50 protein-coding genes, 1 other RNA gene and 3 pseudogenes (2 of these 54 cut by a window edge) are annotated in these 57671 nt (G+C 41.0%); 22 read left to right on the top strand and 32 right to left on the bottom strand.

Features of this window, described 5'->3' with window-relative positions; translation table 11 throughout:
• From guaA to R7D93_RS16775, 4 genes are all read left to right on the top strand, one after another.
• A protein-coding gene (gene guaA, locus R7D93_RS16760) for a glutamine-hydrolyzing GMP synthase (protein WP_005381685.1) crosses the window boundary here: on the top strand, positions 1 to 291 show its 3' end. The gene continues 1263 nt to the left of window position 1, outside the view; the window shows 291 of its 1554 coding nt (coding positions 1264-1554); its start codon lies beyond the left edge, outside the window; its stop codon occupies positions 289 to 291.
• 165 nt (positions 292 to 456) lie between these two features.
• Positions 457 to 1980: a Na+/H+ antiporter NhaC family protein gene (locus tag R7D93_RS16765; protein ID WP_225496922.1), complete on the top strand. Its 1524-nt coding sequence runs from the start codon at positions 457 to 459 to the stop codon at positions 1978 to 1980.
• A gap of 212 nt (positions 1981 to 2192) precedes the next feature.
• The gene (locus R7D93_RS16770) at positions 2193 to 3875 is read left to right on the top strand and encodes a chitinase (RefSeq protein WP_213970735.1); all 1683 of its coding nucleotides are present in this window, start codon (positions 2193 to 2195) and stop codon (positions 3873 to 3875) included.
• 182 nt (positions 3876 to 4057) lie between these two features.
• Entirely contained in the window at positions 4058 to 4648 is a 591-nt protein-coding gene (locus R7D93_RS16775; protein WP_005381682.1) for an acetate uptake transporter, read from the top strand.
• Positions 4649 to 4748: 100 nt separating this feature from the next.
• On the opposite strand, the gene R7D93_RS16780 is transcribed toward R7D93_RS16775, so the two are convergent.
• Together R7D93_RS16780 and R7D93_RS16785 are read right to left on the bottom strand one after the other, a co-directional pair.
• Positions 4749 to 6296 carry an alanine/glycine:cation symporter family protein gene (locus tag R7D93_RS16780; protein ID WP_005381681.1) on the bottom strand — a complete coding sequence of 516 codons (1548 nt, stop codon included), beginning with the start codon at positions 6294 to 6296 and terminating at the stop codon, positions 4749 to 4751.
• Positions 6297 to 6603: 307 nt separating this feature from the next.
• Entirely contained in the window at positions 6604 to 7860 is a 1257-nt protein-coding gene (locus R7D93_RS16785; RefSeq protein WP_047102136.1) for a D-amino acid dehydrogenase, read from the bottom strand.
• A 106-nt stretch (positions 7861 to 7966) separates the two neighbouring features.
• On the opposite strand from R7D93_RS16785, the gene R7D93_RS16790 reads away from it, so the two are divergent.
• The 4 genes from R7D93_RS16790 (at position 7967) to R7D93_RS16805 (ending at position 12636) form a co-directional block, all read left to right on the top strand.
• Positions 7967 to 8878, top strand: coding sequence for a LysR substrate-binding domain-containing protein (locus R7D93_RS16790; protein ID WP_137281744.1), 912 nt, complete (start codon positions 7967 to 7969; stop codon positions 8876 to 8878).
• A 119-nt stretch (positions 8879 to 8997) separates the two neighbouring features.
• Positions 8998 to 10266 carry an O-acetylhomoserine aminocarboxypropyltransferase/cysteine synthase family protein gene (locus R7D93_RS16795; RefSeq protein ID WP_005381677.1) on the top strand — a complete coding sequence of 423 codons (1269 nt, stop codon included), beginning with the start codon at positions 8998 to 9000 and terminating at the stop codon, positions 10264 to 10266.
• A gap of 208 nt (positions 10267 to 10474) precedes the next feature.
• Entirely contained in the window at positions 10475 to 11806 is a 1332-nt protein-coding gene (locus R7D93_RS16800) for an aspartate aminotransferase family protein (RefSeq protein ID WP_137281745.1), read from the top strand.
• Positions 11797 to 12636 (top strand): 3-keto-5-aminohexanoate cleavage protein, encoded by an 840-nt coding sequence (locus tag R7D93_RS16805; protein ID WP_047102133.1) that lies wholly within the window; start codon positions 11797 to 11799, stop codon positions 12634 to 12636. Before R7D93_RS16800 ends, R7D93_RS16805 begins: the two co-directional genes overlap by 10 nt.
• 74 nt (positions 12637 to 12710) lie before the next feature.
• Here R7D93_RS16805 and R7D93_RS16810 read toward each other — a convergent pair whose 3' ends face one another.
• The 4 genes from R7D93_RS16810 to R7D93_RS16825 form a co-directional block, all read right to left on the bottom strand.
• The gene (locus R7D93_RS16810; RefSeq protein WP_017635705.1) at positions 12711 to 14078 is read right to left on the bottom strand and encodes a Na+/H+ antiporter NhaC family protein; all 1368 of its coding nucleotides are present in this window, start codon (positions 14076 to 14078) and stop codon (positions 12711 to 12713) included.
• Between the two features lie 180 nt (positions 14079 to 14258).
• Positions 14259 to 14846: a DedA family protein gene (locus R7D93_RS16815; protein ID WP_005383738.1), complete on the bottom strand. Its 588-nt coding sequence runs from the start codon at positions 14844 to 14846 to the stop codon at positions 14259 to 14261.
• A 204-nt stretch (positions 14847 to 15050) separates the two neighbouring features.
• Entirely contained in the window at positions 15051 to 16586 is a 1536-nt protein-coding gene (locus tag R7D93_RS16820) for a bifunctional GNAT family N-acetyltransferase/carbon-nitrogen hydrolase family protein (protein ID WP_005381670.1), read from the bottom strand.
• A gap of 120 nt (positions 16587 to 16706) precedes the next feature.
• Positions 16707 to 17588: a LysR family transcriptional regulator gene (locus R7D93_RS16825; protein ID WP_085569924.1), complete on the bottom strand. Its 882-nt coding sequence runs from the start codon at positions 17586 to 17588 to the stop codon at positions 16707 to 16709.
• A gap of 397 nt (positions 17589 to 17985) precedes the next feature.
• On the opposite strand from R7D93_RS16825, the gene R7D93_RS16830 reads away from it, so the two are divergent.
• Positions 17986 to 18549, top strand: a complete 564-nt coding sequence (locus tag R7D93_RS16830) for a porin family protein (protein ID WP_138940408.1) — start codon at positions 17986 to 17988, stop codon at positions 18547 to 18549.
• 764 nt (positions 18550 to 19313) lie between these two features.
• On the opposite strand, the gene R7D93_RS16835 is transcribed toward R7D93_RS16830, so the two are convergent.
• The 5 genes and pseudogenes from R7D93_RS16835 to R7D93_RS16855 form a co-directional block, all read right to left on the bottom strand.
• Positions 19314 to 19718 (bottom strand): DUF6795 domain-containing protein, encoded by a 405-nt coding sequence (locus R7D93_RS16835; protein WP_225496920.1) that lies wholly within the window; start codon positions 19716 to 19718, stop codon positions 19314 to 19316.
• A 736-nt stretch (positions 19719 to 20454) separates the two neighbouring features.
• Positions 20455 to 20748 (bottom strand): annotated as a pseudogene (locus tag R7D93_RS26340) (helix-turn-helix transcriptional regulator); the annotation flags it as partial.
• Between the two features lie 282 nt (positions 20749 to 21030).
• Positions 21031 to 22362, bottom strand: coding sequence for an ATP-binding protein (locus R7D93_RS16845; RefSeq protein ID WP_025624125.1), 1332 nt, complete (start codon positions 22360 to 22362; stop codon positions 21031 to 21033).
• A 281-nt stretch (positions 22363 to 22643) separates the two neighbouring features.
• Positions 22644 to 23426, bottom strand: coding sequence for a metallophosphoesterase (locus tag R7D93_RS16850; protein WP_025624126.1), 783 nt, complete (start codon positions 23424 to 23426; stop codon positions 22644 to 22646).
• 611 nt (positions 23427 to 24037) lie between these two features.
• On the bottom strand, positions 24038 to 24424 hold the full coding sequence (locus tag R7D93_RS16855; protein ID WP_041157122.1) for a transcriptional regulator: 387 nt from the start codon (positions 24422 to 24424) through the stop codon (positions 24038 to 24040).
• 357 nt (positions 24425 to 24781) lie between these two features.
• Between R7D93_RS16855 and R7D93_RS16860 the strand changes: the two genes are divergently transcribed.
• Positions 24782 to 25357, top strand: a complete 576-nt coding sequence (locus R7D93_RS16860; RefSeq protein WP_025506924.1) for a DUF2913 family protein — start codon at positions 24782 to 24784, stop codon at positions 25355 to 25357.
• Between the two features lie 1467 nt (positions 25358 to 26824).
• On the opposite strand, the gene R7D93_RS16870 is transcribed toward R7D93_RS16860, so the two are convergent.
• Genes R7D93_RS16870 through R7D93_RS16885 form a run of 4 tightly spaced genes read right to left on the bottom strand, consistent with a single transcriptional unit; the run spans position 26825 to position 30504 of the window.
• Positions 26825 to 28156, bottom strand: coding sequence for a bifunctional diguanylate cyclase/phosphodiesterase (locus R7D93_RS16870; protein WP_318129517.1), 1332 nt, complete (start codon positions 28154 to 28156; stop codon positions 26825 to 26827).
• Positions 28135 to 29190 (bottom strand): hypothetical protein, encoded by a 1056-nt coding sequence (locus tag R7D93_RS16875; protein ID WP_225496918.1) that lies wholly within the window; start codon positions 29188 to 29190, stop codon positions 28135 to 28137. Before R7D93_RS16875 ends, R7D93_RS16870 begins: the two co-directional genes overlap by 22 nt.
• Positions 29191 to 29197: 7 nt before the next feature.
• The gene (locus R7D93_RS16880; protein ID WP_193271949.1) at positions 29198 to 29872 is read right to left on the bottom strand and encodes a helix-turn-helix domain-containing protein; all 675 of its coding nucleotides are present in this window, start codon (positions 29870 to 29872) and stop codon (positions 29198 to 29200) included.
• Complete coding sequence (locus R7D93_RS16885; RefSeq protein ID WP_069516259.1) at positions 29869 to 30504, bottom strand: EAL domain-containing protein; 636 nt, start codon at positions 30502 to 30504, stop codon at positions 29869 to 29871. The genes R7D93_RS16880 and R7D93_RS16885 overlap by 4 nt, the downstream gene beginning before the upstream one ends.
• Positions 30505 to 30857: 353 nt before the next feature.
• On the opposite strand from R7D93_RS16885, the pseudogene R7D93_RS16890 reads away from it, so the two are divergent.
• The 5 genes and pseudogenes from R7D93_RS16890 to R7D93_RS16910 all read left to right on the top strand — a co-directional run.
• Positions 30858 to 30971, top strand: a pseudogene (locus tag R7D93_RS16890) (transposase); the annotation flags it as partial.
• Positions 30972 to 31032: 61 nt separating this feature from the next.
• A pseudogene (locus R7D93_RS16895) lies at positions 31033 to 32163 on the top strand (IS3 family transposase).
• A gap of 611 nt (positions 32164 to 32774) precedes the next feature.
• Positions 32775 to 32987: a cold-shock protein gene (locus R7D93_RS16900; RefSeq protein ID WP_005380667.1), complete on the top strand. Its 213-nt coding sequence runs from the start codon at positions 32775 to 32777 to the stop codon at positions 32985 to 32987.
• A 119-nt stretch (positions 32988 to 33106) separates the two neighbouring features.
• Complete coding sequence (locus R7D93_RS16905; RefSeq protein ID WP_020196715.1) at positions 33107 to 33307, top strand: hypothetical protein; 201 nt, start codon at positions 33107 to 33109, stop codon at positions 33305 to 33307.
• A gap of 65 nt (positions 33308 to 33372) precedes the next feature.
• Complete coding sequence (locus tag R7D93_RS16910; protein ID WP_171822351.1) at positions 33373 to 33531, top strand: hypothetical protein; 159 nt, start codon at positions 33373 to 33375, stop codon at positions 33529 to 33531.
• An 812-nt stretch (positions 33532 to 34343) separates the two neighbouring features.
• Here the strand turns inward: R7D93_RS16910 and R7D93_RS16915 are convergent.
• From R7D93_RS16915 to abiEi, 3 genes are all read right to left on the bottom strand, one after another.
• A complete protein-coding gene (locus R7D93_RS16915; RefSeq protein WP_020196713.1) occupies positions 34344 to 34499 on the bottom strand; it encodes a hypothetical protein in 156 nt (51 codons plus the stop codon).
• A 202-nt stretch (positions 34500 to 34701) separates the two neighbouring features.
• The gene (locus R7D93_RS16920) at positions 34702 to 34911 is read right to left on the bottom strand and encodes a cold-shock protein (protein ID WP_005380677.1); all 210 of its coding nucleotides are present in this window, start codon (positions 34909 to 34911) and stop codon (positions 34702 to 34704) included.
• Between the two features lie 412 nt (positions 34912 to 35323).
• Positions 35324 to 35866 (bottom strand): type IV toxin-antitoxin system AbiEi family antitoxin, encoded by a 543-nt coding sequence (gene abiEi, locus R7D93_RS16925; protein WP_213886778.1) that lies wholly within the window; start codon positions 35864 to 35866, stop codon positions 35324 to 35326.
• Between the two features lie 692 nt (positions 35867 to 36558).
• Between abiEi and R7D93_RS16930 the strand changes: the two genes are divergently transcribed.
• Positions 36559 to 36846: a hypothetical protein gene (locus tag R7D93_RS16930; RefSeq protein WP_213886777.1), complete on the top strand. Its 288-nt coding sequence runs from the start codon at positions 36559 to 36561 to the stop codon at positions 36844 to 36846.
• 631 nt (positions 36847 to 37477) lie between these two features.
• Positions 37478 to 38068, top strand: a complete 591-nt coding sequence (locus R7D93_RS16935) for a recombinase family protein (RefSeq protein ID WP_025506639.1) — start codon at positions 37478 to 37480, stop codon at positions 38066 to 38068.
• A gap of 329 nt (positions 38069 to 38397) precedes the next feature.
• On the opposite strand, the gene drt2 is transcribed toward R7D93_RS16935, so the two are convergent.
• The 4 genes from drt2 to R7D93_RS16955 form a co-directional block, all read right to left on the bottom strand.
• Entirely contained in the window at positions 38398 to 39708 is a 1311-nt protein-coding gene (gene drt2 / locus R7D93_RS16940; RefSeq protein WP_025506640.1) for an antiviral reverse transcriptase Drt2, read from the bottom strand.
• A gap of 620 nt (positions 39709 to 40328) precedes the next feature.
• The gene (locus R7D93_RS16945) at positions 40329 to 41324 is read right to left on the bottom strand and encodes a hypothetical protein (protein WP_143694963.1); all 996 of its coding nucleotides are present in this window, start codon (positions 41322 to 41324) and stop codon (positions 40329 to 40331) included.
• 2 nt (positions 41325 to 41326) lie between these two features.
• Positions 41327 to 43114 (bottom strand): restriction endonuclease subunit S, encoded by a 1788-nt coding sequence (locus tag R7D93_RS16950; protein WP_179115290.1) that lies wholly within the window; start codon positions 43112 to 43114, stop codon positions 41327 to 41329.
• Positions 43114 to 44604 (bottom strand): N-6 DNA methylase, encoded by a 1491-nt coding sequence (locus R7D93_RS16955; protein ID WP_077281178.1) that lies wholly within the window; start codon positions 44602 to 44604, stop codon positions 43114 to 43116. The genes R7D93_RS16950 and R7D93_RS16955 overlap by 1 nt, the downstream gene beginning before the upstream one ends.
• A gap of 163 nt (positions 44605 to 44767) precedes the next feature.
• On the opposite strand from R7D93_RS16955, the gene R7D93_RS16960 reads away from it, so the two are divergent.
• Complete coding sequence (locus R7D93_RS16960; protein WP_011079925.1) at positions 44768 to 45166, top strand: hypothetical protein; 399 nt, start codon at positions 44768 to 44770, stop codon at positions 45164 to 45166.
• Between the two features lie 167 nt (positions 45167 to 45333).
• Here the strand turns inward: R7D93_RS16960 and R7D93_RS16965 are convergent, their stop codons facing one another.
• Positions 45334 to 45483, bottom strand: coding sequence for a hypothetical protein (locus R7D93_RS16965; protein WP_017790133.1), 150 nt, complete (start codon positions 45481 to 45483; stop codon positions 45334 to 45336).
• Between the two features lie 74 nt (positions 45484 to 45557).
• On the opposite strand from R7D93_RS16965, the gene R7D93_RS16970 reads away from it, so the two are divergent.
• Both R7D93_RS16970 and R7D93_RS16975 read left to right on the top strand, forming a co-directional pair.
• Complete coding sequence (locus tag R7D93_RS16970) at positions 45558 to 45932, top strand: elongation factor Ts (protein ID WP_077281179.1); 375 nt, start codon at positions 45558 to 45560, stop codon at positions 45930 to 45932.
• A 665-nt stretch (positions 45933 to 46597) separates the two neighbouring features.
• Positions 46598 to 47260, top strand: coding sequence for a DNA-methyltransferase (locus R7D93_RS16975; protein ID WP_025506815.1), 663 nt, complete (start codon positions 46598 to 46600; stop codon positions 47258 to 47260).
• A gap of 61 nt (positions 47261 to 47321) precedes the next feature.
• Here R7D93_RS16975 and hsdR read toward each other — a convergent pair whose 3' ends face one another.
• The 6 genes from hsdR to smpB form a co-directional block, all read right to left on the bottom strand.
• The gene (gene hsdR / locus R7D93_RS16980) at positions 47322 to 49766 is read right to left on the bottom strand and encodes an EcoAI/FtnUII family type I restriction enzme subunit R (RefSeq protein WP_025507010.1); all 2445 of its coding nucleotides are present in this window, start codon (positions 49764 to 49766) and stop codon (positions 47322 to 47324) included.
• A gap of 167 nt (positions 49767 to 49933) precedes the next feature.
• The gene (locus R7D93_RS16985) at positions 49934 to 52354 is read right to left on the bottom strand and encodes a DEAD/DEAH box helicase (protein WP_025506825.1); all 2421 of its coding nucleotides are present in this window, start codon (positions 52352 to 52354) and stop codon (positions 49934 to 49936) included.
• Between the two features lie 137 nt (positions 52355 to 52491).
• On the bottom strand, positions 52492 to 52770 hold the full coding sequence (locus tag R7D93_RS16990; protein ID WP_025506824.1) for a helix-turn-helix transcriptional regulator: 279 nt from the start codon (positions 52768 to 52770) through the stop codon (positions 52492 to 52494).
• A gap of 398 nt (positions 52771 to 53168) precedes the next feature.
• Entirely contained in the window at positions 53169 to 54395 is a 1227-nt protein-coding gene (locus R7D93_RS16995) for an integrase domain-containing protein (protein ID WP_025506822.1), read from the bottom strand.
• 183 nt (positions 54396 to 54578) lie between these two features.
• Positions 54579 to 54946: a transfer-messenger RNA gene (ssrA, locus tag R7D93_RS17000) on the bottom strand.
• Between the two features lie 66 nt (positions 54947 to 55012).
• Positions 55013 to 55498: an SsrA-binding protein SmpB gene (gene smpB / locus R7D93_RS17005; RefSeq protein ID WP_005381642.1), complete on the bottom strand. Its 486-nt coding sequence runs from the start codon at positions 55496 to 55498 to the stop codon at positions 55013 to 55015.
• Positions 55499 to 55617: 119 nt separating this feature from the next.
• On the opposite strand from smpB, the gene R7D93_RS17010 reads away from it, so the two are divergent.
• Positions 55618 to 56061 carry an SRPBCC family protein gene (locus tag R7D93_RS17010; protein WP_005381641.1) on the top strand — a complete coding sequence of 148 codons (444 nt, stop codon included), beginning with the start codon at positions 55618 to 55620 and terminating at the stop codon, positions 56059 to 56061.
• Positions 56051 to 56410 (top strand): RnfH family protein, encoded by a 360-nt coding sequence (locus R7D93_RS17015; RefSeq protein WP_025768875.1) that lies wholly within the window; start codon positions 56051 to 56053, stop codon positions 56408 to 56410. The genes R7D93_RS17010 and R7D93_RS17015 overlap by 11 nt, the downstream gene beginning before the upstream one ends.
• 101 nt (positions 56411 to 56511) lie before the next feature.
• Here the strand turns inward: R7D93_RS17015 and bamE are convergent, their stop codons facing one another.
• From bamE to recN, 3 genes are all read right to left on the bottom strand, one after another.
• Positions 56512 to 56871, bottom strand: coding sequence for an outer membrane protein assembly factor BamE (gene bamE, locus R7D93_RS17020; protein WP_017820585.1), 360 nt, complete (start codon positions 56869 to 56871; stop codon positions 56512 to 56514).
• Between the two features lie 242 nt (positions 56872 to 57113).
• Complete coding sequence (locus R7D93_RS17025; RefSeq protein ID WP_025768876.1) at positions 57114 to 57596, bottom strand: GNAT family N-acetyltransferase; 483 nt, start codon at positions 57594 to 57596, stop codon at positions 57114 to 57116.
• Positions 57597 to 57617: 21 nt separating this feature from the next.
• Positions 57618 to 57671, bottom strand: partial view of a DNA repair protein RecN gene (gene recN, locus R7D93_RS17030; protein WP_005383750.1) — the end only. 1611 nt of this gene lie beyond the right edge of the window; only the last 54 of its 1665 coding nucleotides appear in the window; the start codon falls outside the window, past its right edge — the gene reads right to left on this strand; its stop codon occupies positions 57618 to 57620.

The following is a 57671-nucleotide window of genomic DNA, read 5'->3' on the forward strand; positions in this document are numbered from 1 at the left end:
ATCTTTATTGAAGAACTGCACGCAGCTGATCTATACAACAAAGTATCTCAAGCGTTCACGGTATTCCTACCAGTACGTTCTGTTGGTGTAATGGGCGATGGCCGTAAGTACGATTGGGTTGTGTCTCTACGTGCGGTAGAAACTATCGACTTCATGACTGCTCATTGGGCACACCTACCATACGACTTCCTAGGTAAGGTATCTAACCGTATTATCAACGAAGTTGATGGCATTTCTCGTGTTGTTTACGACATTTCAGGTAAGCCACCAGCGACTATCGAGTGGGAATAATTTTCCTCTAGACTGTTGAGTTTATAAGAACCAGCCTTCGGGCTGGTTTTTTTGTACTTCAAGTTTGTGAAGAGGTGGCTCAACTTTTTTGTGAGAGATATATACATGCGGTTAAATTAAATATATATTCATTTTAATTGTTTGATTATCATAAATGGTATTGCTATGGAACAGGCTGACGTTACCTCTCTCATTCCCATCCTTATTACTCTTTTCCTCGCGCTGACCACAAGAAATGTCGTTGTTGGTTTATTCGCGGGTGTGGTGAGTGGTGTCGCTATGCTCGAAGGGACATTTGTCGAAAAAGGGCCACTAGACTCGTTTAGTGCATTGATGAAAAGCTATCTACTGCCGCAATTAACTGACAGCTACAATGCGGGCGTCATTTTGCTCTTGGTCTTTATTGGTGGCTTTGTTGCCTTGATGGAGAAATCTGGCGGTGGTGTGGCGTTTGCTAAAAAGGTTACTCAATGGGTTGCGAGTAAATGCCAAGCTCAACTGTCCGCATGGTTCGGTGGTGTGGTTATTTTCTTCTCAGACCTTGGTACACCACTGATTGTTGGCCCTGTTTTTCGCCCTTTATTTGATAAGTTAAAAGTATCACGCCAAAAATTAGCTTTTATTATCGACTCTACTTCCTCTCCCGTCGCAATCTTGATCCCTTTTATCGGATGGGGCGTTTACATCATGGGATTGATTCAAAAAGAGTTTACTGCCCTGAATGTCAGTATGAGTGATTGGGATGCTTTCATTGGTGCGATCCCGTATCAGTTTTACGCCTTTCTTGCGATCGCGATTGTGCCGATTGTCTCTTTCTTCAAATTAGATTTCGGACCGATGGCGAAGGCTGAACAACTAGCAGAGCAGGGCTCCGACTTTGGGAAAGTGCAGGAGTCCATGAATGTGTTTACGCATAAAAATGCAAAATCTAGTTTTGTATGGGCACCTTTGCTCGTTATGCTGGTGGTTCTATGTACCATCCTCGTGCCACACGGTTTTCCATTTCAAAAAGTGGCAGGATCAACGTTTAGGGCTGCACTTTCTTCTGCATATTTCTTCGCGGCCTTCACTTTAATTGCGCTGATGGCGTTTTATGGAGTAAGAAAGCTTTCGGATGGTATTCAGGTTTATCTGAAAGGGATGTCAAACATGATGTCAGTGGCGGTGATTCTGGTATTGGCTTGGGCGCTTAGCTCGGTTGGGAAAGAATTAGGTGCAGCTGCATACATTGCTGAACAAGCTCAAGCCGGTTTCCCTTACTGGTTATTGCCAGCGGTTGCGTTTTTACTGGCCGGTATTATCTCGTTCGCTACGGGATCATCTTGGGGGACGTTTGCCATCATGATGCCATTAGTGAGCCCAACTGCCGTCGCGATTGATGCACCACTGTTGGTTTGTATTGGTGCGGTATTATCTGGTGGCTTGTTTGGCGATCACTGTTCTCCCATCTCTGAAACTACGATTTTGTCGTCGACAGGAGCGGGGTGTGAACAGTATGAGCACTTCCGTACACAATTGCCTTACGCATTACTCAATGGAATGATCGCATTGGGGTGTTTTCTTTTAGCTGGAATCAACGCCTCACCAGTGATTGTGCTTGCCGCAATTATTTCTCAGTGTGTGGTTTATTTTGTGCTGTCTAAACAAAAGTCAACCGCGAAGCTAGAGGTGGTTTCGGCAGAACAATAAAGAGAGAAGCATCACAAAGCGGAGGCTCACAGGGTCTCCGCTTTTCTTTTGAGTCAAGGTAACATTTTTCTTGTGACAAAATGTGTGTGAGGACCTATTTATTCATTTTGTCTCGCAGAATCAACGTACTTGGCTCGGTGTTTCGTATATATGATCCACTATATGTCTAGTTATTCCTCGTATATTGTATTGTTGAAATCCGGAGACTAGACATGTTTGCACTCAAACATCTTCCTCTTGCATTGAGTTGTGTCTTAGCAGCACAAGTGAATGCGAGTATGAATATTCAGCCCGATCCGCAAAATCCGAATGGTTATGTTATTGCTCGTGGTGACGTTCAAGCCGTAGAGCAAAGCAAAACTTCTGATCCTATGTATGCCATTTGGCCACAAGCATTAGAGACACGCCCGAACTCAGTGGTTGAAGCGATTGTTCCAGGGGCGACAACCAACCCAGAAAACGTGAAGCGTGTAGAGCGTGTATTCCCCGAAAGTGAGTGGGACTTCCTGACTCAAATGGCGGCACCTGAATACACTTACACGCGTTTCCTACGTGCAATTGGCAAGTTCCCAGCATTCTGTGGTGAGTACACAGACGGTCGTGATTCGGATGCGATTTGTAAAAAATCGATCGTGACAGCGTTTGCTCACTTTGCACAGGAAACCGGTGGCCATATTTCGATCGATAACGTATCGGATAATCCGCTAGGGTTGGAAGAGTGGCAGCAAGCTTTGGTTCATGTGCGAGAAATGGGATGGTCTGAAGGGCAAGAAGGTTACACAACAGGTTGTGGTCAAAATGACTGGCAAAACAAACGCTGGCCATGTGAACCTGGACAAGGTTACTTTGGACGTGGTGCAAAACAGCTTTCTTACCATTTTAACTATGGCGCGTTCTCTGAAGTGATGTTTGATGGCGATGCATCTGTATTGTTGAAAAATCCAGGCTTGGTTGCGGATTCGTGGCTGAACTTAGCATCGGCTATCTGGTTCTTCCTAACCCCACAAGCACCGAAACCAGCAATGCTACATGTGATTGACCGTACTTGGGTGCCTTCACAGCGTGAGCTTGATGCTGGCATTGGTTACGGCTTTGGTACGACCATCAACGTGATCAATGGTGGTATTGAGTGTGGGGAGCAAAACAAAGATAAAGGTCAACCTGTTAACCGTATTCGCTATTGGGAAGGACTTGCCGCTCATTATCAAATTCCAATTGAAGCCGATGAGACCAATACCTGTTGGCAGCAGACGCCTTACGGCAGCTTAAATCTAAATGGTGCGACAGACGTGCTTTACACCAACTGGGATGGTAACTGGAAATACTACTCAGATCGTCCTGGAGGTCACTCATTTGAATGTGAGCTTGTTGGTTTCCAAACGGCTTACTCTGCGCTAGTTGCGGGTGATTATGAGAAATGTGTAACTAACTTCTACCAATCTCATGCGGGTTGGCCAGAAGTTCGTGTAGTTGACAAGTTAGACCCAGTGGATCCGGTCGATCCGCCTGTAGGTGGTGTGGCAGCTTGGGATTCTGGCAAAGTATATAACACGGGTGATCAAGTTTCTTACCAAGGTGCTGTTTACGAAGCGAAATGGTGGTCACAAGGTAATGAGCCAACGAAAGGAGACCCTTGGAAGCTGGTTTCAGGCACTCCTACGGAGCCGCCTACAACGGAACCTGAACCACCGGTGATTGAGCCAGAGCCGCCAGTAACCGAGCCAGAACCACCAGTGACAGGCAATTTTATTCAGTGGGAGCCGGGTGTAACGCAAGTCGCTAACGGCGATAAAGTGACGTACCAAAACAAATGTTTTGTCGCAAAAAATGGCCCTGGAGTATGGGAAAGCCCAACGCAAAGCAACTGGTTCTGGGACGAGATTTCTTGTCAGTGATCGAGTAAAAAACAACCTAACCATCTATAAAGACTCTGCTTTTTTGCAGGGTCTTTTTTTATATATGTAGTGGTTTATTTATGGAATCTAAGTTTTCAATAACAGCTTTTCTCTTTTGTTCTGCAGCCCATTAAAATTCGCGCGCATTTTTTATCAACATTTTTGAAAAAAGGTATTTGTACATGTCGACAAAACTGGCTAACCCAGCACCGCTAGGTCTAATGGGTTTCGGTATGACCACTATTCTGCTCAATATTCATAATGCAGGATTTTTCCCAATTGACTCTATGATCCTAGCGATGGGCATCTTTTACGGTGGCCTTAGCCAAGTAATCGTTGGCATCATGTGCTTTAAACGCGGTGATACGTTCGGCACAACTGCGTTTACTTCTTACGGTCTATTTTGGCTAACATTGGTTGGTCTAATCGTAATGCCTCACATGGGTCTTCCTGCAAGCCCTGCAAGCTTTATGGGTTGGTACCTAGCGCTTTGGGGCATCTTCACTGGTTTCATGTTCATTGGTTCTCTATGTTACCCAACAGCGAAGCAAGTGGTATTTGGCTCTCTAACTATCCTATTCTTCTTGCTTGCTGCTCGTGATTTCACTGGTAGCGAAGTGATCGGTGCTATCGCTGGCTTCGAGGGTATCTTCTGTGGCGCAAGTGCAATTTACTTCGCAATGGCACAAGTACTGAACAACGAATTTGGTCGTGAAGTGTTACCTGTAGGTAAAGCAAAAATCGCTCGTAAAGTTGAAGCGGTTATCGCCTAAGCTGTTACTCATAATGAAGAAAGGGGGATTAACCATTGGTTAATCCCCCTTTTTTATGTCCTCAATCGGACCACTGCTTTTTCTTATTTATGTGATAACGCTATGTTGATGGTTGCTCAACAGTTTCTGCGCTATTGCTGTCTGCCGTTGGTGCTTTACCCGTTTTACGTCGGTACTTATCTTCCCAGTAATCTGCGCCTTTAATGCCCAGTGCAACAGGGTTAAATGTAAAATCGGTCACACCACGTTTTTGTTGCTCTTCGTAGTCGTTCAGTGCTTTGAGTGCAGGCTTCGACATAAAGAAGATGATCAAAATACCGATGATGTTTAGCCACGCCATCAGTCCTACTCCTACATCACCCATCGCCCATGCTAAGTTGGCGGTTTTCACGGTTCCGTAGAACACGGATGAAATAATGATGACTTTCAGAATAAACATCAGTCCATTTACTTTGAACGTACGACGAATGTAAGCAATGTTCGTTTCTGCAATGTAGTAGTAAGCCAGAATGGTCGTAAACGCGAAGAAGAATAGAGCGATTGCGATGAATGGTTTACCCACGCCAGGTAGTGCGCTTTCGATCGCCATCTGTGTAAACACAGGACCATTTGCACCAATATCCGCTGGTAGGTTTTGAACCAGGAATGTACCTTCAATCGCACCATTTACGTTGTACGCGCCAGTGATAAGAATCATGAACGCGGTTGCTGAACACACAAGTAGTGTATCGATGTAAATAGAGAAAGATTGAACAAGACCTTGCTGAGCTGGGTGATCAACACTCGCTGCTGCTGCTGCGTGAGGACCAGTACCTTGACCTGCTTCGTTGGAGTAGACACCACGTTTTACACCCCAGCCGATTGCTGCACCAACGCCTGCCATTGGTGTGAACGCGTCACCAATAATCATGCCGAAAATGCGCGGAACCTCACCAATGTTTAGAAGGATGATGACAAACGCAGTAATGATGTAAGCTAACGCCATAAATGGTACAACGACTTGGGTAAAGTTCGCGATACGCTTTACGCCACCAAAAATGATGAAAGCCAAAATGACACAAACAACCGTACCAGTGAAAATTTTAGCAAAACTGAAGGTACCAATAGCGGTTTCAATCATGTCACCTGAGCCAAATGCGGCTTCTACTGCGTTACCGATACTGTTCGATTGAACGCCAGGAAGTAGAACACCACAAGCAAAGATGGTCGCGATAGCAAAGATCCAAGCGTACCATTTTTGTCCCATTGCTTTCTCAATATAGTAAGCAGGGCCACCACGGAACTCGCCTTCGTCTTCTTCTTTATAAATTTGTGCAAGTGTTGATTCTGCGTATGCGGTTGCAGCGCCAAAGAAGGCAACGACCCACATCCAGAATACGGCGCCTGGGCCACCGAAACCGATAGCAGCGGCAACACCAGCAATGTTACCTGTACCTACACGGCCAGATAGTGAAACGGCAAGTGCCTGAAATGATGATATCCCTTTTGTTGAACTCTTCCCTGAAAGTAATAAGCGCCACATCTCAAAGAAGTGACGAATTTGTACAAAACGCGTCATGATTGAATAGAACAAACCTGCGCCAAGGCACAAATAGATCAGTACCGGGCTCCAAATAATTCCATTCAGAAAATCAACTAATGACTGCATGAGTATTTTCCCTGTTAGTTGTGTTTGTGGTTGTTTTTCACACAATACATTACCCTTTATGTAATGCAATTGTTAACTTTTTTAGCTACAAATCCTTTGTAGCGTGATGATGAACACAGAATGGAGAGTAGTTGTTAAAATTTGGTTCTTGTTGCTTATTTGCTCCTTTTAGGTAGAAGATTTGCCTGATGATTAATTATGCAGCACATTGTCATTTAAATGTGCTGCGATTTTGATGAGTTAAAAATGCCAGTGGTTATGCATTTTGTGGAGTAAGTGTCTGCCTGTTTTTTGTTCAGTCATGTCCTCAGGCGTAACGACAAAGGTTAAGCTCCGCATTATCCATCACTTTTGCTTTTTCACCTTTCATTACGCTTGCTAGCAATTGACCTGAGCCACAAGCCATCGTCCAGCCCAGAGTTCCGTGTCCGGTGTTAGTAAAAAGGTTATCGTATTTAGTCGCACCGATAATTGGTGTGCCATCAGGCGTCATTGGCCTAAAGCCGCTCCAAAACTCAGCTTGGCTGAAGTCACCACAACGAGGAAAAAGATCACGGATGACCATTTCGATGGTGTTTTTGCGCTTTTGTGGAAGGGAAGCATCAAACCCTGCTAATTCTGCGGTGCCAGCTACGCGAATTCTGTCATCAAATCGAGTCATAGCGACTTTATAGGTTTCATCCATCACAGTAGATCGAGGAGAGAAGTGTTCATCTTCCATCGGGATGGTGAGTGAATAGCCTTTGACAGGGTAGACCGGAATATCAATATCGAGTTGCTTGAGTAGCGCTGTAGAGTAGCTGCCAGAGGCCACCACATATTGGTCTGCTTTAAATTGTCCTCGGTTCGTTTGGACACCTATGATCTTTTTGCCTACTGTAACCCAATTGCTTACTTCAGTATCGAACTCAAATCGGACACCGTGTGCCTTAGCAAGCTCCGTTAGTTGTTGGCAAAATTGATGGCAATCGCCCGTTTCGTCATCAGGTAGATGCAAGCCACCAACCAGTTTGTCTTTCACAAGTGCAAGCCCTGGCTCTTGTTCAATACATTGTTCGACGTCCATTAGCTTAAATCGGGTTCCGCTTTGTTCAAGGAGCTGCATGTCCTTTTCAATAGCTTGCAGCTGTTGATGTGTTCGGAATACTTGCAAGGTCCCAAACTGACGCCCTTGATACTCAATGGCGTGTTCTTGGCGTAACTGTTCTAAGCAAATACGGCTGTGGTTAGCGATAGAAAGCATGCGAGCCTTGTTAACTTGATAGCGAGGTAGGGTGCAATTCGCGACCATTTTACTCGCCCAGCGGATCATGTCGGCATTCAGGGTGGGTTTGATTTTAAGTGGAGCATGCTCTTCCATTAACCACTTAATGGCTTTAACAGGAACACCAGGCGCAGCCCAAGGTGAAGAGTAACCATATGAGATCTGCCCGGCATTGGCGAAGCTCGTTTCCATGGCACTGCTTGGTTGGCGGTCAATGACGGTAACTTGATAGCCTGCTTGAGATAAATACCAAGCAGAGGTTAAGCCGATAACGCCGCTGCCTAATACGATGACTTCCATTGATGCACTCCACACATTTATCAGAGTGCTCAGTTTCTTTTCTTTACCTTTTGTTAACAATCGATATAAATTACACACTGCGTTTAGAAAAACTATAGGCTCAAGGATGAAAAGTAATCTGATAAGTGGTTTGTGCCTATTTAGCCAAGTCGCGGAGTACAGCAGCTTTACTGGTGCCGCAAGACATTTACACCTCACCACTGGTGCCATAAGCCAACAAATTATTCATTTAGAAGCGTTATTAGGTTTTACTTTATTTGAACGCCACTCTCGCGGTATTCGTTTAACCGTAAAAGGCACTCAGTTACACCAAGCGACGCAGTTTCACTTTTCGGAACTGAGCAAATTGCTTGATGAGCTCAAAGTAGAAAAGCAAACCAATGAAATTCGTTTGAAGTTGACGCCTTCTTTTGCTTTCAAATGGTTAGTCCCAAAGCTCGAAAGCTTCCATCATGATAATCCGGATATCCAAGTACAAATCTTTGCGGAAGGTGCGCTGGTAAATAGTGAGATAAAAGACTATGACGTCGCAATTGACTATGGTCTTCATCCTTATAGAAATGCTAACGCGGAGCTGATTTTGGATGAGCATCTGCTACCGGTGATGAGTCCAAAATACCTTGAGGATCATGGCTGGCTAAAAACGTTGTTTGGTGAGCAAAAAAACTCAATGCCAGTGAAGCAATGGCAAGAGGCGACGCTACTACACGATGCGATGCCATGGGAAAAAGCGACGCGTGACTATGAGTGGCTATATTGGGCGTCAGCGATGGGGTTGGATTTTAAAACCGATATCGGACACTTTTTTAATCGAACGGATATGGCGATGTCTGCAGCCGAAGCTGGCGTTGGGATTGCGATGGCTCGAATGGCATTGATTGAGGATGAATTGACGACAGAGCGTTTGGTTTCTCCATTCAAACCGATTCCTGCCAATGCAGGGTATTACTTGATCATGAACACACGTACGAATGCGACAGAAACGTTTCGTCACTGGTTACTTGGACAGTTGAATTAGCGTTTTATCTCTGTGATTCATCCCTACGTTATTTGTTGAAAAATTGGGCAATATAAGTTTTATAAGCAAGGTAAGTGCTTTGCTTGCCGCTATTTGAGTGATGAAAGACAGGGAAGAACATGAAAGACGAAACGCTATCTATCCATTTTGGTTACGAAACTGACCCGACCACCAAATCTGTCGCGACACCGATTTATCAAACGGTCGCGTACGAGTTTGATAACGCGCAGCACGGCGCTGATCTGTTTAACTTGGAAGTGCCGGGGAATATCTACACTCGCATCATGAATCCGACTAATGACGTGCTGGAAAAACGCATGGCAGCGTTAGAAGGCGGCATTGCTGGATTGGTCGTGAGTGCGGGGAGTGCAGCGATTAACTATGCGATTCTGACGTTAGCGCAAGCGGGCGATAACATCGTTTCTACGCCGCAACTTTATGGCGGTACTTATACCTTGTTTGCGCACATGCTCCCAAATCAAGGTATTCAGGTGAAGTTTGCTAAAGATGACAAGCCAGAAAGTTTGGCCGAATTAATTGATGAAAATACCAAAGCGGTGTACTGCGAGAGCATTGGTAACCCTGCGGGTAATATCATCGATTTAGAACGTGTGGCGGAGCTTGCTCATGCACAAGGCGTACCTGTGATTGTGGATAACACCGTTGCGACGCCAGTGCTTTGCAAACCCATCGAATTTGGTGCGGATATCGTAGTTCACTCTCTCACTAAATACGTTGGTGGGCATGGCACCACATTAGGTGGCGTGATTGTGGATTCCGGTAAATTCCCTTGGGCACAGCACAAAGACCGCTTTCCTGTTTTCAACCAACCAGAACCTTCTTACCACGGCGTGGTGTATACCGAAGCGTTTGGTGAGGCGGCGTTTATCGGGCGTGCGCGTACCGTACCACTGCGTAATACCGGAGCAGCATTATCACCGATGAATGCATTTATGCTTATGCAAGGGTTAGAAACGTTACCGCTGCGTATGGAGCGCCATACCGAGAACACACTCAAAGTGGCTGAATTCTTGGAACAGAATGACAAAGTCAGTTGGGTAAGTTATGCCGGATTGCCAAGTTCTGAACACTTCCATCTCGCCGAAAAATACATGAAAGGTAAGCCTTCTGCGATTTTGTCGTTTGGTTTAAAAGATGGTTATGACGCTGGTGTGCGTTTTTATGATGCTTTGAAAATCTTTAAGCGTTTGGTGAACATTGGCGATGCAAAATCATTGGCTTGCCATCCTGCATCGACGACTCATCGTCAATTGAGCGAAGCAGAACAAAAACAAGCTGGTGTGTCTCCAGAGATGATTCGTTTATCGGTGGGTATTGAACATATTGACGATATTCTAGCCGATTTAGAACAGGCACTAAACGCGTAAAACGATTCTGTTTTTAGCTTTGGGTTACCCATAGGCCAGCCTTTAAAAAAGCTGGCCTATTTTTATTTTATTGTTTAAATATCAAGGGTTTTGGTGTTTTTGGTTTGTGGTATTCCAAAAGCTCATAGAGGGTGAGATTTATTCTCTTGTCACGTTTGGGTTTGTTCCTGATTATGTGTGCAAGTATTACACATTGGAAGGGACTCAAATGTCTTACGTATTTCACCGTCATTGCCATGCCACGCTACCAATCATCGATAGAGGTGAAGGTGTTTATCTATTCGATAAGCATGGAAAGCAGTATCTCGATGCTTGTGGTGGTGCTGCGGTATCAAACCTTGGCCACAGTCATCACGCCGTTAAAAAAGCCATGTTGGAACAGATCGAGCGAGTGCCATTTGCTCATACTGGATTTTTTACTAGTGACAACAGTGAGCGCCTAGCAGAATTGATTTGTCAGCACATGCCTGAACAGTTCAACCATGTGTACTTAGTCAGTGGAGGATCAGAAGCGGTGGAGTCGGCACTAAAAATGGCGCGGCAGTATTTCGTGGAATCAGGTAAGCCAGAGAAAAAGCAATTCATCGCGCGTCAGCAAAGTTATCACGGCAATACCTTGGGGGCTTTGGCTGTCGGAGGTAATGAATGGCGACGTGAACCGTTCAAACCCATCTTACACCCGAGCCATCATATCGCCCCTTGCTATGCTTATCGTTATCAGCAGAGTCATGAGTCGGAATTGGATTACTCATTGCGAGCGGCGAATGAGCTAGAGGCAAAAATTCTTGAGTTGGGGGCTGATAATGTCATGGCTTTTGTCGCCGAGCCCATTGTGGGTGCCACCGCTGGAGCTGTGCCTGCAACGCAAGGCTATTTCAAGCGTATTCGCGAAATATGCGACCAATACGATGTGTTATTGATCTTGGATGAAGTCATGTGTGGCGTTGGACGCAGTGGCAGTTTTTTTGCGTTTGAGCAAGAAGAGGCAGAACCCGATCTGGTGTGTATGGCTAAAGGGCTTGGTGCGGGTTATCAACCTATTGGCGCGGTGGTTGCGAATGATCGAGTCTATCAAGCTATTGCTGATGGAAGCGGTTTTTTCCAACATGGTCATACTTTTATGGCGCACCCTGTGGCGTGCGCTGCTGCCGTGGCGACCATTCAAACCATCTTCCAAGATAATTTGTTAACGGCGGTGAATCGGCAAAGTGCTTTGCTGCGTAATGAGCTTACTTCTGCATTGGCCCATTTACCGTACATTGGCGACATTCGTGGTAAAGGTTTGTTTTTTGGCATTGAGCTGGTGGCGGATCAAGAAAGCAAGGCGCCTCTGAGTAAAGCCACATTGGCAGACAAACGCATCAAACAGCGAGCAATGGAAAATGGCTTAATGTGCTATCCAATGGGCGGAACGATTGATGGCGTTAATGGGCACCATATCTTGCTTGCGCCGCCATTCATTATTCAGCCTCACCATATTGATGAGCTAGTTGGCAAACTCTCATTAACGCTAAAAGAGGTAGCGAAGGAATGGAATTAGAAAATCGATGTATACGAGAGCCTATCGCTATTATCGTGGCCCCAAACGGTGCAAGAAAAACTAAGCACGATCACGCCAGCTTACCCATGACAACAGACGAACTGGTTGCAGAGGCTATCGCTTGTCAAACGGCAGGGGCTGCCATGATCCATTTGCATGCTAGAGACGCCAACGGACGTCATTCATTAGACATCGACGACAACATGGCAATTTACCATGCCGTGAAAGAAGCGGTGGGACAAAACATGATGGTACAGCTCACCACAGAGGCGGTGGGCTTGTATTCTCCGCCACAACAGATGGCGTTAGTTAAAGCTGTGAAACCAGAAGCGGCTTCTTTTGCATTGAGGGAGTTAATCCCTGATCGCGCAAGTGAGAAAGAAGGGCATGCCTTTTTCCATTGGGTGGCAGAACACAACATCGTGAGCCAAATTATTCTCTACGATGCAACCGACATTGAACGTTATTTCCAACTGCGTGATGCGGGCGTGTTACCTAAAACGCATCAGCATGCATTAGTGGTGTTAGGGCGTTATCACCAAGCTCAACAGTCTTCGCCATGGGATTTACGAGGTTTGAATTTGGCGCGTTTTGTCGAGGAAGAAATTCGATGTGCCATTTGTGCTTTTGGCGCGCGAGAGCAAGACTGTTTAGCGAGTGCGATGTTACTTGGATTCGATGTGAGAGTGGGGTTTGAGAATAACCACGTCGATGTGGCAGGCGAATTAGCAATCAGTAACGCGGCTCAGGTGGAAGCTCTACGCGATGTGGCGCATCGCTTTGCTATTCCTTTACACAGTGCGCAAAGTTTGCGTTCAGCTTTGAAGTAAATCTGCTCGCGGAAAAGAAAAAAAGAAGAAAGGAAAGTAAAAAGGCTCCATCAGAGCCTTTTCGGTATTTGTCGTTAGTTCTCAGTTTGCGCTACAGGTTGACGAGCGGGATGTTTGATAAACACCGCGACAACAGCCGCTATCGCTAATGCAAAACAGTAGTAAGAATTGGCAACTACTTCAAGTGGCGATAGGTTGAATACGGAACCTAGCAGCAGTACTTGAGCACCGTAAGGCAACACGCCTTGCACCACGCATGAGAAAATGTCTAACAAGCTTGCTGAGCGGCGAGGAGAGACATTATTCTCTTCCGCCAGTTGGCGAGCAACGCTGCCCGATACAATGATGGCTACGGTGTTGTTTGCCGTACAGCCATTGACCATTGATACCAAACCTGCAATACCTAGCTCGCTTGCACGACTGTTCGCATGCTTAGAGTGACTAGAGCCAAACGCGTGGATAAGGCTACTAACGAAATTTGTTAGAAAAGCAAGACCACCTTGGCGACGCATCAGTTCACTCAAACCACCAATCAGCATGGATAACAAGAAGATCTCTTGCATGTTACCAAAGCCTTTGTATACGTCTTGGGCTAGATTAGTTAGTCCGTAATTGTCAATCGATGCCAAGCTCACGCCGCCAGCCAAAAGAATGCCAATCGACAGAACCACAAACACATTCACACCAGATACCGCTAGGATCAAAATAGTGATGTACGGCAAGACTTTTAGCCACTCAATATCGCCAGTTTCAGGCACTTGAGTCGCGGTACTGTTGAAAGCGAACACTGCAATCGCGATCAACGCCGCAGGTAAAGCAATACGAATGTTCTCTTTAAACTTGTCTTTCATCTCACAACCTTGAGAGCGTGTCGCCGCGATGGTGGTGTCAGAGATGATAGAAAGGTTATCACCAAACATAGCGCCGCTCAGCACAACACCAGCGGTTAACGGTAAGCTCATTCCTGCTGATTCAGCAATCCCCAACGCTACGGGGGCAACGGCTGCGATGGTACCCATCGAAGTCCCCATTGCTGTTGCGATAAAAGCAGAAATCAGAAAAATGCCCGGTAAAATCATGCTGGTTGGAATAGCGGATAAACCAAGGTTCACTGTTGCATCAACACCACCAGAGGCTTTTGCTACCGCAGCAAAGGCACCTGCAAGCAGATAGATCATACACATTGCGATGATGTCTGGGTGGCCAACACCACGCATGAAGTGTTCGATTGAGCGGTTAAGTTTCTCTTTACTTAAAAGAAACGCAATGATGATGGCTGGTAATACCGCGATGGGTGCAGGCAGCTGGTAGAAGGCAAATTCCACGCCTTGCAAAGATAAGTAAGTGCCTACGCCAATAAATAGCGCAAGGAATACAATTAATGGGATCAGTGCGACCGCAGACGGTGCAACTGTTTTAGTAGTTTGTTGGGAACCGGACATGTAAACGACAATGTTAATGATAAGAGAGAAGAGCAGACTAATATCACATTTCTACATTGTCAACGTCTAGACGTCTAAATGGCTGTTTAAATTTTACACGTAAAGAAAAAGATAAAAGCTCGTGTTGCGTATCTCACTGATACCACGAGCTTTAGTTATGCGCTAATGAAGAGACTGTCGTTATTGCATTGATTTGGCTTTTTTGCGTTTAACAATACCTAAAACCATCCACGTAAATAAGACAGCAGCAAATGCCCATACCAGATATTTGTATTCGGTGTACAGGTTGCTCAACACGCTTAAATGTTCAAATGCAAAGTGAGTTAACAAGCTGAATACCAATACCCAAACCGTCGCCGCGAGGGCGTTACCGAGCAAAAACTCTCTACGTGGCATTTTCGCGATACCGCATGCAAGAGGCATAAATTGCTTCATTCCTTCAATAAAGCGGCTGACCACCAAGCACGTAGGGCCGTATTTCTGGATAGTCAATTGAAGCGTTTGCATCTTCGGGCCGGAAATGTAGCCTTTTTTATCTAACCACCCCTCAAAGTAATAACCGATTAAGTAGCCACAGGTATTACCAAAAAAGCAGCTCAGCCACGATACCATCATTACCATACTTAGGTTCATGACTTGTTCTGACGAGAGCAAAGATGCCGCGATCATCAGTGATTGACCAGGCATCGGGATACCTATCCCTTCTAGAAATATACTGACAATCAGCGCAACGTAGCCGTATTGCTCAAGCAAAGGCTTCATTGACATGAGAAGTTCGTTAATATGTTCCAAAAGCTTTCCCCTAATAAAAGCGGAACGAAGTTGGAGTGATACTCCGAATGTCCTATTGGGTCAATTCTTGTTTCTCACCATTGAGAAAAACTGACATGCCTCTGATAATTGCGCAGAATCAACCTGCAGCTGGCTTTACTCGCCGCCACGCTCTTTGGTAGCGGCGAATTAGGGAGATCCTTATGACTCTTTGGCTTTGGTGAATGCGCCATACAAATCAAGGCGGCGATGACGTAAGTTGGTGACAGAGCCTTCGGTATTAAGCTGTTTCAACTTAGTCAAATCAACATCAGCGAAGATTATCATTTCGGTGTTGGCGCTTGCTTCTGTCAAGGTCGCATCGTGTGGGAAATAGATATCCGACGGTGAGAATACGGCAGATTGTGCGTACTGGATATCGACATTATCAACACGAGGTAAGTTGCCGACACTGCCCCCAATTGCAACGTAGCATTCGTTTTCGATGGCTCGTGATTGGGAACAGATTCGTACTCGTTGGTAGCCATTTTTTGTGTCTGTCCAGAAAGGAACGAACACAATTTGTGCGCCTTGCTCGGCGAGCATTCTTCCCAACTCTGGGAACTCGCTGTCATAACAAATCAGTATGCCGACTTTGCCTGCATCGGTTTCGAACACCTGAACATTGTCACCACCGTCGATCACCCAGTCTTTTTGCTCATGGGGCGTGATGTGAATCTTATATTGAGCGTTTATTTCACCATCTCGTTGCAGTAAGTAGGCCACATTATACAACTTGCCATCTTCGATGACGGGCATACTGCCAGCAATAATGTTGATGTTGTAGGTGACTGCCATCTGCGAGAAGCGGTTTTTGATCTCTTCTGTAAAGCTAGCCAAAAAGCGAATTGCTTCGACGGAGTTTTGGTCGTTTTGCAAGCCCATCAGCGGCGCGTTAAAGAATTCAGGGAATAGGGCGAAATCGGCTTTGTAGTTCGCAAGAGAAGAAATGAAGAACTCAGCCTGATCGAGCAAGTCCTCTAAGTCATTCATGGCGCGCATTTGCCACTGCACAACACCAATACGAATCAGCGTTTTTTCTACATCATGTACGGATTGAATATCCTCTTCGTAGAAGAAGTTATCCCACTCCAGCAGAGTTGCGTAGCCTTTAGAAGCACTATCCTCTGGCAAGTAACCGCGCATAATACGTTTTACATCGAAGTCGTTTGCAAGCTGAAAAGACAAAATAGGATCGTGAAGCTCACGGCGTTTTATTTTGTCGATGTATTCAGCCACGCTCAATTCGTCAGCATATTTGTGGTAATTCGGGATGCGACCACCGGCTAAAATTGCTTTGAAGTTTTTACTCCGGCAAAGTTCTTTACGCGCATCATACAGACGGCGACCTAAACGCAGTCCACGGTAGTCCGGGTGAACAAATACATCGAGACCATACATGGCGTCACCGGTCACTTGGTTTTGGATGACGTTGTTCTCGGTGATGATGTCGGTGTATAGGTGAGGAAGTGAAAATCGGTTGTAGTCCACTTTGATTGTTAGCGCTGCGCCGACAATTTTTCCGTTATCCTCAATACAGATTTGTCCATCAGGAAACTGATGAATGAGATCCATGATGGTCAGGCGTGGCCATGAGCCACCAACATCAGGAAAAACAAGGTCCATTAATTCCGCGAGCTCTGGGTAATCGGTCGGCTCAATGGTGCGTAAAGAGAGTCTTGGCGTGTTGCTGTCCATATCCTACTATCCATTTATCCTTTTTAAATAGTATGGATGAGAATGCCATAAATTTGAGCAGACAGATACCGAAGTCTTTGAGTTGTTTTGGTTTACCTAAACGAGCTTAAAGAAATAACATTAACTTAGCTTGCTCTTCAGCCATTCGTGAAACACCGCTACTTTTTTAGCCGAAAGTCGATAATTTGGAATCATCACGTAATAACCATAACCGCTCTGTAAAGAAAGGTTGAGAACATGCTGAATGTCCCCTCTTAAAATCGAATACTGCGCCATAAAATCGGGAAGCAAGGCGAGCCCTTTTCCCATTCTGACAGCTTCGCAAGCTAGGTAAAAATGTTCGACGCCTACAGGTTGATAGGTAACGGGAGATTCTACAGTGTAGACAGCTTTAAATTGCTCCCATAGCTGAGGGCGAGTGATTTGAGGTATAAACGGATAATTACTAACAGCGTGCACACTCTCAATTGCAGGAGCATTTGTGCAACCGACTAATAACAATGTTTCTTCGCACAGTAAGTGGCTGTATTCATAATGTGTGGATAATGGAAGGCAGCGAATATGTAAGTCACTTTCGTTGCTCGAATCTTTGACGTTCCCATCCCCGGTACAGACTCTTACTCGAATGTTAGGATGTTGCTGGTGGAAGTCATCAATATTAGGTATCAACCAAAGGCTGGCAAAAGAAGGGGTTACGTCCACGGTGAGTAATTCTTGCTTTGAATCTGACTGGATTAAGTTGGCAGTTGCATGCTGAATAAGCTCCAAAGCTTCTGTGACTTGCGGCAGATAACGCTTGCCCTCTTCGGTTAACTCAATACCACTCGCCCCTCTTTGTATTAAAGGTAAACCCACCAATTGCTCCAGCGATGCGATTTGTTTGCTTACTGCGCTTTGCGTAATACATAGGGCATCCGCTGCTTTAGAGAAACTGAGGTAATTAGAGACCGCGACAAACGTCCTTAATGCTCGAATAGAAGGGTATTCACTGCCTTTTAACATACTTCTTTTCCATTAAACTCTGCTTAGGCAAAGAGTAGAATATTCACGGCTTGAAGCAAAGTAAGATGCAACGTATGTGTGATTAGCTTCCTTTCTTATAAAAACTAGCTAAGCGTTTTTTGACGGATTAATCTACAAGAGTATTTTAGATGTTTATTTAATTTCTTTGAAAAATCTACAAATTAACAAGAATATTTTTCACATCAGCGATTAACCCCAATTTAGTATTGTTTATATAAAGTAAACAGACAGCTCTTTTTTCTATTTTTGTTCGGCGATCTTTAGAGGATTGTCAGTATTCTATAAAATTAAATATATTTTTCATTAATTTAAAGTTGGCATTGCATTTGCTCTTTACTATTCGAACCTTCAATGGAACTTATATTAGGAGAACGAAATGAAAAGCAATGTTGTTACTTTGATTAGCCTTTTTTCTTTAGCAACGTTTAGTACTTTATCACATGCTGCGGACTCCAACGATCATGGTGTATATGTTGGCGCCAACTACGGTTACTTAAAAGTTGATGGACAAGATGACTTTGATGATGACAGCGATGTTATTCAAGGTTTAGTTGGTTACCGTTTTAATCCTTACTTAGCGTTGGAAGGTGGTTACATTGATTTCGGTAGCTATGGTAATAACCTAGCAAATGCCGAAACAGACGGCTATACAGCGGCTATAAAAGTTACCGCTCCCATTGCTGATCGTGTCGACCTTTACGCAAAAGGCGGTCAAATGTGGTACTCGACGGATTACAACGTTGCGGGCTTCCAAGGCAACAAAGATGATGAAGGTGTATTCGCTGGTGCTGGTGTCGGTTTTAAAGTTACTGATAACTTCTTAGTTAACGCAGAATATATGTGGTACGACGTAGAACTCAATGCGGAGAATGTCGCGAACGGTGCAAACACGGAAACAGACTTTAACCAAGCATCACTAGGTGTAGAGTATCGCTTCTAATATAGTTAGCCGTGCTGGACCCAATAAAAGTGCGAAGCAGAATAGCTTCGCACTTTTATTATTTATCACTCAAATAATTTAAGGCCGATGAAGCGTATATATAAAACGATGGCTAATTTATTTTATTGTTACTCCAGGGTGTTTAATACATTACTAGCATGACTGTCTAGCCTTTTTACTAACCTTGAAAAACAAAGCTTTATTGCTCTGCAAGTAATATTAGATAGGTCAATTTCCGCATTGTCTGACATTACATTTATGTGGCCTATAATACCGAGAACGTGTTCTTTACATTTATTTTTAGATCTGAAATTAGCTAATTGAACCCAAGTAGTAAGGCCTGCAGTCGCATCTGTTGTATTATATGACCCAAACCTGAAATTCTTAGTAAATTCAAAGGTGAAGAGCTATTTTAATTACCAGACCATCAGTCATCCGAGCGTTATATCTATTGTTGAAGTCAAGAAATATGTTACGTTCTAGGTAAGTTTAAGGCTTAGATTGTAGTGCCGATCACTCATTACTTGTAGCGGTATTGACATAACCCGGAATAGATTTTTTCCTAGTCCATGAGCGTGGAAGTCGATACCAGAACCTCCTTCTAACCGATACTCAATATCCTCCGTAAATAAATGGCCAAAGAGGAGACATAGGAACTGGAGTTGTATCATGAGTGCATTGTTTAATTTCCATACAAGTCAGAGTCTATATAACCAAATAAATTACATTGGCTGTTTACGTAGTAGTCATCGTTTTCTTCATCATCAAATTGAAAAAGCAAAGTACTTAAGAGGGTTCTCAGTGTCACAAGCAAGGTTAGCCATGTTATTTTTTACGTAATCCTCTATTTTATAACCATCAAAGCTTCCTTCCCAAATAATAGTACTTTCATCATTGCTGAGTTCTGCGACTAAAACAATAGTTACATAGTGTTCAATAAGAGGAGTGCTTATGATGTTTTTATTTTCATAGACTGGAGAAAACTCAAAGCGACCAGTACTGTCTGTGAATGTTGATAAGTCTATTGATTTCCCTGACGTGCTTAAACCAATACTAAGGCTAACCTTCAGGCTACTAAGGGGTTTTCCTTTCTTTGTTAACACACCATTGATTTGCGGTGTGTATTGATTAACGTGTTCGTCATTCAATTTACTTTCTTCAAAATTCATTACAATGCTCACTAATATGACTGTAATAATTCCAGCAACTTAATTTTTCACAACAATATTTTCATTTTGAAATTTAAAAATCTATATATGTTGTGTTTCTGTTCAATATCTAAGGTTACTTTGTGATTAGAGTTACATTATTTTTTGTAACTACTGTTTGTAGTCATTACATCTATAGAGTTGTAATGAAACAAGCGAGTAGGGACTAACAATGAATACATCAATCAATTCATCGAGGGAGATGAGTATAGACTTTAGACTTAGATCTAGTTATCTCTTAGAAAGGATAGGTAAGCAGAAGACTTTTAAGTTACAGGGCTTTTAGTACCATGCTCTCTGCCTTTTTGATTAGTACTTATGAACTTCTTGTTTACTGATTAATACTCAACGAGTTTGTAAACCTACATGGGCCAAAGGTATGCGGTAATCCATGTAGTAAGATTTCAGAAAGCATGAATGTTTGAAAAAAGAGACTATTTTAGTTGATACAAAAAAGGCCACCCGAAGGTGGCCTTTTCCAAACGTTTGGTGGGCTGGCGGGAGTTGAAATGGTTTCTAACTTTTCATAAATTCAGTAACTTATAACGATGTTACCAATTTGGTGTTGCATCAAATGTTACATCAATTTCCTGCTTCAAAAGGAACTGAACCCGCGTCCATGTATTCCTGAATTATTTAAAAATGCTAGTTTGTTATAGCAATTTAATCTAAAGCAATAGCGCTGATACTGAGTATTTTACCCAGCCTCACCATCCATTAATAGCGATTTTAACGCATCGGAAGAAGAAGGGAGTAGTCCGACTTTTAAGCCAAATGGTTTGAATACCTTATTGAGAATCTCTGTATTGTAGCTGCCCCGATCATTCTCTATATCTGAGAGTGTTTTTCTTGAGACATCGATAAGTCTTGCAAACACATCCTGTTTGAGTCCCAGTATCTTAATGCGTAAACTTTTCAACGCTTGGCCTTGTGTTAGCTCTCCAAGCAATAAGTGTTTGATGATTTTGTTTACCTCGGTTTTGCGTTCTGATGGACGAGTGGAGGGGGAGATTTTTGAGACTCTCTGACTTATTGAAGTTTTGGGTGATGTATTAACGACATGGCTCTCTGATATCTCGTGAGGTGCATCTCGATTGGCCCTTAAACGACCTATGACCTCTTCTACAGACTCTCTTTTTTCTGGAGCAATTTTATTCATAGCAGCCTCGCTTTATCAGATCCTCTAAAGCTTATGAATTAGTTATTAATGTTATGAGTAAAAAATTACTCATAACATTGATTCTTAGATGTTAATGAGTATTTTCTTACTCATTTAGCTTTTATCTAGATCTCTGAGGTGATCAAGTAAGTATTCTGTGTAGTAAAGCGGCATCACGATGTGTTCTCTCTCTGTTGCTGGAGAGCCTTGAGTACCTGTAAGTTTGATTGTCTTGTGGGGCTTACACTTCTCGATGTAGGATTGCAATGATTTCGCACGGGTTCGCTTACCGCTTTTTACTTCTACAGGTACGATTCGACCTAGGTCATCAGCGATAATGAACTCTATCTCTGCTCTTGCGTCTCCCCAAGAGAAGCTTGGTTCAATACCTAGCGCAGCGATTTCCTGTTGAACATAGTTTTCGGCGATATATCCCTTGTATTCATAGCCTTGCTGTTTGATTTCACGGTAACCAGTGCCGAGCATATGGTTCAATAGCCCTACATCAAAGAGAAACAGTTTAACCGTATTTTCCTTCTGATAAGCAGCTAAAGGAGAACGAGGCTGTCCTTCAATAGGATGATTTTTTAAAGCAAGCCGACACTTGTGAAGCCATGTGATCGCACTTTCATACTCAGCATAGCGAGACTTGCGTTCGTGAACTCCCTTGAATTTAAACCGTTTAACGGAGTCGTCGAATACCGAAGATAGTTGAGCGGGAATGCTTCGAAATACAGATTCGATGAGCTGTGCATCCACTTTTCCAGAGTACTTTCCGAAATCACGCATGTAGCCCTCAATTAAGTTCCTATGGACTTCAGACACGGCTTCAATGCGTTCAATAATACTGAGTTCTGAGTTTTCGAACCATGAGTTTACGGCTTCAGGCATGCCGCCAACAAAATAATAGTCGGTCAGTAGTTCGATTAATTTTGTATGAGCTGCTGGAGAATTCAGCTTTTGGTCAAACGCTTTTTGCAGTGCTTTTTCTCCAGATGCCCACAAGAACTCCCTGAAAGTCAGTGGCCTTAAATTGTGTTGCTCAACTTTTCCAACGGGAAAGGACGTGAGCAATCCGATATTTGAACCACTAGCAGCAACATAAGCTTTGGGAGCCTTTTCTGCAAAGTACTTAAGAGAGGTGACCGCTCTTGGACATTCACCAATTTCATCTAAAATAAGAAGATCTGTTGATGGCTCGAAGATTTCTCCTGTTAATAGTTCAATGTTGGTGATGACGTCATCAGGGTTTAGAGAGCCTGAAAAAGCTTCAATTAACTCAGGGCTTTCTAGGAAATCGATTCTTATGACATTTTCGAATGTACTTCCTAATAGCTCCTGTAATAAGAATGTTTTACCAGTTTGTCTAGCACCGTCAATCAGCAAAGGCTTCCTTGTCGGCTTGTCTTTCCAGGCGAGTAGGTTTTCAAGTAGTGTTCGTTTCATCTAGCCACCTCAGTTAAAGTGCTTATCTGGTTGAGTGTATATTACACAAAAATGCGCAATTAAATGCAAGATGTAACATTTTTTTGCGCTTAAAAGAGATGGTTTTGACATTTTTATGCGCGTAAAAGTGTTTAGAGTGATTTCTATGTGAATGATAGTGTTGGGGCTGTGAGGTGATGGATCTATGCATCATTTCTGTTTGGTTGCTTCACAAGGGCAATGATCACAGTGAGAAGGCCCTAGCGGGCTTTCAGATACCAAAGTTTCTTGCTGGCTAGCTCTTATAGGTAATAAGCTTTATTAGTAAGTAATCCACTAGTTAAGCGTACAGAACCCTTGGGATTAGAAATGAATGTGGTACTACCGCCTGCGATCACTTTCTCTACAGCATCATGTTGATGCCCTGCAACCCAGAACCTCGCTTTTGAGATCAACTCATTACTCAACCCTGCATGGTAGTAGGGGGCATAAACACTATTGGCATTTTCTTCTGTCGCGAAAGCTTCTTTAGAAGGAAGATGATGTGAAACAACAAGATCTACTTTCTCAGGGAGGTTATTGACGAATGCTTTGTACTGCTCTTCAATTATAGAGCTGTCAATAAACTTAGCGTCGTTCATCAACTCAGAATATACATTTACAAGCTCGACCGAATAGGTGTGAATGGGAAACCAAAGGGTTCCACCGAAGATAGTGAATCCGTTCAATTCAATCGACTCATTGTTCAAAAAGAACAGGTTTTCAGTGGTATCGCTATGAGCCTTAAGCTTTGCTAATACTGAATTCTTAGAAACGTTGAGAGAACCAGAGTTAGTATTAGATTCGCACTCACTTGTATATCGGTAGGATTTACTCTTATTGCTATACCATTCATGGTTTCCAGCAACCATGATGACCGCCTTAAAGTGGCGGCAAAGTACATTCTTTACGTATGCTATGCCTAATAGACCGTTTGCCGTGTCACCAGCAACAACCAACGTGGCTTCTTTATCGAACTCATGCCAAAAATCGCGGCGTATTCCGTGAGTGTCCAGGTGTAGGTCAGAAACAACGTAAAACTTCAAACTATCATGGCCTTAAGATTGATTGACTACTTCATGCATGGTACATGGATTATTTGGATTAGAGAAGTGAGCATATGCGCTAAGCATTTCTACTCAAGGTACTTGAAGGGTGCTTTTGAACAGGACAATGATTGGACGTGTTGTTTGATTTTTCGGCACTAAGATTTAGACACTAACTTTTAGTGTCTAAATCTTAGTTGTTATTAACAATTTGAAATTGTTAGTTTTTAGTTGAGGTGCTTTGATTTGGCAACATCGTTGAGGCTAGCAAAAGTGTTAGTGTGCTCCGTAACTACGGCAGGCATTTTTATGAGTGAGGCTTATATGAAGAGCGAGGTTAAGGCTAAAAAAGTGATAACGAGCAAGCCGACTAACATGATCGTGACGTTGCGCTAGATGGGGTTATTGACTTGCTCGATTACGATATCTCTACCAAACACAGGTATGGTAGTTTGAAGTAACTGAAGCCCTCACAGAGCAGCTGGAAGAGAGCATTGGTGACGAGCAGGTTGACCTAGACGGAAAGTATTAAGAATAACCCCTATTTGAGGTTGCACAGCATAAAGCTGTGCTTTTTAAGCGGCATACGCCGCAGTAACGAGTGATAGACATCATGCACAATATCTTTCTTGCAGTGTATCCTCTAATTCTTTGCCCAGAATAATTTCAAAGTCAGTAAATAAAGCGACGGGACGAGAAGTATTGTCTTTCTTCTCTATTTGGATAAACCCTTTCGATGATAGTAAGTGGAGTGTACGTGACAGTTTACGAGTATTATGACCGCTGATGTCCGCAAGTTCAGCTAGATTTTCAGGCTTTTCCCTACTCATCAGGAGCATTAGCTCGATATTTTCATTACACAGTAACTTTGATACTTCATCTAGTGATGTGAACCAAAATGTCGGTAGATACTTGCTATGACTAATGTTGCCTGCGGCCACACTAGTCATGTGCCTACGAATGAGGTCTTCTGACATAACTCCAATACGAGCTTTCATTACTATCCCTCCCAGAACGAAATAACAAAACCCTAGTGTATAAAACGCTGCTCTGAAAGAAAAAGTGGATAGTTATATTCAACGAAAAAACGATACCATCGGACACAACTTTCGAGATCGTGAGGATAATAGAAACAATGAAATCCTAGTATCATTGAGCCTTTTTTCGGGTCACCCTATCCTAAGGTCTACGAGGCTCTTCACTAGAAAAACACTTGTGTATTAGCTGACCAATCAAGACTAGAGAGTTGGTTTTCGTGTGACTCATGGGGGGGCAAAGTAAACTAGTTGCAGTGTTAGTTTGCTTTTCTTTTTATATGTTAGAATAACAGCATGAGTAAATAATCAATGCTTACAATGTCAGAACAATTATATTACAAGCTTTTAAAATCTACTTTTGAAAATGCACTGCTTCATCTTTACTTTAAAGTCAGCGCGTCTCAAAGCTTTGTCAAAGAAGAGCAACGCAACAAAATCCTCATTGATTTCTTAAAACCAAAATTGAAAGAGCAACGCTATTCACTTATCAAAAAGAATTTAAAAACCATCTGTTTAATGAAAAATAAGTTTGGGTCAATCGAGAAATATTTAAATGGGATTGTACAGCAATATAGTTCAATCAAGAGCAAGAGTGATGTAGACAAACTCTATGAGTTGCTTGAGCAGCTTGAGAAGGCAGGGTTTGAAACAAAGTTGATTGAAGAAACTCCAACACAGAATCAAGATGTTGTTTATTTAGATAGAGCACACATTAACAACTGTTTCGATGAGTATGACAATCACCAGGTTGCGCCCATTTCTTTGCTCATTCATACAGAACAAATAGTTAAGTTCACTCAATCCCTAGATGAGCAAGCTTATTTTGAATATGAAGTATTTCAAGTTAATAAATCATTGAAGAGCTATCACTATCGCTTACACCCTCGTTCCTGATTGCTGAACATATAAAAATAATAGTTCCAAGTATTTCGAATATTTCATAATGTAGTCTTGGAACTTTTCTGTACCAAATGTTTAGTTATTCGACTTTACCTTGATACATATTATAAAAATACTTCAAGAACAATATGTTAAGAATTACGCCTTTTCTACTATATCCTGGAAGAATCCTCATAGGATGTTGTTGGTTGCCAATTCATTGGTGCGGATAAGCATTACATTTTCCAATGTCAGGAACATCACAGGGCTTTGTTAAGTAATTCGGATAGATAACCAAACCACCTGAGCATTGTAATTTCTCATGTATATCTTCCTACCAAGCGACTGCCGCACTCTATACATCGTACTTTTTGAGAGTAAATGCTTGCAATAACGATATCGCTTTTTTAACTTTTTGTTCAAGCCGTAAAGCTTCTGGCAAACTACCGCTAAGATCGAGAGTGGCTTTTTCTTGTAGAGATTAGCGGAACAGCTCGCTTAACCCGTATAGTATTGTGACAACTCCTTGTATCATAAGCTCCATCACCAGATATCTCGATAATTCTTCGGCGTGTTTGATTTACAAAGTTAAGAAGGACTTCTGTATCGTAACATGAGATAAACTCAGTTCTTCTGCGATTATTTTGTGAGTGCAGCGTCGGATACTAAATGCAAATTTTCTCAAACTCTACGCATCCGTCAGTACCATGATTTTTGACCTTCCGTTTACCTTCGCCATAAACCTTGAGGCTGCCAGTATCAGTGGCTAGGTACTGTATTGCACCTCCAGTTTTTGTCTCAAAAGAGACCGCAACTTGTTTAACTAAAAGACTGATACAAATGAAGTATGAGAAGGTAAGAGTAGTATTAGACAACATAAACAAGGAATCGATAAACTGATTACATGCTAGTGTTGTTGTTTTTTTATTCACCTTCAGTACGGTAGTGATGGCTAAGTCGATGAATCGACGAGGTCTGCTACGGTTGATTAACGCTTTGTTGTACTGTTGCAGTTAGTTTTATTATAACTAGGTCTCGCATAGGCCTAAGATGATTAACTGATATACACGTTTAGCTGTTAAGTTATTGGTTTATTTTTAATCTAATTGCCCCCAACCAAACCGTTGAACTAAAACTTACCAAACTTGGAAAGGCTATGGAAGATAAATAGTTTATTGACGGTAGCGAAAAAATAAAAATAGGATAGACAATATCAAGTCAAATAAAGATATGATATTGTCTTAATTTATTAGTCGATTTGATAAGTTAAAATTTTATTTCATTATTCTTAATGAAACTTTCAAATATAATGATTTAAATTAATTGTATTTAACCTTTTTGTGTGAATTTAATGAAAAACCTATAGTCTTTAAAGATAAATCCACAATCTTTACAAAGAAATTTTTTCTTGATTATAATTTTCTCTATAAACTTTCTTTCTATTCTATAGAATCCAAAACTAGAACAGTTTCTACACTTCATCTAAACCTCTTCCATTAATACATTATTTTTAACAAGGAATTTGTTTACAATAGATTTCATACTTTCTGGTTTGCCATATAAAAAACCTTGAACAAATATACAGTCATTTATTTCTATCAAATGATTATGTTGCGCAACATTTTCCACTCCTTCTATAACAATTTTATATTCTAAGTTGTACAAAAGATTAATTATAGAATTTAAAAGTGAGTTGTATTTTAATTCATTTGGAACTCTATTTAAAAAACACTTATCTAACTTGACTTCATATAATGGCAATTTTATTAGATTGTTTAATGTTGAATAACCCTTTCCAAAATCGTCTAGGGAAAACCTAAACCCTAACTCAACCAGATCATTTATTATCTCAAGTTTATTTTCATTTTCGACAAAAAAAACATTTTCCGTAACTTCAAATATTATATCTGAAGTATCAATCATGTTTTTTGCTATTAATTCATTTAAATAATTTTTTAAGTTTTCATGTATCTGTTTGGGTGACAAATTTATTGATAATGTAACATCACTATGAAAATGTAATTTATTTTCGTAATAATCTTTAATTGCATAATCTATAACTCTAAAGCCGACAGAGTCAATTAAATCAGCAGACTCAGCCGTTTCTATGAAAACATCTGGAGGAATACAACCTTTTTTAGGATGTTTCCACCTAACCAAAGCTTCTAAACCAACTAATTGACGACTCTTGATATCAAACTTTGGTTGATACTCAGTATAGAACTCATTATTTCGACAAGCCCTTCTTAAATCATTTACTAGCTCAAATTCAAAATTAGCCGTCTGAAGTAGACCAGTATTATACTCAGTATAATGTGACGTTCCTTTTTTCTTGGACTCATACATAGCTAGATCTGAATATTGTAATAAAAGATCCAATCTATCTCCATCCTTTGGATATTGAGAAAAACCAATACTAGCAGTAGATTCTATTCTTCTATTTTTTATAAAAACAGGCTTATTTATTGAACGCGATAAATTGTTAATCTTACTTAAAATGTCAACATTACCTTGAAATATAACAATGAACTCATCACCACCAAATCTATATAATTTATCATCAACATCGATTTCTTCAGTGATATTGCTAGATATTTTCTTTAGAAACATATCACCAAACGAATGGCCTAACGAATCGTTTATATGTTTAAACCCATCTAAATCAATAAACACTAAATAAAAACTGTTGAGACAAAATGTTTTTTTAAAATCGATTTCCAAACTTCTTCTATTTGGTAAGCCTGTTAAGTAATCGGTTTTTGCTATACTGTCAATTTTTTTATTTGAATCTTTTAACTTTTTTTCTCTAGCAATATCTTATTATTATATGTCGTCAATATACGTGATATTTTTTTATGTAAAAAATAATATATAACAAATGAAATAGCCAGTAAAATAAAGAATGAGCTAACTATTGTTTTGATATCTTCATATAAGAACTCTTTAAATAGATATTTGAAATCATCGTTTAGTTCATATTTGAAGTTTTTAGCCATAGAGAGTGATATATTTATCCCATATTCACTTATGGTTTTGTTAATATAAAGAAACTCACTACTGCTATCTAATTCAAGAAAGTTGTTATAGATATAATCATAGAAAAAATAAAGTGAACTTTGACTGTTTAAGTATCTATTTTGTTTAACCTTTTGGTCATATATAATACCGTTATGAGTTGAGTAGACCCTATATTCAATATTGTCATCCAAACTTGAATTTTCTAAAAGATTAAATATTTCATCATGTACACGTTCGAGAAGAAACTCGTTAACATATCCACTTGCCAAATATAGTTGTGTGTTAGGTATTTGTTTTATATACGATACTTTGTTAGAACCAAATTTAGAAGGTACTTTATATCTATACACTCCACCATTGATAGGAAAGTTTTCAAAAAAACTATTAGAATATTTATCTTTAAGATTATCATTAAGTTGGTTAAAAATATTTGATTCTATAATGTTCTTATCTTTATAGTTTACTATAAAAACATAATTATCTTTGAAGGTTGAGTTAAACTTATTTACTTTTTCTTTTATAAAGTCTTCTTCTATACTATCTTCATTAGCAAATTCAATGATGGCAGTATTTTTCTTAACACTCTCGATAAGTTCGTTTTCTATTAAATTTATAATTGAATAAATAGAGGCTGAAATAGACTCTGCCTCTTCTATTAATGCATTTCTTTTTTCAACTAGTTTGTTTTCACTAAACTTATCAATATATAATGAATATTGCTCTAAATTACCTACAAATACTCTAAAAAAAATTATAATAAAAAAAGCCAAAAGCAAAAATAGATAAACGGATAAATTAATACGTGAAATCTTATTATTAATCACTGACATATTGATATTAGCTTTTTTTAAATAAATTAATGAAAATTTTTGGAGTCATTCCATAAACAATTTTAAACTTCTTTATAAAAAAAGAACTACTGGAAAAACCTAATAATTTCGAAGTTGTAACAACGCTTTCTGTAGATAATAATAATTCCACTGAGTTTTCAATTTTAACTTTAATCACTAATTCAGACATTGTCACATTTAGCTTAGACAAAACTAATTTAACATCTTTAATACTTAAATTTGACCTTTGACAAAGCTTATCAATATTCCAGTTTATTCTTGGATGTTTTTTTATACACTCTCTTATTTTTTCTAATGTTGGTTCATCTGATTTTATCTTGGGCAAGAAAAGATCTTTTTTAATTAGGTCTAACAGATAATTTTTATAATATATTGATGATAGCTCTAAATCGTTCTTTGTTTTTAAATAAATATAATAATCACGCTTGGACATGATTTGCTTTAAATGACTGAATGATATGACTTTAAGCTCTACTATTTCTTCTTCTACAGAATAATGAATAACTTCTCCTTTCGGAAGATAAAGGTAATCACCTGGTTGAAATATACATGAAAATCCGTTATACGATACAGCGCCACTCCCTTCTTCAATCTGGATAATATGTTCATTCTTATTGAAGTAAGCGCCTAATTTACAAGGTTTAACTTTAACTGATTTCATGATGCAAACCTTTTCGGTGGATTTTTATAATATCCCTGATAGTATATTTTGTTAGAACTTTTTAAATGTTGTTTTATGCTTGAGTCAACGCCATCAATAATTACGCCAACGTTACAAAATGGAATTAAAATTTGTGCTACATGCTTTTCTAAATCCTTAAATGAGTACTTTTTATCTATTTTAATATAATCCCAATCTATATAACCTAAACATTGATTAAAAGTTTCATCTTTGTGACAAAAAGAGTCTAAGCAAAATTCAATTCCATACTCCTTGAGTTTTTTTATTGATAGATACAAGTCAGGTAGCATATTATTTTCTATTTCATTAACTTCTATCACTAAATTTTTGTTATTAAATAAAGAAATTCTCGTTATGAATTTATCACTCAACAATATATTTGCGGTAATATTAATGCTAAATTTGTTTTTTTTATTGTTTTGAAGTTTTTTAACAATATTTAATGCTGACTCCATTATTATTTCATCGGATACAGTCATATCTAAAAACTGCTCCTCATAATATCCATCAGGTATAGTGTATAAAACCTCAGAGAAAGCCACATCTCCAGTTTCACTTGAATAAATAGGATGCAAAAAAATACTATTTGAAATGCTACTTTTTAAATCCATATCTCACTACACCTTTTTTAATATGAATATTGTTTTTAAGCGCAAGGTTAATCACCTCTTAAAACCTAAGCAACCAGTTTTCTATTATTAGCCATGATATCTATTATTATTTATCACCCTCAAACACACTGTCATTATATTGACATTAAATTGACCGTACATTAACAGATAGCTTATTGAACATTTAAAATCAAGAGTGCTTTAGTGTGGTCTATGTTTAAGGCTTTGTTACGTAACTCGATGAAACTAAGGCAAGAGGTGATGAGCTGTGCGACAACACAGTTGATCACCCTAGTCTTATGGAGAAGCCTCGTTACACAACAACTAACTAAAAACAGTACAGCAAAGTACTAATTAATCGTGGTTCACTCACTTTCTGGATTGATGAAGGAGTTATAAGCGAATGGAAGCAAAGCAAACAGAACAAGCGCGGCAGGCCTCGTAGATTCAGTGACCTCGCCATTACAGAGCCGCACCAGTTATCTTGGACCCTGAGTTAAGTGAGTAAAATCACTAACGAGGTGAATCATGACAAACAAGAAAAAACTTATTATCCATTCTTCCGAATTTAACACTTGAGATTGCGGAGAAAGTCGGTGCTGCTGTTGCCGCTAGATAACTATCTCTCCATGACTCTCAAATCTATGGCTAGCGTAAAGCCGCAAATAAAAACTCCAGTACTGCTGAGCGAGAAAAAGAGCTAGGAGTAGTAAAAAAGGTCTCCACCTACTTTGCGAAGAATCTAAAGTAGCTTGTGCTAAGAATTTATGTTTGAACACCTGCAGTATTTCCGTGTATCTCACATGGTAGAGGTGTTTGGCATATCGCGAAGCGGGTTTTACTACTGGATTAAGCATCGTCATAGAGACTGCCTGCGAGAACAAGCCCGTCAGGTATTAGACGACAAGGTCAAAGAGGCTTTTGATAACCGCAAAGGCAGGGACGGTGCTAGACGTATCCAGATAGAGTTAACTGATAACGGTAGCAGGCATAATGTGAAGACCATTGCCAGTAGCATGAAACGTCAAAATCTAGTAACGAAAGCTGTTCGTAAGTTTAAATGTACGACGGATAGCATTCATAAGTTGCCAATCGCTCCGAACTTGTTGGAACAAGACTTCTCTGCAACTGCCGCCCAATCAGAAATGGGCGGAGATATTACGTATTTGGCGATAAGTGAAGGTTGTCTATACTTAGTGGTAATCATTGATCTTTATTCACAGCAAATCGTTGGCTAAGAGGATGACAGCAACATTAGTCAGCGATACTCTTTCAATAACCTTATTCCATCGTAGCTTTCCTGAGCGAGTCATCGTTCATAGTGACCATGGTAGCCAATATTGCTCGAAAGGTTATAGAGAGTTGATTAGTACCTATAATCTAAAACAAAGTATGGATAGAAAAGGAAATTGTTGGGACAACGTTTATATAGAGAGTTTCTTTCATGCCATGAAGGTGGAAGCTGTATTATATGAGCTGATAATGTCGAGAGAATAGATGCGTCAATCGGTCTTCGAATACATTGAGGTTTAATATAATCGAACGAGAAGGCACAGTGATCTTGGGCGTCTAAGCCCAGTTGACTTTGAAAAGCCAAAAGGTCGCTTAATGCAGTGTCCAGTCTGGCTGGAGCTTCTTCTCGCATCTTCATTTAGTTGAACGGAGAACTATGTTCTCCGAATGACGAAAGGCTGAGTCAGGTATTATCCGACTCGTGTTTGGGTATATAGGCAAAGGTCGGTAGCGTTCAAACGCTACTGCGAGAACACTGTTCTCGCTCAAATCATCAAAAACTAAAGTTTGCTCATTTAATTAATAGATAAAAAAGCTCTCTTAGTGCCCAACTCTCTGGTGAAAAATGTGTTACCCATTATCTTCATGAGTGGATTTGTCAGAACCAATGGACTAATGAATTTAAGCTCTGAAACACTTTTGCCCCATTCAAAGTTAGAATTAGGGATCATGCTTGTATCGAATATCTGTTTTGCAATAATTATTTTTAATGATGCTGTTGATTTCAATTCAGCCTTTCACTTTTTATGTCATTGATTTTATGGACAATAAAAATCAATCAAGAAATAGATATCTATTATGTTCATATAGTGTATAGTGTCAGAAGCTCAAACGATGAGCTATTAGTAAAATATTTAGTTCAAGATCTTCTCAGTTTTTATTCGATTAAATTCGTCATATTTATCCTGCGATACCTTTTTCTTCATTCCTTATTTAGTAGCTTTCTTTTTAACTTAATCAATGTATCGAGATATATTATGTCAAATAAATCAACAGGCTTAGTAAAATGGTTTAATGAATCCAAAGGTTTTGGATTTATCACTCCTGATAACGGCGGTTCTGACCTATTTGTTCACTTCAAATCAATTGTTAGTGATGGCTTCAAAACATTATCTGAAGGCCAAAAGGTTTCTTTTGTTGTTGAACAAGGTAACAAAGGTCCTCAAGCGGATAATGTTACGTTAGTGTAAGATATTTATAAAAAGTCTCTTCTGTCGAGGAGACTTTTTTACTTTATTTTTTAATAAAGATTCTGAACGTTCGAAATACGAATAAAATAAATTTTTGGATCGATAAGATAAGAAGCAATATGAGAAAACCAGTAAGAAAATCAAGCAAGAAAACACAGAAAAACAACTTCGAAGAACGATTCGCTGCGATGGTAAAAGAATATCAAGAAGCGAAAGAAATTCTCGACTCTATGACTGAAAGTTCATCAGAATATTTAGCACAGAAAAAAGCATGCGATAAACTTTTTGCAAACGCGGAACGATACATTAATAAGAGATAATGAATTGAAATGGCTTTATTCTAATCTGAATAAAATCATCTTTCTTAGCATCAATAGGATGATATATGAGCAAGTTACCTAAACCGACACAAAAGCAGAAGCAATTTAGTATTAATCAGAAAGGGATTAAACGAATACCAGAAGAGTTGAAAAAAATGGGTGTTCGCAAACGCATAGAAGAGATTGAAGAACAAAAAAAGTGGGATAAAGAGTGGGGACTATGAGTTCACGAAACCTCTCTGAGCTTATCAATACGACACTCCTCTTACATTCCGAAAAGCTGAGCAACTTGGACCGAGACATGCTGACAGGTTTACGAGATCAACTTAATCGTGAGCAAACCTTGTCAGACAAACAATCCAAACTGTGTCAAAGGCTACTACGAAAAACGAATCATGATTGCTAACCAACGTCAGTCTTCACAGCTATCTACCCAGCTATCATCAAGCATCAAGCATCAAGCGTTATTCGACTTAGCATCTGATCCATTAAATCTCTAATCTTAATTAGTATTGCACCCTCTGGCGCATGATGCTCAGCTGAGCGCTTGGCGTTCGTTAGACTTTTCATGAAGATAGTTTCGCTATCCATCACGGTGTGTTTTAGGTCGGCATGGTCCTATTCCTTTTGAGGAGACGTAGTGGTGTGATGCTTTCAATATGGCATTGTTTCACGCTTAAACGTTCGAACTGACTTGGTTTCTGCCTAAAAGCTGGACTAGGCAAGCAACTGATTATCAAGGAGTATGGACGGCAAAAAACCATCATAGAATGGTTATTACCTCATCTCACAAACCTGAGCACTACGAGTATGTTTCATCGCTCCTACAGTTTAAGCAACTTAACGTTCCACTTGTCATAATATGATGTGTGCCCCAGATATTTCGTTGTTGCTATTTACAAAGCTCATCTGTTGAAGAGCATAGTCTTTCTATGAGCAACCTTGTACAAACCTTACATTCAATGTAATAAAATTTTTTTAGTGTATGATTCGCACTTTTTTAACTTAAACCAGATCTTCTTTCTACCGTGATTTTTCAAAGTAGTTCCTCTAAAACAACACCAGTCTCACCATTAGCAATCCTTTGGAGAAGGCTATTCATCTTTATTTTTTTATGTATTGATGTTTCTTTATTTTGAATAGATTTGTTTTTATTATTTCTATTCTCATTATTAAATATTTGATTAGACATATTATGCCCCTTTATAAAAAATTATAATTAAGGTGCACTGAACATAAGTATTTTTAGGATAGGTAATTAAGGAGATTACAGAGAGAAACTTGCTAGGGATTACGCTGGAAAACTATCTTTATATTTTATCTTGAAACAAATCTTTGTCAGAGCAACTACCTCGCCAGGCGTATGACGAGGCAGTGTAAATTCAATTGTAAGACTAAATAGTCGTTACATTTTCTGCTTGAAGGCCTTTAGGACCTTTACCTACAGTAAAGGAAACCTGCTCGCCTTCAATAAGCTTCTTAAAGCCATCGCCTAAAATGCTTCTGAAATGAACAAATAAATCATCGCCATTTTCTTGAGAAATAAAACCAAAACCTTTAGTTTCGTTAAACCACTTTACTGTACCAATTACTTGATTAGACATATTATGCCCCTTATAAAATTAAAATTAAGGTGCACTGAACATAGGTATTATTTTAGGATAGAGCATTAAGGAGATTACAGAGAGAAACTTGCTAGGGATGACGCTGGAAAACTTTCTTTATATTTTATCTTGAAACAACTCTGTGTCAGAGCAAAGACCACTATACAGATTAATTAAAAAAAATATACCTTTATTTTAAATTAATTTTTATATCATCTATTCAAACGCATTTTATCACAAAGGGTTCATCTTGATTCCGACGTTTTGCAGTTGGGAACATTAAGCAATAAATCAATACTGCCAAACGGCCTTTTTTGAGAGAGACTTGCTTGCGGCTGTCAAACTCGCCTTTGTCCAGAAGTGAGTTGTACGGTTTTTGGGGAGTACTGTTTTTGGCAGTGCCAGCATCTGCCTAATCGTGATCCGTTACAATCAAGTGTGTGTTTCTGCCCACCCTCTTCAAATCTCGAATCGCAGTCTTTTTCTTCGCAATCCGCAGGGGCCGATCTGAAGTTACTGTATTGTTGATAATATCAATATCATCACGTTTCGTATGTGTGAACTCGATAACGCCATAAGGGGTCCTGAACTCTCCCTTGCGTCCTGTTGTCATGATCGTAATTCTATTGTCAATCATCACTTGAAAAATGACACTGTATTCTGAAAGCGCCGATTCTAGAGAGATGTAGTTGTACTCTCCTCGTCGCAAGCATTTAGCAATATATTCAATAGTATAACCGCCCTTGTGACGACTGAATGAGAATACATAAACACTGTTGCACACCCGCTCTAGTACTCCTGCTTTGACTAAACGTAGCAAGCTTTGCTGGAATGCAGTAAGTGAATCATCAAAAAATAACCTTCTGAGATCACTCTTCCGATAAACGTGTATACCTTGCTTGTCAAAGTTATGCAGTCGTTCTAATGCAGTCTCGATTTTCACTTCAATGCTCATAAGTAGTCACAAAAAGTAAGTATGACATATATTTTTGTCCACTTGCGATTGAAGATAACAAGTAGTGATCGCTAATACCCTTCGAGATCCCTGATTTGTTTTTCCGAGTTAGGATCCTAACTTGGAATTTGTAGTGATGAATGTGGTGGCTATGAGACTAAGGAAATGGCAATACCAATAGTCAAAAGCTGATTCCCTATTCTCGGTTAGGATCCTAACTCGGAATTTATGGGGATGATTATGGTTGCTTTGAGGTGAAGAAATGGCAGTACTAAGCGCACAGCAAGACTCCGATGTTCATTCTAGGTGAGGATACTAACTTGAAATTTGTAGTGATGGACGTGGCTGTGATCAGGTTAGGAGAAACAGCAGTACTAATCGCAGCCAGACTCCGATGAGCATTCTCGGTTAGGATCCTAACCGAGAATTCATGGTGATGAATATGTGGTTCTTTGAGGAGAGAAATCGCAACACTAATAGCCCAGAATCTGATCTTTTTCATTTTTAGGTAGAAGTTTAACTAATTATTATTTTTCTAATTTAATAATTAAAAAACCAAACGGTTTTTATTTAATAATTAAATGTTAATGTGATTTTTAAAATAGTGATTAAAGGTCCTTTACAAAGATAATATTACTTGATAAATATAATAGTCATTGAATTTATCTATATATATCAAAAGGGTTGTCGATATGTCTCAAGTTTTGGTTTATTCTAAACGTAATCGTGAAATGAGTTATCTATCTACAAAAGAAGAACGTGAAACTAAGTCGAATAGATTTCAAGTCGTTTATAACGACATTTCCGATGAAGAAGCATTGCGTAGAGCAAATTCTATTAATTTAGATGAAAAGAACAGTGTTCCCCAATTTCATTCAAAAAGACAATTTATTAAAGAAAAGAAAGAATGTCGAGTTCCTGGTCTATATGGTTGTAACCGTTATAAGTCAAGAAAAAATGAGACATTCAACGTGTTCTAACATTGTTCTTTTTTTGCACAACGTTAAAGCCTGTTGAATTGCGTTAGGCAAGTGGTGAAAGCCTTGAAAATTCCGTTATTAAAGCGGGTGGCAAGTGAATTTGCCAAGATTGGCAATCAATGTGCCAACGCTGGCATTGAAAGTGCCAGTAGTGGCAGAAGAATTCTTGTAATAAATTAAGCTTAATTTGGCTTAATCTTCACTTTTTTAAAATCTAACGTTATATTAGAATTATAACTTTATAATAGTTATAACCGTTATAATAGTTATAACATGAAAAATTAATAAAATAAAATTTATTTTTTATGTGTTAATTTTATTGCCAAGGAAAATTAATAGTAACCTTGTTTTTATTATAGATGAATTAAATTTAGAGTAATGTTTGTTACTCACGGATGTTTATTTATTTTCTAGGTTTTCTTAAGGCAAAGTTACTTTGTCAAAATTATCGACTTAAGTAGTCAACTTTAGCGAGATGTAAATATATCTGTAGTATCAACAAGCATCCGTTTTCTGATACCAGACGGGAATGAAGTGTTTGCGGTCTCATAAAGTAGGGTTCGGATTTTTATGACACCTAGCAGGTTGATGATACCAATTGTGATGCCAAAAGGAGTGAGTAGTGAATAGTATTGGACGGACATTCGCTTATTGTCGTGTATCGACTAGTGAGCAAACTGTGTCAAATCAGATCTTAGCTATCAGAAATGCTGGCTACGATATTCAAGAACACCGAATTGTCCATGAAACAGTTTCTGGTAGTGTGCCTGCAACAGAACGACGTGAGTTCAAAATGTTGATTGAGCATAAACTAGAGCCAGGGGACAAACTAGTTGTACTTAAGCTTGATCGACTTGGAAGAGATAACATCGATGTTCAGCATACGATCAGTATGCTGTTAGAAAAAGGTGTTACGCCAATTTCTCTGGATCTGCCGACCGCTGATCTAAGCTCGGCGGAGGGACGATTGATGCTGCAAATGTTCTCAGCATTTGCTGAATTTGAGCGAAACCGTATTCGAGAGCGGACATTGGAAGGGCAGGCTAGGGCTAAATCTGAGGGTAAGCGGATTGGGCGACCAGAAGCCATCAGTACAACTCAAAAAGTTCAAGAATGTAGATCAAGGGGACTGAGCCAATCTAAGACAGCAAATGCTCTAGGCATCTCCGTCCCCACGGTTAAGCGGCATTGGAACAAGCGGCTAACTGAAAGAGTTCAATGAGAACAATGTTCCATGATACCGAGAGGCGGAGATCTACCAGTCAGTAGTAGTTATCAGCTAAGAGGTTTAAACGATATTGTAAGAACCTTGTTCTCGCTAGCTTATCGAATAATACCAAGTTCTCTCGCCGACATTCAGTAGAAGTCTTATCTTTCGCTAGTTTTGAGTAAGCTGCTAATTGATGTCTGATAATCATATCGAGAATGAACTGCTCTTTACTCAGAACAATGTTCTTATGGTAACCCTAAAATAGTAAAGATTGGTTATTTGAATAATTAATAAAAAACAGAAGCATAATAAATATGTTCTAATTACTGGTATCCGTCTCGTTATTTGCTTATTTCGTCTTGAAGCCGTTGCCATAGAGGCTTCAATTGTCTTTTGATACTTTTTGAGTTCATAATCTTGGCTGCTCGGTAGCCGTATGAGAGGAAGTTTCTTCTTCCTCTGTAAGAATACAGGCGATGGAGCTTTCTCTTGTAAAGCTGATTCTGTTCTGGTTCGCCTTTACTTTTACGTATTCTGTTCTCTTTCTCCATCGTTTTCTTGGCCAATTTAACACCGCCTTTCATTTTTTCTGAGTAGCGAGCGAGGGCTGTAGAACGAAGAAAGATAGAATGTCCATCGAATAAGAAACCTAGATATTGAAGCGGTTTCTGTTTGCCAAATTCGTCAAATGAGCAAAGTTGTCCATTATGGAATTTAAAATCTCTGATTTCTGTTTTATCGCTGTTTATCTGTACCTTTAGTGCTGTAATTTTACTATTAGCCAGCTTCTCAACAGTATCTCGATACTCTGATGGAACAATAAACAGCATATCGTCACAATATCTAAAGTACTTTCCTCCGATAGAGTCAACATAATTCTTCATGTGTTTATCAAATGAGAACATGTAGATGTTAGAAAGTAATGCGCTGATTGGAGAGCCTTGAGGAATGCCCATAGCACCATTTGGGTTTGGGTTTATCAAACCAGAACCACGAACTTTTTCTCTGAATTCAAGTGGGGTACAGACGCGATTTCTTCCATTCGCTTTTTGGTTGTATTGAGATATACCAAACGTTTTGAAAAGCTCATCTCGTTCGACAGTCGAAAACTTGGTTAGAGATCGAAAAACGTTGTAGTGATCTTTTGGAAGGTGTTTGACTTGGAGTAGTTTACTCCATTCTTCTTTTAGAATTCGATGGTCAAGAGTGTTAAAAAACTTAGAAAAATCGAGAGCGATAACTGAACACTCTTTCATTTTACGTATGTAATTAAAAGCATCGTCCGCGAAATGGATATTACTTTTTCCATCAAGCTTTCTAAATGCTAAAACCGATTCATGTAGTCCTGATTTTTCAACTTTTTGTTCGTATAAATTAGATAGTTGATTAGCGTAGTAAGCATAAATATGGCTATCTATATGAGAAGAGTATGCTACCTCTCTTGGCTTTGGCTTGCGGTAAAGTTTACCCGTAGAAGTATCTCTATCAAGTTTAGTTAGCTGGAAACTGTAGGAGATAAAAGGGAAAAATGCGTGCCTGGCAACAGATGTTGTACTCGTTACGATCTTTTCTGCTTTTGTTCCAGATACAGGTACATCAAAGTGAAGGTAATTTCGTTTTGTATACCAGAGTGGAGCGGACACCTTTTTCATACTTTGAGCGCACAAGTTCTAGCAAAACCCAAGAGGAGTGGACATGCGGCCTTTCCGTATATCCCCTTGGGCTTTAACTAACTGGCCTAACCAATCATCTGGCCCCGAAAGGCACTCGCCGCGATCTATTAGAAATGATGTATAATGTAATCTGCGATGGAGACTATATGATGATAATCGTACACCTCATGACAATGTTGTTGTCTTGGCTCAGCAAGCGCAACGGTATTGACAATCTGTCACAAACCTCCACGCCTTTCGCGTGAAGCTCCGACAGCATATTGATTTTTATATATGCAATCAAGTCTTTATTGGTGTCTTGTTTCTCATCACTTGCTGCTTTATGTTTCTTGTGTGGTTAGACTTTCTCAGTCGCCTTTGCTTGAAAATGAGCTTGAAATTTCCTATCCACTCTAATTTTCATAACAGAGAACAATGTTCTCTGAGTAACGAGTTGAGTAACAGGGTATTGGTGAGCTGGCTATTGATACTGCGAGAACACTGTTCTCGCTCAAATTATCAAAATCTAAAGATTGAGTATTTGATTAACAAATAAAAAATGCTTCGAGGAGAACTATGTTCTACTCAAAGCTTGTTACTTGAGACTTTGACTAACAGAATCAGTCTACTTTCTCTACAACCATGCCACTTTGCTCTGCAAAGTGAATCAATCGAGTGATATTGCTGAGGCTCCACTGGTTGGTGATGGCTATCACTTCATCGTTAGGCAACGTAATCAGCGCGTCTTCATCGCTGTGGAAGCGGCGAATTCTACCTTGAGGGATTTCATCCGCTAGGATGGCAATGCGTCGTCTTACTGGTTCGTTAAATGCGTTGAGCACATCATTCAGGCTTTGCGGCTGATGCTTCTCAATCCAGTCAGTGACTAACGCTAGGGCTAGGTGACGCTTTTTATAGGTATGACCGTTATAGCGATACTCTGAGTAATCTTTTTCGCCTTTTTGAACGCTTGTGCGCTGCTCGGCACGCTTCTCGCGGAACTTCACCTGGTACTCTTCTACCTCGGGTACAGGGATGATCTGTTCTGCATTGATCAATACATCTTCTTTGTAGCGATAGGGCGTGAGGCGCACACAACTGATATCGATACCTTTATCACGCAGCCACAAGACAGAGGTGGTTAGTTCTTTACCGAAGTCTGCTGATGCTAGAACGATTCGAACATCGTTACCAAAGTCATCCAGGCTGTTTTCATCCAGATCGACAAACTCCAGAATTGCTTCGCGGGCATCAATCTCTTGGCCTTCTTTCTTCAGGTACTGGGCATAGTAGTCACATGCTTTATCGAACGTCATGGTAGAGATCATCGCGGCATAGCGTAGCGCTTGCAGCTCCATATGCGCACCGATTTCATCCCGCTTAAGCTCGATGACGACTAAGTTGGCATTCTTGTCGATGGCTAACAAGTCAATACGGCGACGGCTGTCTTCCCAGTCAGAAAATTCCTCTGATATCACCACGCAATCAGGGGCGATGGCATCAATACAGCCTTTCAGCGCTTCTTGCAAATCGTGCCGTTCTTGCAGCCCTTCGGCTGCAAAGGTGGTCGGTGTCAGTGCGGTGAGGTTTTTATTGGCGATATTGTACAGGCTCATAGTTACACCGCTTGTTCGATCACACTATCAGTAAATTGGAAATGTGCATGCTTTCCTTTTTCTAAAGAAAGTTTGAGCTTATCGCATAGATCAATTAGCTCCTCTACTTTCTTCGCAATCAGAGTCTGTTCTCTAATGGGGGGGAGTGGGATTGGTGCCATTTTCAACTTGTCTTGAGATATGTTCATTTGACTTTCTGCCATGCCAGATTTAGATGATTCCAGATACTCTGAAGTAGCCCCCGCGTTTAGACACAGCGAAACGAAGTTGTTAGACATCCCAAGTTCTATTAGGTGAAAGCGAATAATTTTATCTGAGATCATAAGCTTAGGCCTTGTGGTTTGAACCAAGCAAGAGACTCCTACTCTGTTTTTGGGGCCTGCTCTAGTAATCAAAATATCTCCATTCTTTACCTCATATTGAGGTCGAGGTTCCTTGGAGGAGCTGAGAACTTTATTTTCATATTCTCTATACTCCATATTCTGAACGGCAGTTGTTTTAAGTACACCCCAAGTTTCGTGGTTTGGAGATGCCTCTGGTGGACAAGCTGGACTCCAACCAGCATCCATTTCACTAATTAATGAGTTCAAGTGACACCACTCCCACCCACTCGGCAGTTCAAACGGCTTTTCATCTTCAGAGATCGGTGGCAGCGCTTTTTGCTTTTTGATTTTCTTCTCTTTGACTAACTGTGCTTTTTCTTCCGCAATTCTTTTCAGTAACTCAGCAGCAGGTTCATCACTTGGATCTTGTGGAACCAGCTTACCCATCACCGCCAGTTGTAGGATGGTTTGCTTAAGCTGGTCGATGCTTTCTTCAGTGGTGAATAGGGTATCGAAATGCTCACTGATTCGCGCCCAGTTTTGCATTAACTCGTCAGCATCGGCAGAGTTAGTGAGTGTGTCTAACAGAGTTGTTACCAGCACTTGATGCGCTTCGATACTGGCTTCAGTTTGTTGCTCTAGCTGGTCGCAGAGCGCCATGAGTTCATCGACTTTATCAGCAATGTACTCCTGTTCTTCGAGTGGAGGAATCGGAATACAGGTATGTTTTATAGAGTTCAACGATAATTTGGGTTGAGCCATTTGGTTTACCGCATCATTGAACTGTCTCGTTACAAAGCTGGATTGCAAAACAGTTACTAGGTATTTTTTTGAAAGGCCACTGAACACTAGTTTTGCAGCATTTTCTGTTAGACTCATACCATCAAGGTGAGGTGGGATTGTACCAACAGCCCCAATCGTACCTGCTATCGTGACGTAGACATCTCCAGTATTAATTGTGTATCGAGATATTTGCTTAAAAACTTCTTCTGAAATATAGCGTAGGTCTGATTCATCTATAGATTGGTTCTTCATGTCAGTAACACGAAGATAAACGAAATCAGTTGGTTGTTCTGAGAGTTTATATCCTTTAGGAACTCGTTTACCTCCCAATACATGCGCTACTTGCCCAACACATATGGTCTCCCAGTGCAATGGGAAGCCTTTTGCCCTATCAGAAGAATAGGTTTCTTTATCTCCACGGATATTCCTTTCTTTGGACAAATTAAATTTTGCAACTATCGCATCTTCAACGCTTTTCTTCGCACTTCCTTTGAAATCTAGGCTTGCCGTGAGTTTCCCTTGGATTGCTAGTTCGATAATGAGTTCACGTAGCTTTTTAATTCCATAAAGCTCTAGCTTCTTGCTGCTACCGCGGCCAGAGATCGATTTGGTCTTAACTGCGGAAGTCCAAATATCAATATGTTCGGTGATTAGCTTATTCATAGGAGATTGGTCGGCTGCCATTATTGTTCTCCACCTTGCTTTTTACCTTGAATGGTAGAGCTAAGAGCATCACCGAGAATGCTTTTCAGTTGATCACGCAGTGCTTTGATGTCTTGTTGTTGCTGCTGATAGTTAGCCAGTAACTCTTCAGGATCATGGCTGACGACTTCGTCCTGATAAGGATTTTTAATATCAAGGTTAAAATTGCGCTCGATAATATCTTCAATCGACACTTTCCAAGCTTGCTTGGTCTCGGTGCGGCTAGCGAATCCATCGGCCTCGTTACCCCACCAATCGATCTCTTGCTGGAATTCCTCAAACTTCATTGGTTTGGTTTTGCTGTAGTTCTTCACGCCTTCTGGGTAGGGGTGCTCATAGAACCACACTTCTTTGGTCGGTTGGCCTTTGGTAAAGAACAGTATGTTGGTCTTAATGCCCGTGTATGGGTTGAACACGCCATTAGGTAAGCGAACAATCGTGTGCAGGTTACACTCTTCCGTCAGCATCTTTTTGATTTTGGTTTTTACGCCTTCACCAAACAAGGTGCCATCAGGTAGTACCACACCAGCGCGACCATCTTTATCCAATACTTCGACAATAAGCTGCAAGAACAGGTCAGCCGTTTCACGAGTCTGCATTTCGGCAGGGAAGTTTTTTTCAATCCCATCCTCTTCTGTACCGCCAAAAGGTGGGTTTGTCGCAATCACATTGATATTGCTGTCCCAGTTTGAAAGCGGCTTGTTAAGCGTGTTGCCGTGCTTGATCTGCACGGGGACTTCGATGCCGTGGAGCATCATATTGGTGATACACAGCAAATGTGGCAGTTGTTTCTTCTCTACACCATGAATTTGCTTTTGCAGCGTTTGGTGGTCGGCTGCACTGGTCACGTAGTTCTCTTTAACGTGATCGAATGAGCAAGCTAGGAATCCACCCGTGCCGCAGGCGGGATCCATAATTTGTTCGCCTAGCTTTGGATCCAGTCTGTTTACGATAAAGCGGGTTACTGCACGAGGGGTGTAGAACTCACCCGCATTACCTGCGCTTTGTAGGTCGCGTAGGATTTGCTCGTAGATATCACCAAACAGGTGACGTTCTTTAGAGTCAGTAAAGTCGATTTCGTTGAGCTTGTTAATCACTTGGCGAAGCAGTGTGCCATTTTTCATGTAGTTGAAGGCGTCACTAAATGCTTCTTTCACCACAAAACCACGTGGGTTGGTGTCTTTCGGTGCGGTTAGGTTTTTTAACGTCGGGAATAGGTCATCATTGATGAACTCCAGCAGCTCATCACCTGTAATGCCTTGGTTATCTGCCGCCCAGTTGCGCCATAGGTACTTGGCTGGGATGGGGTCGCGGTAATCATCTAACTCGAACTCTAGTTCTTCCTCTTGAGCATCAAACACTTTAAGGAATAAAAGCCACGACATTTGACCTAGACGCTGCGCGTCACCATCAACACCCGCATCTTTACGCATGATGTCTTGAATAGACTTGATAACTGAACTGATTGACATGAAGTTCTACTACTAAATGACTGAAAAAATTGAGGCAGATTATAGCAGAAATGGATCGAAGAAAATGAACTTATCGCTATGAAACTATGTTTGTAATTGTGGTTTAATAATGAATCAGTGATATAAATGAAATAATAAAAAATATAACCAGGTTGTCTAGAAAATGAAGGTTGAGTGTCCCCATTGTCACACTGACAATGTTATTGAATATGCAGAGAATATCTCGTGTGAGAAGTGTGAAAAAAGCTTCAAAGGCTTTAAATTTAGTAAACGGAAACTGGTGTCTGCCAGTACGGCATTGGTCGTGGGCGTGGTTGGTGGCTATAAGGTGAATGGTGCTTTTGATGAAGAGCGTTACCCATTAGAAGTAGAGTATGCCATCGTTGATACCTGCATAAACTCGTCAAAAAATATGGTGTCGGTGAGTTGGTATGAGAGTAAGCGAGAAACGTGTTTATGCGCTCTTTCACAAACAGAAAAGTCCGTGCCGTATTCCGATTACAAATCTGATCAAAACTTGTTTTTAAGTAACTTCAAGCTGAATGCAAGAAGTTGTTCATAATAGAAAAATGAGGCAGCTAGACTGCCTCATTTATATCTAATGTGTTTAGCGTTTAGGTGTGTTGCCACGACCTTTGCCTGAAGGTTTGCCAGTTGTGCTTGGGTAGTTTGGATTACCTTTCGGCGCAGTTTTTGGTGCAGAACTTGGTTTTGCCATGATGGTTACTCCTATTTACCTTGTTTTTGGTTGTTGGCAGCAGCGCGTTGAGCGCGGGCAGCGAACGAATCTTTAGAGACTTGTCCGCCATTTTGTTTTGCTTGATTCGCTTGAATGCGAGCAGCGGCTTCTGGGGTCATTGGTGCTTTGTTTTTAGACATAGTATTTTCCTTTTCGTTTATGAATGATTGTCTCCGCTGAGACCATTGCATAGTAACTAGTAGGGTAGGGACAAATGGGGACAACCCAAAAACAAAAGCAAATTCGAACTATGTTGGATGCGTTAGGCTGGAGCCATAAGCAACTGGCCGATGTATTATATGAAGAGCTTTATTGCTCTGAGTATGAGGAGCTTCATGATGTAGATCCCGAGGCTGTGAGCAAATTTCAACAGACGTTAAAAAAACAACTTCAACGTCCTTCTACACCAGAAGATAGGCTAGAACAGTACGTAAAAATCGTATCAGAACACCCAGAGTTTATTGCTTTGGGATTGGGAGTTGTTGTGCCTAAATACGTAGGACACACATGTTTAAATCAATGCCTTATAGATGGGCTTTCCGAGATCTCCAACACACTAGATAATGAAAATGAATGCATAGATGCTTAATATGTTAAATAATGTGTAAGTTATGAAATTGTTTTAGGTGGGAAATATTAGGGGGGCGCTGTGTACAAGGGGCATTGGTACGATGTTGTGGGAAAAGAGAGAACGGATCTTCGAGCTATGAGCCTTGATTTCGACTCATTAAAGTTGGCTATAGATGAAGCAATGAGCGTTTTGCCTGATACAAAACTGATCGTAATTAATGAGAATTTAGGCTGGGGTCTTATCTCTATCGAGGAAACCAAGCGGATGCTAATTTGTAAGGACTAGAAAGTTACCTTGCTATGCAGCTAAAACGAACTTTGTTGCTTTCCTCACTGTTTGATTTATAAGCAGCCCGTATCATAAAGCGTCTATGATACTTAAAGAGGTGCTTTGCATGACTTGCAGTTGTTGTAACAAACGTTTGAACGTAGGAATGATACACAAGAGAGACCCCCACACGGGCCAAAAATTTAAGTCCTGCCCCCATTGTTCTGATGCAAATGGAGGAGAGCATGTTTTTCATCCCTATCCATCGTCCTTTGGCAAAACTCCTGCTAGAGTGACGGCTAGGAACCCCGAAGGCTACCAGAGCTACTGTATCGATTGTCGCCGCCTAAATAAAGGTGAGCTATCTCATACATATATGAATGGAAAAACGTGCAGTAGTCTTGTTTAGGAATCGAATGAATTTATCCCAAGATGATGCAGTAAACTGGCTATCAATGCTCGATTCTGCGAGCGTTGATTTGCTAATAACAGATCCACCTTATGAATCTCTAGAGAAACACCGAAAGATCGGTACGACAACAAGACTTAAAGTCAGTAAGTCCTCAAGCAATCAATGGTTTGAGATATTCCCAAATGCAAGATTTGAAGAGCTACTACACGAAGTTTATCGTGTGCTCAAAAAGAATGCACATTTCTACCTTTTCTGCGATCAAGAAACGATGTTCGTCATTAAACCGATTGCGGAAAAAGTAGGCTTTAAATTCTGGAAACCAATTATCTGGGACAAGGTTAGTATTGGTATGGGTTACCATTACCGTGCTCGACACGAATACATACTGTTTTTTGAAAAGGGCAAGAGGAAGCTTAATGATTTGAGCATACCTGACATACTGACTCATAAACGGGTCTATAGAGGGTATCCAACTGAAAAGCCAGTAAGTCTCTTGGAAGTTCTGGTCGCTCAAAGTAGCAGAGAAGGCGAGCTAGTTGTTGATCCGTTTTTTGGCTCTGGCTCGACCTTGGTTGCAGCTAAAAACTTGAATCGTCGGTTTAAAGGGAACGATATTTCCCCGTCTGCCCATGAACACATCCGCCAGCGTATGGATTTTGGAACTTAAAAGGCGAATAAAGTTAACGGCTACCTGAAGGTAGCCGAGTAGCAATGCGGGGTAGTGGTGATTAGGCTGATTGATAAATCTCAGCTTCCAATTCAGAAATCGCTTCTAAGTATTGCTCTCTACCACCAAAGCACTTTTTGACGATTTCAGCAGGGCGTCCCATCTCGTCAAAAGGCTTAACTTTGAGTACATGAATATTTTCAATCTCTTGAACGCCTTTGTCTGCGTACTTGTCCAGTAGGTTGTTCAACACCTGCTGAGCCGTTTCACCGTACTTAGTGAAGTAGTTGCGCTTTTTGACGTTGTCAGCGCGTTCTTTTCTGGTGAGTGCTGGTTGGTCATACACGACATGACAAATCATGTCGAATGGATCGAGATCTTTGCCGACTTCCAGCTCTAACGCTTCCCAGATGATGCCTTCCTCTGCCAGTTCATCAATGATTGCTTGCTTTTTATCGGCATCTTGCCAGCGCTTAACGAAGTCATCCATTGAGGTGAACTGTTTTGCCATCGTCTTGCGGGTATAGTCTTTGAACGATTCGGTTACGAGTTTACCGTCGGAATCGTAGTATTGAACACGTTCGGCAATGGCTTTCACCGTTACACCGTTGACATGGAACTTTCTAACTCGATTTTCATCCTGCCAATCATCATCGGAATTGCTACCGTCAGAAGGAGATGAACCTGAGTCGTATGGAGCTTCTGATTCATGGATGCTTTCAGGGTCAATATCTTCCCCTTCAAATGGATTATGTTGTTCAAGTTCATCCTCACCATCGATGATCTCATCGAGTCCTTCATCGGTTTCGAAGTCTTCGGGTCTTGTTTCTTTAACTCGCTCGGGGACACCATCAAAGCGCTCATCAGCGAACAGTTCAGTCGCCTTTTTGAAGTCAAGAATGGTAAACCATAGCTTTCCGTAACGATCATCGATACGAGTACCGCGACCGATAATCTGCTTAAACTTGGTCATCGACTGAATGCCCTGGTCAAGAACAACCAGTTTGCAAGTTTTTGCATCGACACCTGTTGTCATAAGTTCTGAGGTGGTTGCGATAACAGGGTAAGCCTTTTTGGGGCTGATGAAGTTATCAAGCTGAGCTTTGCCGATTTCATCATCACCAGTAATTTTCATTACGTATTTTTCATTTTTAGCAACTTGCTCAGGGTTGCAGTTGATTAGTGCTCGTCGCATACGTTCTGCATGGTCAATGTCATTGCAGAAAACAATGGTTTTCGCCATCGGGTCGGTGCGCTTGAGGTAGCTGGTGATGGTCTGTGCAACCAGTTCTGTTCGCTCATCAATGACCATAGTTCTGTCGAAGTCTTTCTGGTTATAGATTCTGTCTTCGATGACTTCACCATGTTTATCGACTTGTCCTTTGGTTGGTCGCCAACCTTGTAAATCTACATCGATATCTACACGCACAACTTTGTAAGGGGCTAAGAAACCGTCTTCAATACCTTGCTTTAGAGAGTAGGTATAAATGGCATCGCCAAAGTACTCGGTGTTAGACACGATATCGGTTTCTTTCGGTGTCGCGGTTAGCCCTATTTGAGTCGCTGAACCGAAATACTCAAGAATCTCGCGCCATGCACTGTCCTCAGCGGCACTGCCACGATGGCACTCGTCAACGACAATAAGATCAAAGAAATCAGGATCGACCTGTTTGTATGCTTTTTGGTGCTCTTCTGGGCCAGTCAAAGCTTGATACAGAGCTAGGTGGATTTCGTAAGCGGGATCGACTGTTCGACCAGTGACTTTGGTCATAGCGGGGCCAAACGGCTGGAAATCGTTCCTCTTAGTTTGATCGACCAGAACGTTTCTGTCCGCCAAAAACAGGATGCGTTTTTTGGCTCGGGACTTCCACAGTCGCCAAATAATCTGGAATGCAGTGTAAGTTTTACCCGTACCTGTTGCCATAACCAAGAGTACACGGTTTTGTCCTGCTGCGACCGCTTCCACAGTTTTGTTTATCGCCTGTAGCTGATAGTAGCGCGGAGACTTACCGCTACCATCATCATGGTAATCTTGAGTAATAACTGGAAGGTGCTCGGTTTTATAGCCTTTCCAAACGCAGTACTTGTCCCACAGTTGCTGAGGTGTTGGGAAGTCTTCAAGTCGAATTTCAGTTTCGAGTTGAGCTGGGTTGGTTTTGTCGTGGAAGATAAAACCGTCGCCATTTGAGGCAAAGACAAAAGGGACTTCAAGTAAGCTGGCGTAATCTAGACCTTGTTGCATACCTTTGCCGATTTCATGCTTATTCGCTTTTGCTTCGACAACGGCTAGAGGCATACTCGGTTTGTGGTAAAGGACGATGTCCGCAGACTTAACCTTTTTCCTCGCCGCTGCCTGACCACGAACAATGACCTTACCGTCACGCAGTTTTACCTCTTGACGGATTTGAGACATATCATCCCACCCCGCATCTTTGATAGCAGGAAGAATGAATTTCGTGATGATGTCGGTTTCAGATAGCTTTGATTTATTGATTGTCGATTCCATGCGATTAGCCAGCTCAGTACAAATGCATTTCATGACTATACCAAAGGATGCATAAAAGCAGAAAAGATACTGACTTATCAGTGAAGTGGGTAACGGTATGCATGAAATACCAGATGCTATTCGTTGAAATAGTTATCCCGTTATGCAATAGCATAACGGGAAGTCAGTTAAGCAACGATATCTAGAGACTCGGTACTTAATCTAGTGTAGCTACGCGCCCTTTGAGTCAGAGAGATTTTCGCTTTATTTGTTGTTCCGCTAAATCTACCGATTTCAAAACCCAGAGACTTCATGAGTTGCCCAAAATACAGCATCTTTTTATTTGTCGTGCTGTTTTCGTTGAGTGATAGTGGGATGTGAGTATCTTTGTGCAGTGTCCAATTGACTAAGTCCCGATTTTCGATCATCAGATTAACAAACCCCAAAATCTGCTCCCTATGGATCATGATAGAAGGTGATTGAGAATTAAGCTGGTGTCCGTTGAACAGACCCTCATTGATTAAATTCGCCAAGCGGCGATATGTTGAGTACTTGCTGTTATCTTCGTTTGGCGCTGGAACAGAAAATAGCTTGTCGAAGAGCTTTCTGTTCTTAGAAAACAGGAAATGAAACTCGACATCCTCTTTCGTGACTTCAGTCAAATGATAGTAGCTTTTGATTGTATGCTTCGAGATGGCTGCGTTGTCACTGGCTGTGCGCTTATCAGCCATCATAAGCCGCTTCACGTCATGCTGGGTTAAATCGACAGATTGCATAATGGCGTTGACCAACGCCTCTCTGTAAGCTTTTAAATATTGCTTGTTCGTTTTAGACCCACAGCTCTGTGAGTACACTGAGGATGGTAGCGGATCAACATGAAAGCCGAGTTCCTTCAATGTTAGCCATAGATGTAGCCCCAGAGGTGCGGTGAACTGTGATTTCACGTTACCGAATGCAATCTCTAGGTGGTCTGTTGGCGCTGAGTGAATATTCGCATTGTAGACTCTTGCCCTTGTCGGGCGGCAGAAGAAGTCTTGATGGGCATCTACGGTGAAACAAATCTCCTTTGCTTTACGGAATCGACGTGCGAAGTTAACTAGTTCAAATGGATTTAGTGTTTTGTCACAGAATACGACAACTCTATTGGCAAAGTTTTTGACGATTGAGAAGCCTGACCCTAGACAGGGAGAAGCGATAATCGCTTTGTATTTGGAGATTTCTTCATTCGGGTTAGCCAGAAAAGCACGTTGTGCGTCCATTCCTTTATTCTCCCCGTGAATGACTAGCACACCGTCGTTTAGAGCCGCAGTCTCACTATCTAAACCTTGTTTGTCCTCATAACCAAGTTGTTTAACTACTCCTCGAAGTGTCACTAGCGAGTCAAAGAGAAACACCTTGTCCTCCAACAATTTGGACTTGAGATCATCCTGACTATAAAGATACTGATTTTTATCTGTGATAACTGCTTCAATTCCCAGATATGGGTTTTTGTCGCACTGGATTAAAGTCACGTCACCTCGTAAATCCTTCAAGAAGCCTAAACTAATATCGGAAAGATCAGCATCGCCCACAATGACTTGTGGAATGGAGCGAATAATCTCAGACAAGCAATGAAAGACGCGTTGTTTAGGCATTTGTAGTGAATGCTCCGAACACACGACAGTTGAAATTACTTTCTCAAACTCATCAATAATCAAGGTATCAGCATTGTGGCAATATGCTTGGATATGTGCTTTCCACACACTATTGACGACTAATCCCATCGCTTTCGACTGTTCAAGCTGAGTTAAGTTTTGAGTGGTATAGCTGACCGCATGATTTTGAATGCAGTATTGTTCTACTAAAGCCATCAGGTGAGAAAGATATACCACGGATTTATTGTTTTGCTCAGCTAGCTGAGTAATAGGGCCAAAGACGTGTTTCGTTTTACCAGTCCCTGTTGCAGATTTAATCGCAAGGGTTCGCTCATTGGCTAGCGCTTCACACACTTCTGGACAGTCGAGAGTTGAAGTACGGATTGTTTTCGTCGGCGTTCTAAGCTTCATAAAATCTTGAACTGACGAATGATAGTGGTGTAGCTGTAGTTCAAGGCAATCTAAAACTTTGCTTAGGAAATTATTGTCTTTGTGAAGACAGAAACGGTAAGTTCTCAAGCATGATTTAGCATCGGAACAGATCAGAGGAATTGTACGGACTAGTTTTTTAGCTAGCCAGTCAATGATTTCGTCACCCCGCATGCCGCAATTCGTCAACTGATAGCAAAGAGATAGATACTGGATTGTATCGTTGTAGTCTTTCAGACAGTAGAGTCGCTTTGACGCTAAATCATAAAGATCACACCTAGCATGGCGATAATTAATCATCATGAAATCTACAGCTTGATCAGGGAGCTTTTTTGAATCAATGATTAACTTGATGCTATTGAAGCCAGCATCACGGTAATAGCGGATAACTTCAGCCAGGTTGTTTTTGTCGTTGCGAACAGCAACGACCCTGTACTTGTCATGATCGAAGCTTAGAGACTCGCCGCTAAGAATAGCGACTGAGCAGGACTCTGTTGAACGAACCAGTGTATGTTCTGAGGCTTGAGATTGCGCGATAACGTTCATTTATTCTTATTCCTAGTAGAACGTAAAAGTGCAAAGTTTCTAAGTAATATATATAACTAAAGAACTCTGCACTTTTACCAGCATGCTAAAGCATGCAGTAAACAATTGATTTATTTGTGCTTAGTGAGAGTTTTTAGTTATGCGGCTAGTGCATAGAGACTGTTGTCGAAAAGAGACTGTCTTTGCTCAACAAGATGAGAAACGGTTTGATGTAGATCTTTGCCTAGTGCCATGGCTGCGATAATGGCATCGACCTCATGAGACAAGAAACCAACAGAGTTTGCACCAAGGGGAATTGAAGGTGGAAATGTTCCATCGTTAATTTTGCGGTGGAGAGTCGCTCTTGAGAAGGGTACGCGTTGTAGAACGTCAGATTTACGTACGATTTTTAGAAGAGGAGTTGTATTTACAGACATAACGATAACCTATGTTAATTCATGTCTAGCACCGCCTTCATATTCTAATACTTACACTGATCCACTGAAATTTAACTTCAGCAAAGTAATAATAACCTAGGACTGAAACCTTTATGTTGGTAACAGCCTCACCCTTCGCAACAGGAGGGAAGGTGTTGTGTATGTAATAAAATAAAGAAGTCTTAAAAAAAGACTCAGAAAATTAAGTTAGTGCTAAAACAATAAAAAATAGTTAAACCGAAGTTTAACGAGCATAAGGCTGTTGCCGCGGAGCGGACTTTAAATGTCTGTTTCCTATGTAAAAATTAAATATTTAGACGCGATTTAAAATAATGCGGGTGATTCTCATCGTCAATACAAAAACACCCGCATCTTATTGAAAGTGTGATTTGTATCACTTATTTTGATGGTTTGGCTATTGTGTTGGTGTTTTTAGAAGCATCAAGTATGAAGTTGCTCCACCATTCCATTATCTTACGACGCTCCTGAAGGTACTCAGCATTGTTGTAGATGTCACGAATCGTGTTCTTGTCTACGTGTGCTAGACACAGCTCAATAGCATCTTTGTTGAAGCCCTGTTCGTTGAGCGCTGTACTGCCGATTGAGCGTATACCATGGCTCACCAGCTTTCCTGCCATACCTGCACGTTTCATTGCGGCGTTGATACTTTGACTGTTCATGTGTTTGTCTGCTGAGCTAGCGCTTGGGAAAACATATCGTTGACCGAATGATATAGGCTTCATAAAGTTCAATAGCTGTAATGCAGCGTCTGAAAGAGGGATCTTATGGTCACGTTTCATTTTCATTTTATCTCGACCAATGATCCAAAGCCTGTTTTCGAAATCTATCTCATTCCATTCGGCTCTAGTGCACTCATTTGGGCGAGTTAGCGTGTGAAGCTGAAACTCAAAGGCACAACGAGTAGTAAGCTTGATATTTGCCAATGACATTTTTTGCATAAGAATATTTAGCTCATCAGGCTTTATCGTAAGCATGTGTTCAGCTTTTGGCTTTTTGAAAGCTTTCGAGATTTTTTCGAGCCGATTGACTTCAACTTTGCCGCAGTGATGTGCATACGTCATAATCTCGTTCAAGCGCTGACAGACGCGTCTTACTGTTTCTAAAGCTCCTTTCGCTTCACAAGGCCGTAATGTTTGAATCACTGTTGGAGCACTTAATTCGCTAACTGGCATATTTCCTAAGTTAGGGAAAATATGAAGCTCAAGAGAGCGCCAAATGTCATCTGCATAATCATCTGATACATCATGCTTCTTCACTTCAAACCATTCTTCAGCGACAGCTCTTAATGTGTGAGACTGTGCTATCTGAGTATTAAAACGTTGGTTATCTCTGTGAGTCTTAGGATCTACACCCTCTGCTACCAACTGTCGCATGTCTCTTGTTTTTTCTCTCGCGGACGCGAGAGTGATGTCAGGAAATGCACCAAGACTGATGTTCTTACGTTTTTTAGTAGTTGGATGGATATAGTTGAAAATCCAAAGTTTTGCGCCATTGGGCTTTACACGTAAGTACAGACCATTGCCATCGGCAAGCGAATATTCTTTCTCTAAGGGCTTAGCTTTGGTTACTTGAGTCGGTGATAAGGGCTTGATTTGCTTAGCCATTTTAATAGTTCCTTTCTGATGTAACACTAATTTGTGTTGTTATTGGTTAGTGTTACGCAGAATGTTACTAAATGACTGAGATTAAGTGAATCTCGATGAGACGCCCTGAACCACTTAAAGCTAGATAGGACAAGGGTTTAGAAAAGAAAACGGGACGTCCTGAGACGTCCCGTTACTAGTGATTGGTGGAGCTGGCGGGAGTTGAACCCGCGTCCGAAAACCGTTCATCATTGGTACTACATGCTTAGTCGATCTTTAATTTCGCCACCCACCTGCGAACCGACACGCTAATGAATGACTAGCCTGAATTAAAATTCGCCGTTCATCTCTCAGGCGGGAGAATCCGGGCTAGCGCGTTTGGGTTTGATCCCTCGTTGTTCCCCGTCTTACGTGCGGAAGCTAGGGCGAGAGAGCTCTTAGCAGGTTATTAAGCTGCTAGTGCGTAGTTTTCGTCGTTTGCGACTATTTTTTTGCGGTTTGTTAACGAGGCCTACCGCACCTCGGCATGCACCTCAGACTTCTGAATTCCCGTCGAATCCTAAATCAGCCCCAGGTAATATTCGCATAGTAACAGAAAAGCATTGGCTGTCCAGTACTATGCGTTTAAGTGGTCAAGATTAACGCAGCGCGCTCTTCATTACGCGTGCTTTTTCTCTTGCCCAGTCTTTTTCTTTTAGATCCGTACGTTTATCGTGCAGCTTTTTACCTTTTGCTACGCCAATTTTTAGTTTCACCCAAGAGCGAGACCAGTACAGTGAGAGGGCCGTTAATGTCATACCTTCACGGTTTACACGTCCGAATAGGTTATCCAGCTCACGACGACTCATTAGTAGTTTACGCACACGTGTAGGGTTCGCCACAACGTGTGTCGATGCCTGATTTAAAGGAGTGATTGTCATGCCACTCACAAAGGCTTCACCGTCACGCATAAATACGTAACTTTCAGAAATATTGGCTTTACCTTGGCGAAGGGCTTTCACTTCCCAACCTTGGAGCTCCAAGCCAGCTTCGATTTCATCATCGATGAAATACTCGTGGCGAGCTTTTTTATTCAGCGCGATAGTATTGCTACCCGCTTTTTGTTTCGTTTTTTTCTTTGCCATAATAGCGTCATTATACGGGTTGGATATCGGATAGGAAATCCTTTTATTTGCGCAATCGTGGAATAAAAGTAAAATTGGCGAGTAGCTTTAAATCTGTACATGTATCGATAGGAGTATGTATGAAGCAAGTCAGCCGTTCTGCGCTTGTGTCTTTTAGCGCCGAACAGATGTTCAATCTGGTTAATGATGTTGCTAAATACCCTGAATTTCTGCCTGGTTGCTCGGGCTCTAGAATCATTGAGTCTTCGGGGAATGGTATGGTGGCTTCTGTCGATGTGGCGAAGGCTGGAATCAGCAAAACGTTTACGACTTCAAATGAGTTGATCCCCGGTCAGGCAATTATGATGAACTTGGTGGATGGCCCGTTTAAGACGTTGCGTGGTGGTTGGATTTTTACCGCGCTAGATGAACAAGCTTGCAAGGTTGAACTAAAGCTTGAGTTTGAATTCTCAAGTAAAATGATTGAGATGGCCTTCGGTAAGATTTTTAACGAGCTTACTAGTAATATGGTAAATGCATTTACTAAACGCGCAAAACAGGTCTACGAGTGTTATGAGTATTGAGTCAGATATGATTCACGTTGAGGTTGTCTATGCTCTTCCTCATGAACAGCGTGTATTTAACTTAGTGGTAAATAATCACGCAACGGTAGAAGAGATCATTCGACAATCCGGTGTATTGGAGTTGTACCCTGAAATTGATTTGTCCAAGAACAAAGTGGGTGTGTTTAGTCGTAACGTGAAGTTGGATGCGACCGTTCGAGATCGAGATCGAATAGAGATTTATCGTCCGTTACTTGCCGATCCGAAAGAGATTCGCCGTAAGCGGGCGGAGCAGGCTAAAACCGAGGGGAGTGCAGACCCAGTCACCGGTGGCAAGCCTAGTTCTGTACGTAAAAATAAGCAGGATTAATATTAACCCAATAGCTCATGTGAGTTACTCAAAGTTTGACTAACATGATTTCTATATAATAAAAAACCTCCCAAACGGGAGGTTTTTTTGCAAAAGTCAGTTTACTGAATTTGCTCGTAAAATGCGTCACTTTTTGGAAAGTCACCACTGATGTCTGCGAGCGTGCCTTGGTCATTAAAGTTTACAATCAGATCTTTCTGTACTGGTTCGCCATGGCCAGGAGTATGATGATAGATGTAATACCAAGTGTTTGGATAGCCGTTTTCAATAAGCATTGGCGACCCTAATACGAAGCGAACCTGTGCTTTAGTCATCCCAAACTTTAATTTATCAACCGCACTTTGTTCTACATAGTTGCCTTGGTTGATATCAATACGATAAACCAGTCTTTCCAATACCGAACATCCTGTCAGCAATGTCATTGCTAATGGTACGGCAACTAACCACTTCTTTAATTGCATAATAATTTCTTAGTAACCTTTAAAATACTGCGCTGATAATAAACAAGCTCGACGCAGATGTAAAAAGCTATGCGTCGTATGGTAGACAATCTGACAACGAATTTTGAGTTGAGTTGCATTTATTCACCGATATTAGACGGTAAATGTCACCACATGACGTATTAGTTAGGTGACGAAGAGCAAATTTCAATCGGAAGTAGGGTGATGGACGCTTTCAGCGGTGAGCCAAGCCTAGTGACTCGTTAGTCGGTTTTGGCGAATTCGCGTAATGCATCACCTGAAAAACGATAATACTCTTTTTCATGAATTAGTGTTGCACCAATTGAGCGGTAAAACTGACCTGCGGTAGGGTTACTACTTTCAGCTGTCCAGTCCAACCTTTGGCATCCACACTTGATCGCCAAAGATGCCAGATACTTCATTAACTTGAGACCAACCCCTTTTCCTCGAACCTTCGAAGATACGAACAGATCTTTTAAGTACATCTGCCCTGAGAGCTTTGGGGCAGGGAACATGACGGTATAAGATGCAAAGCCTACGACGTCATCATTATCGTAAACCGCAATGATATGAACGCCAGAATGTTCAGAGAAAACTTGGTTCTTTAGATAATGGACCAGATCGTGTTTTGATGAAGCTTTTTCTTTGAAGTAGTAATGTTCTAACTCAATAAAAATAGGGATGAGATCTAAGCAGTTGGTTTTGTGTATTGCTCTGATATCCATTTCTCATCCCTTGTCGATTTATTAAGCGGCGATAAGCAGTTCTTTTGCGTTTGCCAACGTTGAGTCGGTTATTTG

It is taken from the genome of Vibrio sp. YT-15 (genome assembly GCF_033337445.1).
Classification (GTDB): Bacteria; Pseudomonadota; Gammaproteobacteria; order Enterobacterales; family Vibrionaceae; genus Vibrio; species Vibrio alginolyticus.

What these genes read in the sequence shown, in the direction of transcription:
- R7D93_RS16990 (WP_025506824.1), bottom strand. Translation starts at nt 52,770, where the DNA reads ATGTCTGTAAATACAACTCCTCTTCTAAAAATCGTACGTAAATCTGAC.
- R7D93_RS16780 (WP_005381681.1), bottom strand. Translation starts at nt 6,296, where the DNA reads ATGCAGTCATTAGTTGATTTTCTGAATGGAATTATTTGGAGCCCGGTA.
- R7D93_RS16910 (WP_171822351.1), top strand. Translation starts at nt 33,373, where the DNA reads ATGAGCAAGTTACCTAAACCGACACAAAAGCAGAAGCAATTTAGTATT.
- R7D93_RS16805 (WP_047102133.1), top strand. Translation starts at nt 11,797, where the DNA reads ATGGAATTAGAAAATCGATGTATACGAGAGCCTATCGCTATTATCGTG.
- R7D93_RS16765 (WP_225496922.1), top strand. Translation starts at nt 457, where the DNA reads ATGGAACAGGCTGACGTTACCTCTCTCATTCCCATCCTTATTACTCTT.
- R7D93_RS16995 (WP_025506822.1), bottom strand. Translation starts at nt 54,395, where the DNA reads ATGGCTAAGCAAATCAAGCCCTTATCACCGACTCAAGTAACCAAAGCT.
- R7D93_RS16920 (WP_005380677.1), bottom strand. Translation starts at nt 34,911, where the DNA reads ATGTCTAATCAAGTAATTGGTACAGTAAAGTGGTTTAACGAAACTAAA.
- R7D93_RS16830 (WP_138940408.1), top strand. Translation starts at nt 17,986, where the DNA reads ATGAAAAGCAATGTTGTTACTTTGATTAGCCTTTTTTCTTTAGCAACG.
- R7D93_RS16795 (WP_005381677.1), top strand. Translation starts at nt 8,998, where the DNA reads ATGAAAGACGAAACGCTATCTATCCATTTTGGTTACGAAACTGACCCG.
- R7D93_RS16845 (WP_025624125.1), bottom strand. Translation starts at nt 22,362, where the DNA reads ATGAAACGAACACTACTTGAAAACCTACTCGCCTGGAAAGACAAGCCG.
- smpB (WP_005381642.1), bottom strand. Translation starts at nt 55,498, where the DNA reads ATGGCAAAGAAAAAAACGAAACAAAAAGCGGGTAGCAATACTATCGCG.
- R7D93_RS16885 (WP_069516259.1), bottom strand. Translation starts at nt 30,504, where the DNA reads ATGGATTTAAAAAGTAGCATTTCAAATAGTATTTTTTTGCATCCTATT.
- bamE (WP_017820585.1), bottom strand. Translation starts at nt 56,871, where the DNA reads ATGCAATTAAAGAAGTGGTTAGTTGCCGTACCATTAGCAATGACATTG.
- R7D93_RS16875 (WP_225496918.1), bottom strand. Translation starts at nt 29,190, where the DNA reads ATGTCAGTGATTAATAATAAGATTTCACGTATTAATTTATCCGTTTAT.
- R7D93_RS16800 (WP_137281745.1), top strand. Translation starts at nt 10,475, where the DNA reads ATGTCTTACGTATTTCACCGTCATTGCCATGCCACGCTACCAATCATC.
- R7D93_RS16775 (WP_005381682.1), top strand. Translation starts at nt 4,058, where the DNA reads ATGTCGACAAAACTGGCTAACCCAGCACCGCTAGGTCTAATGGGTTTC.
- R7D93_RS16820 (WP_005381670.1), bottom strand. Translation starts at nt 16,586, where the DNA reads ATGGACAGCAACACGCCAAGACTCTCTTTACGCACCATTGAGCCGACC.
- R7D93_RS17010 (WP_005381641.1), top strand. Translation starts at nt 55,618, where the DNA reads ATGAAGCAAGTCAGCCGTTCTGCGCTTGTGTCTTTTAGCGCCGAACAG.
- R7D93_RS16930 (WP_213886777.1), top strand. Translation starts at nt 36,559, where the DNA reads ATGTCTCAAGTTTTGGTTTATTCTAAACGTAATCGTGAAATGAGTTAT.
- R7D93_RS16785 (WP_047102136.1), bottom strand. Translation starts at nt 7,860, where the DNA reads ATGGAAGTCATCGTATTAGGCAGCGGCGTTATCGGCTTAACCTCTGCT.
- R7D93_RS16970 (WP_077281179.1), top strand. Translation starts at nt 45,558, where the DNA reads ATGGGGACAACCCAAAAACAAAAGCAAATTCGAACTATGTTGGATGCG.
- R7D93_RS16945 (WP_143694963.1), bottom strand. Translation starts at nt 41,324, where the DNA reads ATGAGCCTGTACAATATCGCCAATAAAAACCTCACCGCACTGACACCG.
- hsdR (WP_025507010.1), bottom strand. Translation starts at nt 49,766, where the DNA reads ATGGAATCGACAATCAATAAATCAAAGCTATCTGAAACCGACATCATC.
- R7D93_RS16950 (WP_179115290.1), bottom strand. Translation starts at nt 43,114, where the DNA reads ATGGCAGCCGACCAATCTCCTATGAATAAGCTAATCACCGAACATATT.
- R7D93_RS16985 (WP_025506825.1), bottom strand. Translation starts at nt 52,354, where the DNA reads ATGAACGTTATCGCGCAATCTCAAGCCTCAGAACATACACTGGTTCGT.
- R7D93_RS16770 (WP_213970735.1), top strand. Translation starts at nt 2,193, where the DNA reads ATGTTTGCACTCAAACATCTTCCTCTTGCATTGAGTTGTGTCTTAGCA.
- R7D93_RS17015 (WP_025768875.1), top strand. Translation starts at nt 56,051, where the DNA reads ATGAGTATTGAGTCAGATATGATTCACGTTGAGGTTGTCTATGCTCTT.
- R7D93_RS16965 (WP_017790133.1), bottom strand. Translation starts at nt 45,483, where the DNA reads ATGTCTAAAAACAAAGCACCAATGACCCCAGAAGCCGCTGCTCGCATT.
- R7D93_RS16955 (WP_077281178.1), bottom strand. Translation starts at nt 44,604, where the DNA reads ATGTCAATCAGTTCAGTTATCAAGTCTATTCAAGACATCATGCGTAAA.
- R7D93_RS16900 (WP_005380667.1), top strand. Translation starts at nt 32,775, where the DNA reads ATGTCAAATAAATCAACAGGCTTAGTAAAATGGTTTAATGAATCCAAA.
- drt2 (WP_025506640.1), bottom strand. Translation starts at nt 39,708, where the DNA reads ATGAAAAAGGTGTCCGCTCCACTCTGGTATACAAAACGAAATTACCTT.
- R7D93_RS16825 (WP_085569924.1), bottom strand. Translation starts at nt 17,588, where the DNA reads ATGTTAAAAGGCAGTGAATACCCTTCTATTCGAGCATTAAGGACGTTT.
- R7D93_RS17025 (WP_025768876.1), bottom strand. Translation starts at nt 57,596, where the DNA reads ATGGATATCAGAGCAATACACAAAACCAACTGCTTAGATCTCATCCCT.
- R7D93_RS16790 (WP_137281744.1), top strand. Translation starts at nt 7,967, where the DNA reads ATGAAAAGTAATCTGATAAGTGGTTTGTGCCTATTTAGCCAAGTCGCG.
- R7D93_RS16835 (WP_225496920.1), bottom strand. Translation starts at nt 19,718, where the DNA reads ATGAATTTTGAAGAAAGTAAATTGAATGACGAACACGTTAATCAATAC.
- R7D93_RS16905 (WP_020196715.1), top strand. Translation starts at nt 33,107, where the DNA reads ATGAGAAAACCAGTAAGAAAATCAAGCAAGAAAACACAGAAAAACAAC.
- abiEi (WP_213886778.1), bottom strand. Translation starts at nt 35,866, where the DNA reads ATGAGCATTGAAGTGAAAATCGAGACTGCATTAGAACGACTGCATAAC.
- R7D93_RS16815 (WP_005383738.1), bottom strand. Translation starts at nt 14,846, where the DNA reads ATGTCAATGAAGCCTTTGCTTGAGCAATACGGCTACGTTGCGCTGATT.
- R7D93_RS16855 (WP_041157122.1), bottom strand. Translation starts at nt 24,424, where the DNA reads ATGAAAGCTCGTATTGGAGTTATGTCAGAAGACCTCATTCGTAGGCAC.
- R7D93_RS16880 (WP_193271949.1), bottom strand. Translation starts at nt 29,872, where the DNA reads ATGAAATCAGTTAAAGTTAAACCTTGTAAATTAGGCGCTTACTTCAAT.
- R7D93_RS16960 (WP_011079925.1), top strand. Translation starts at nt 44,768, where the DNA reads ATGAAGGTTGAGTGTCCCCATTGTCACACTGACAATGTTATTGAATAT.
- R7D93_RS16810 (WP_017635705.1), bottom strand. Translation starts at nt 14,078, where the DNA reads ATGTCCGGTTCCCAACAAACTACTAAAACAGTTGCACCGTCTGCGGTC.
- R7D93_RS16860 (WP_025506924.1), top strand. Translation starts at nt 24,782, where the DNA reads ATGTCAGAACAATTATATTACAAGCTTTTAAAATCTACTTTTGAAAAT.
- R7D93_RS16975 (WP_025506815.1), top strand. Translation starts at nt 46,598, where the DNA reads ATGAATTTATCCCAAGATGATGCAGTAAACTGGCTATCAATGCTCGAT.
- R7D93_RS16915 (WP_020196713.1), bottom strand. Translation starts at nt 34,499, where the DNA reads ATGTCTAATCAAATATTTAATAATGAGAATAGAAATAATAAAAACAAA.